The sequence below is a fragment of the Asaia sp. W19 genome (genome assembly GCF_003994335.1).
Taxonomy (GTDB): Bacteria; Pseudomonadota; Alphaproteobacteria; order Acetobacterales; family Acetobacteraceae; genus Asaia.
Window position 1 is genome coordinate 1 of record NZ_PNQZ01000047.1, and the last position, 57,671, is coordinate 57,671.

Here is a 57,671-nt window from a genome sequence, read left to right on the forward strand (position 1 = left end):
CCGGCTTTCGCCGAAGCGGAGATCATCGAGGCGAATGCAGGCATACGACCGTCTTATCCTGATAATGTACCCCGTGTGCATTGTGACGGGCGTCGCATTACCGTCAATGGTATGTATCGCCATGGCTTTCTGCTGTCGCCTGCACGCGCAGCGGAGGTGGGTCGCATCATTTTCCCGGGAACGTCCTGATCCCGCTGCGGGACCGGTCGTCCTGATGTCATGAAACAGGCAGCGTACACCTGCCTTCCCGCCGCGCGTTGCGCACAGACGAATTTGGAGGAAACGCCTTGCAGATAATCGTGAATGACGAGACAAAGCGCATCAGCAGTCGCTATCTCTCTGAGATCCTGATCGAGCTTGGCTATGGCGGATCGAAGGTGGCGACCGCAATCGATGGGGTTTTTGTTCCCCGCTCGGCCCGGTCGGGTAGAGAATTGCAGGAAGGCGCGAGGCTCGAGATTCTCGCCCCGATGCAGGGGGGCTGATCGATGCGCGCTTATGGAACTGAACTTGCTTCGCCCCTGATGCTGGGAACCGCCCTGTATGACAGTCCCGCTGTCCTGGCGGCCTCGGTCGAGGCGGCCCGTCCCGGGGCGGTGACGGTGTCATTGCGTCGAGAGTCGGCCGGCGAGCAGGCTGGCCAGGCCTTCTGGGAACTTGTACGCGGGCTCGACGTGCCTGTACTGCCCAATACGGCGGGCTGTCATACCGTGCGTGAGGCCGTGACGACGGCGCAGATGGCCCGCGAGGTTTTTGACACTGACTGGATCAAGCTCGAGGTGATCGGGCAGGGCGATTTGTTGCAGCCCGATGTCTTCGCTCTTGTGGAAGCTGCCCGCATCCTGACTGAAGAGGGCTTCAAGGTCTTTCCCTATACGACGGAGGATCTGGTCGTGGCCGAGCGGTTGCTGCGTGCCGGTTGCGAATTGCTGATGCCGTGGGGCGCGCCGATCGGGTCGGGCAGGGGGCTCAATAATCTTTTCGGCCTGCGCGCCTTGCGCGCGCATTTCCCGGAAATACCGATGGTGATCGATGCAGGCATCGGACGCCCCTCCCATGCCGTGACGGCGTTCGAACTTGGCTATGACGCCATTCTGATCAATACGGCAGTCGCGAAGGCGGGTGAGCCCGTCGCCATGGCGGAGGCCTTTCGCTTGGCGTGCGACGTCGGCCGCCTGGCTCGTAAGGCCGATCCCATGGAGGAACGCGACATGGCGGTGCCCTCTACGCCCACCCTTGGCAAGGCAGTATTTGCGTCATGACCAGCCGTCTTCCGTCTCCCATTTACCCAGTTGTCGATCACCCGCGTTGGGTCGATCGCCTCGGCGCGGCCGGGGCGCGCTTCATTCAGCTGCGCTTGAAGAACCTCGATCCGGAAACGCTGCGCGCCCAGGTGATCGAGGGACAGGAGGCCGCAGTGCGCCACAACGTGCGCCTCGTACTGAATGACTGCTGGCAACTCGCCATCGAGCTTGGCATCGACTACATCCATATCGGGCAGGAAGATCTCGACACGGCTGATCTCGATCAGATCAGGGCAGCGCGCATTGCCTTTGGGATCTCGACCCATTCGCATGAGGAGCTCGCGCGCGCCCTTTCGGTCGCCCCTGATTACGTCGCCCTCGGTCCGATCTGGGAGACAAAGCTCAAAAAGATGATCTGGGACCCCCAGGGTGTCGAGAAACTGGCGGAGTGGCGGCGTCTGATCGGCCCGGATATGCCCCTCGTGGCCATAGGCGGGATCACCCTCGCGCGCGCGACCTCTTGTATCGCAGCAGGAGCCGATAGTGTTGCCGCCGTGTCCGACTTCATCGCTTCAGACACGCCCGAAGCTCAGGTGCAAGCCTGGCTCGCGGCCTGCGGCCACTGAAAAGACTTAATATTTCTTTCAGGATGGCAGACGAACCCTCGCCGTTGCGGGGAGATTCGCGTATAGGATGTGGGTAACACAAAAAATGAGGGAGAGCGCGCGCCCATGATGGTGACGGGACTGGCTGCCATTATTCTGGCGCTGGCGCTGCTGATGGTTCTGATCAGCGCGGTACAGCCTTTGGCCCGGCGGCTTGAGGTTTCGGAAACCGTTCTGCTTGCGCTGGCCGGCATCGGTATTGGTGCGGCGGCGGATCTGCTGCTCCGCTCTTCACTCACCGAGATTTTCGACGGTGCCGCAGAAACACTGCTCTATTTCCCGATCAATAGTGAAGCGTTCCTGCTGATATTCCTGCCAATTCTGGTGTTTCAGGGGGCGCTTGCGATTGATGTGCGCCGTCTTGCGCATGAAACGGCCACCGTTCTGCTTCTCGCGGTCGTCGCGGTTCTCGTCTCTACGCTCACCATTGGCATGGCGCTCTACCCCTTCGCGGGTCAGACACTGGTCGTCTGTCTGCTTCTTGGCTCTATCGTCGCCACGACAGATCCGTCTGCGGTGGCGGGGATCTTTCGTGAGATCGGCGCTGCGTCGCGTCTGACCCGTCTGGTTGAGGGCGAGGCACTGCTCAACGATGCTGCGGCCATTGCGATTTTTTCGATCCTCCTCGCCTCGGTGACGTCTCACCGTCATATTGAACTCGGCGAGACGGTGATCGATTTCTTCGCGTCCTTTGGTGGGGCGATGGTTGTTGGTGTTGCTGTCGGGCGTCTCACGCTGCTTCTGATTGCAGGGCTCGGCGGATCGGCGGCCGCAGAAATCACCCTGACACTGGCCCTGCCGTATGTCGTCTATATTCTCTGCGACGAATTCCTGGGATTTTCGGGGGTGGTTGCAACCGCGGCTTCGGGGCTCACGCTCTCTGTCTATGGACCTTCCACCTTCAGACCGCAGGTCTGGCGCTTCCTGAACGAACTCTGGGTTCAGCTCGTCTTTTGGGCTGGTTCGTTGGTGTTTGTCCTGGCATCCATGCTCGTGCCGCGCCTCCTGATCGGTATGACGCGCTGGGACTGCGTTTTGATCCTGATCGCGACGGTGGCCGGGATGCTGGCGCGAGGCGCGGTGGTATTCGGGTTGCTCCCCATTCTGGCGGCCTTCAAGCTCTCACCACCGGTGCCGGCGCCATTCAAGACCACTATGGTCTGGGGTGGGTTACGCGGCGCCATCACTCTGGCGCTTGCCCTCGCCGTCACCGAAAACCAGCGCGTTTCCACCTCTACCGCGCATTTCATCGGCATCATTGCCACAGGTTTTGTGCTGATCACGCTCCTCGTGAATGGTACGACGCTGCGATATCTGGTGGTTTTCCTCAAGCTTGACCAGTTGCCCGCCATCGATCAGGCGATGCGCCATCAGGTGCTCAGCAGCGGTCTGGCGCAGGTGGCGGAGCGTACGCATACGCTCGCCGATGAACTCGGCTTTGGGGCAGGGACCCAGAAAACGATCATCGGGCAGATCGAGCGACGCGCGCAGGAGGAAAGCGAAGCCAACACCTTTGATACTGCTCTGGGCGACCGTCAGCGCGTGACCCTGGCGCTGATCACTATCGCCAATCGCGAGCGCTCATTGCTGCTGGATCTGTTTCGCATACGCGGCTTGTCACGCCGGGTCATGGAAACCCTGCTGCGCTCATCCGAAGCTATGGTTGATGGCGCTCGGCTGGAGGGGCGCTACGGTTACGTACGCGCCCTGCGCCGCAGGCTGCGGCCCACCATGCGTTTTCGTGTGGCGCAGATGCTGCATCGGCGCTTTCATATCGATCAACCGCTCATGTTCTGCATGTCGGAGCGCTTCGAGATGCTTGTCATCGCGCATCTGGTTTCGCTCTCGCTCATGCGCTTCATGCATGAACGGCTGGAGCCTACGTTGGGCACACGCATTGGGGAGATCGTTTCGGAGGTTCTTGGTCGCCAACGCCGTATGCTTGATGACGCCTTGGAGATGATGCGCCTGCATTATCAGGGCTATTCCGAAGCACTGGAGAGCCGCATCCTGCACCAGATCGCGCTGCGCCTTGAGGAAGAGGAATATGATGAACTCCTGTCGGATAACCTCGTCAGTGAGGAGCTTCATCGCGAGCTGTTGAAGGACGTCGAGAAGCGTCAGGAGCGCCTGGAGAAGCCTCTGCGCTTCAACCTCAAGAGCGGCATCGAACAGAGGCTGCGCTCTTTCCCGGCTTTTCGGGGCGTGCCAGATGGCGTCCTGCACGATCTCGCCATGAACATCTCGCTGCGTTTTGCCTCGCCGGGTGAGGTATTGCTGCGCCGCAATGGCAAGATCAAGATGGTCTACGCTGTCGTGGCCGGTCTGGCTGAGGTGCACATTGCCGAGCAGGACGTGCAGTTCGGGGCAGGGGATTTGATCGGGGCGGCACCGCTCATCAACGAGACATTCTCACGTGGAACGGTGCGGACACTCCAGTTCTGCCATCTGCTGGCGATCCCGGCCTCGCTCTTTCGTCGTCTGGTCGAGGAATATCCGATCGTGCGCCGCACCATTGATGAGCGCGCCGAGGCGCGCCTGGCGGAAGGCCACAGGCTCTCGCTGGTGCTGGGAGGGGACAAGGAACCTTTCATCCCGGCGAGGGAACTGATCAAGGCGGGAAACCGGGAGAGCCTCAACGAAAGCAACAGCTGAGACGTTGTTGCGGCTTGAAATCTGCCTCATGTTCGTTTGCGTTTGATTTGCTCCATGGTGGGTAGATCGAACTTCATAGGGCAAGGTTTGGATCCATCCCGCAAAGCCCCTCTACCGAATATCTGAAAGTTCGATAAGATATATTATGCCAACTCGCATATGGCCCGATCTGCGATCTGGCCGCCATTTCTGCCGCGCACTGCGATCGTGATCGCCATTCTGGCTGCGCGCGATACACAGTCGCGCAGCCAGAATGCGATTCACGCCAAGGCGTAGCTGCCAAGTTCCGCGCCAGTCTGACTGTCAACTTCCTTCAGAATGACGCCATAACCCCAGAGCGCGCCGAGATGTTCCAGTGTGAGCCTTGCATCCGTAGGTTGCAGAAGCTTTCCTGGACGTGTGCGGTGCTCCAGGCGCAATATGCGGTCCCCTGTCAGGTCCGCCCCGACGATCTCGATCTCCTCAGCCAGCAAACCCGGATCGTAAGAGGCCGCTACAGAGCGCCGGATGTCGCGATAGCCAGGATCGTCATGAATGGCGTCGACGAGGAGATATGGTTGAGACAGATCGTCCTCGAGCCGGAACAACCTGAAGTCGCGCATAACCTTTGGTGACAGGAACTGCTGCACGAAACTCTCGTCACGATACTCCGCCCAAGCGTGATGAAGCGTGCCGATGGGATCCTGGTTGCCCGCATGCCCGGGGAACCAGCGTTTGTCCTCCTCTGTGGGGTCTGTGCAGACGCGTGCGATGTCGGTCATCATCGCGAAGCCCAGCGCATAAGGATTGAAATTGGGCCCTCCCCCTTCATCAAAGCCACGCTGGGTGATGACGTTGCTGGTCGAGTGGATCACCTCCAGAATGGCAGCGTCGTCGATCAGCTTCTTGTCATGCAGGCGATGCATGATGAAGTTGTGCACCCAGGTGGCGCAGCCTTCATTCATCAGCTTGGCCTGCGGCTGCGGGTAGAAATACTGCGCGGTCAGCCGGACGATGCGGATGATTTCACGTTCCCAATTGGCCAGGCGCGGTGCGTGTTTCTCTAGGAAATAAAGAATATTTTCTTCAGGCAGGCCGAGACTCGCACCTTGATCATCCGCGTCGCTGCCGGTCTTCGCCTGATGCTGCGCCTCGGGGAGTGTGCGCCAGAGATCGTTGAAGTTCTCATCCTCATAGGCACGCCTTTCCCTAGCGCGCTCCTGCTCCTGACGCAGATCGAGCCGCTTGCTGCCTGTATGACGGTCGACGCCCTGGCTCTGCAGGGCATGGGCGGCGTCAAGGATCCGCTCGACCGCCCTCACCCCATATTTCTCCTCGCAGCGGGCGACGTAGCCTCGCGCGAATTCGAGGTAGTCTAGGATCTGGGTTGAGTCGGTCCATTCGCGGAAAAGCCGGTTATTTTTGAAAAAATGGTTATGGCCGAAGGCTGCATGGGCAATGACCAGCGCCTGCATGGTGGCCGTGTTTTCCTCCATCAAATAGGAGATGCAGGGGCTGGAATTGATCACGACCTCATAGGCCAGGCCCATCAATCCCCGTTTATAAGCGTTCTCATGCGAGACGAAGCGCTTGCCCGCCGACCAGTGCGGATAGCTGATGGGCATGCCGTGAGACGTATACACATCGAGCATCTGCTCGGAGGTAATGATCTCGATGCGATTGGGATAGGTATCGAGCTTGAGCTCCTCGCTCGCTATGCGGTCGATCTCCCCATAGCAATCCCGCAATGTCGAGAAAGTCCAGTCTGTGCCGGTGTAGAGCATGGTCATTCCCCTGCCCGTTCAGCCGCGCGTCGGGCGAACAGATCCCTGAAAACCGGAAAGATGTCGCGTCTGTCCTGAACCTGACGCATGGCCAGTTGTGGCGTTGTATCGGCGATCGCCTTGTAGCCGCGCCATAGATCGGTCTCGCTGCGCAGCAACGCACCGCCCATGCTTACCTCGACATAGGCGAAATACTGCACTACTGGCAGAATTGCCTCGGTCATCAGGCGATTGACCTTGTTCATGTCAGACGAGATATTGTCTCCGTCCGAGACCTGGGCGACGTAGATATTCCACTTATCGGTGGGATAGCGCTCGGATTGTACCTGATGCATGAGGTCGAGCGCGGTCGAGACAACCGTGCCGCCGGTGCGCGGGTCTGTAAAGAAGACGTCCTCATCGACTTCTTCCGCCGTCTCGGCATGGCGAATGAAGACGATCTCCAGCTTTTCGTAACGTTTTTCGAGAAACACATGCAGCAGCATGAAAAACTGCTTTCCCAACTCCTTCATCTTTTCGGTCATGGACCCCGAGACGTCCATAATACAGAAGATTACCGCCTGCGTGGTAGGCTTAGGCACAGGGGTAAAGCGTCGATAGCGCAGATCCACCGGGTCGACCCAGGGGATACGGGCGATACGCTGGCGAAGCGCATCGCGCCCTTCGCGCAGTTCCTGAAGCTTCAGAAACTGGCTGTCTGTGAGCGGTCTTTGCGCCTCGAGCGCTGAGATCTCCTCCTCGACATCGAGTAATTCCTGAGGCTTGGGGCGCTTGAGCCCGATACGGCGTCCCATTGAACGCCGCATGGTCCGTCCGAGATCGATCTGGGACGGAGAACCATCGCTCGTCAGGCCTGAACGGCTCGTTGCGAGAGAAGTGGTCGAGGCGATTTCGCGTTTGACCAGATCGGGGAGTTCGAGATCGTCGAAGAAGAGATCCAGAAATTCGTCCCGCGAGAGCACAAAGCGATAGGCGTCTTCGCCGCCGCCCTGATCGCTCGCGCCCCTCCCCTCGCCGCCTCCCTCTCCTTCCCCGCCTGGCGGGCGCCGCAACCTGTCGCCCTTGACGAACTCCTTATTGCCGGAAAGGACGAAATGACGTGTTCCCGCGCTGAATTGCCTATGGAAGCTAGGCTCGTGCAGGACATCTGCCGGAATTGAAACCGCGCTATCCTGCCCGATCTCGCGAATGCGCCCCTGGGCCGCAGCGTCGCGCACTGCGCTCTGGATGGCTTGGCGCGCCCTGGAAAGGACGCGCTGGCGGTTTTCGGTGTTCTTGCCGTGCGGGTTCGGGCGTCTGTCTATGATTTCCATGAAACGCTCCGTGAGAGAGGTCAGGCCGACTGCTTGACGCGCATGTACCATTCGACGAGGCGCCTCACCTGACGCTCGGTATAGCCGCGTGCCACCATGCGGCTGACAAACTCATCATGCTTTCGCTCGCTGGTGCTGTCCTTTTTTGACCCGAAACTGATGACGGGCAGCAGATCTTCGACCTGGCTGAACATGCGCTTCTCGATTACGTCGCGGATCTTCTCATAGCTGGTCCATGACGGGTTGCGCCCGCCATTGCTGGCCCTCGAACGTAGCGAGAACTTGACGACCTCGTTTCGGAAATCCTTGGGGTTCGCGATGCCTGCCGCCTTCTCCGTCTTGCTCAGCTCAGCGTTGAGCAGATCGCGATTCATCAGCTGGCCTGTATCGGGATCCTTGAAATCCTGGTCCTCGATCCAGGCGTCGGCATAATCGAGATAGCGGTCGAACAGGTTCTGACCGTAGTCGTTGTAGCTCTCCAGATAGGCTTTCTGGATCTCATTACCGAGGAACTCGGCATAGCGGCGTGCGAGATCGGATTTGAGTGAAGCGAGATAGGCAGCCTCGGTTTCAGCCGGGAATTGTTCACGCCGCACCGCTTGCTCCAGCACATACATGAGATGCACGGGATCGGCTGAGATTTCGGAGGCATCGTGATTGAAGGTGGCTGAGAGAACCTTGTAGGCAAATCGCGTGGAGATCCCCTCCATACCCTCATCCACACCTGCGCTGTCCTTGTACTCCTGCATGGCGCGCGCCTTGGGATCGGTCTCCCGGATGTTCTCGCCGTCATATACGCGCATTTTCGCAAATTGCGTGGAGTTGGGATGGGTCTTGAGGCGCGAGAGCACGGCGAATTGTGCCAGCATCTCAAGCGTGTGCGGCGCGCAGGGCGCATCGCCCAGTGCCGAGGACTGAATCAGTTTCTCATAGATCTTCGACTCTTCGGTCACGCGCAGGCAGTACGGCACCTTGATGACACAGACACGGTCGAGGAAGGCCTCATTCGTCCTGTTGTTGCGGAAGGACTGCCACTCCGCCTCGTTCGAGTGCGCCAGAATCACACCTGTGAAAGGGATCGCGCCAATGTTCTCGGTGCCGACATAATTGCCCTCCTGAGTGGCTGTCAGCAGTGGATGCAGCATCTTGATCGGCGCCTTGAACATCTCGACGAATTCGAGAATGCCCTGGTTGGCGCGGTTCAGGCCGCCAGAGAAGCTGTAGGCATCGGGATCGTTCTGACTGAAGTTCTCGAGCTGACGAATATCGACCTTGCCGACCAGGGCCGAGACATCCTGATTATTGTCGTCCCCGGGTTCGGTCTTGGCGACCGCAATCTGGCGCAGCTTGGATGGATTGAGCCTGACAACGGTGAAGCGTGAGATATCCCCGTCGAAATCCTCGAGACGCTTGAGCGCCCAGGGGCTCGCAATGCCGGTCAGCACACGGCGGGGGATATTATATTGTTCTTGCAGCGAGGTGGCGAAACGCTCCGGGTCGAACAAGCCAAGCGGACTCTCGAAGACCGGACTGATCTGCTTGCCGGCCTTGAGCACGTAGATCGGTTCGCGCTCCATGAGCGTCTTGAGCCGCTCGCCAAGGGAGGATTTGCCGCCGCCAACCGGGCCGAGCAGGTAGAGAATCTGCTTGCGCTCTTCCAGACCCTGCGCCGCGTGGCGGAAGAAGCCCACAATCTGTTCCACCGCATCTTCCATGCCATAGAAATCGGCAAAGGCAGGATAGGTGCGCACGGTGCGGTTCATGAAGATACGGCTGAGCCGCGGATCGCGCGCCGAATCAAGCATGACGGGCTCACCGATGGCCTTGAGCATGCGTTCGGCGGCGCTTGCATAGCAGCTGGGGTCTTCACGGCACAGAGACAGGTAGGAGGCCAGCGACATCTCTGTTTCCCGACGTTCCTCACGAAAGGAAGAAGCCAGCGTAAAGACGTCCGAGAATGAACTCATGACTCGTATGCTCCGATAGATCCTGCCACTGGGCCGGGGGGCGAAACGGTCACACCCACCGATAGAGATGCAGGCGATAAGTCGGGAAGTCAGGCTATGGGGAACGACGAACGGCGAAGCGACGACAAAGGGTGCGGAGCCTCGAATTGCCCCGACATTACGTAAGACTGACCCGGAAATGCCGGATTTGAGGGGAATTCATGCGGTGTCGAACAGTACCGGACTGACCCGATATGATGACGCTATCGCGATGTCGAACCGCGCTTCAACAAAAAACTGGTTAATGCAAAAAATTTTCAGACGGTCAGGGTAAGCCCATCATAACCCGGCTCTATCCCCTTGGGCAGGCGTTGCCGCAGCGTCTCGAAATCCAGTGCCGGGCCCATATGCGTCAGGATCGCGCGCTCCGGCTTGAGCCTCTCGCACCAGGCGATGACGAGATCGACCCAGGCATGGGCCACATGGGGTTCATATTGAAAGCACCCGACAATCCAGGTCCTGACGCCCGTCAGCGCGTTCAGCGATTCCTCGCTCAGATGCTCGACATCGGTGGAATAGGCGAAATCGCCGCAGCGTATGCCGATTGTGGGAATGCGGTAATGACGCTGCTCGAAGAGCTGTAGATCGAGATCGCAGAGCTGCAGGCGATCTGTGGTTGTGATCAGATGCGGTTCCGGTACAGGGCGGAAAAATCCTGTGCCGGTCCATGGGCGAAAGGCATAGCTGTAACGTGCCTCAAGCTCACGCATGACGGTCTCGGTCGCGTAAAGCGGCAACGGCGCGTCAAGCATACGGTTGATGGCCCGTAACTCATCCAGCCCGGCCACATGATCTGCGTGCTCATGGGTGTAGAGCACGGAATGCACGACACCGATCTTCTGACGCAGCAACTGGGCGCGCAGATCGGGGCCGGAATCGACTAGAAGGCGTTTGCCGCTATCGGCCTCGATCACAATGGACGAACGCGTACGTTCGTTACGCGGGTTCTGCGGGTCGCAGGCCCCCCATATCCCCTCTCCGTCAGCGCCCCCCACCATGGGAACACCGCCGGAACCGCCACATCCGAGGATGGTGACTTTCATGCGGCGCGCCGGAACAGGGCGTGGAAATTGCGCGTCGTCAGCTCGGCCAATGCCTCAGGCGTCAACTCGCGTTCCTGAGCGAGGCGTGCTGCCGTATAGGCAACGTAGCCTGGGGTATTGGGCTTGCCCCGCTTCGGGACCGGTGCGAGGAACGGGCTGTCGGTCTCGACCAGCAGGCGTTCAGCGGGCATGGCGCGGGCGACTTCGCGGATCGTCTCGCATTTGGGAAAGGTGAGCAGGCCGGAGAAGCTCACATACCCCCCGAGATCGATGGCCACGCGCGCGAGATCCATCCCCGAGGCGAAGCAATGCAGCAGGAAGGGAAACGCTCCCTTGGCATGTTCGTCACGCAATATGGCGGCTACGTCGTCATCGGCTTCGCGGGCGTGGATCACCAGAGGCAACCCGGTTTCGCGCGCCGCAGCGATATGCACGCGGAAACTGGCCGCCTGCGCAGCACGCAGCGGTACCCCGCCATGCAGGTAATCGAGACCTGATTCGCCTATGCCGATCACGCCTTCCGGCTCGGCCAGCCGGACTAAGGTGGCGAGCTCGGGGGGCTCCTCCTCATCCACATGATCCGGATGCGTGCCAATAGCGCACCACACCCGAAGCGCAGGCGTATCGAGGCGCGTCAGATCGATCTGGGTCTGGGCGCACGATAGCCGGGTGCCGATCGTCACCATGCCGGACAGCCCGTGCTCCTTGGCGAGAGCAAGCGCCGCAGGCACATCATCGAGCCGGTCGAGATGGCAATGCGTGTCGATCAGCCCCGTCATGTGCGCCTCACTCACGCCGCACTCTCGGGCTCGACATAGCGTGGGAACAGGCCCTGCGGTGCCGGCAGCGGGATTTCGGCCTCGAGCGGGGCCGAGAGCGAGGCGAAGTCGCGCGCCGTTTCCGACACGCCAAGCTGTGTCAGGAGCTTGTCCATGGTGCCCGGCATATAGGGCTGCAGCATGATGGCAATATGACGCATCGCCTCATGCAGCACCCGCAGAACGGTCGCCATACGCACGAGATCGGTCTTCTTCAGAGCCCAGGGGGCCTGGCGGTCGATATAGCTGTTGCAGGCACGGATGACCTTCCAGACCTCCTCGAGACCATCTGTCAGCGCAAAACGCCCCATCTGGCCGCGCAGCAGCTCCGGCAGGAGCGATGCGCTGGCGAGAAGTGCCTGATCGTCGTCGCTCAGCGTGTCGAAGGCGGGGAGCTTTGCCTCACAGTTGCGGGCGATCAGGCTCAGCGTCCGCTGGGCGAGATTGCCGAGATCATTGGCCAATTCGACATTCAGGCGATTGACGAGCGAGCGCTTGCTCAGATCGGAATCCCCGCCGAACGGGACTTCGCGCAGCAGGAAGAACCGCACAGGATCAAGACCATAGCTGGCCACAAGATCGCGCGGGTCGATCACATTGCCGATCGACTTGCTCATCTTCTCGCCTTCGATCGTCCACCAGCCATTGGCGAATACCGATTGTGGCAGATCGATATCGGCAGCCATGAGAAAGGCGGGCCAGAACACGGCGTGGAAGCGAATGATATCCTTGCCAACGATATGCGCCGAGGCGGGCCAGTATTTCATGCGTTCTGCATCGGAATCCGGATAGCCAAGCGCGGAGAGGTAATTCGTCAGTGCGTCGAACCAGACATACATCACATGGTCCGGATCATTGGGGACCGGGATGCCCCATTTGAAGCTCGTGCGGCTGATCGAGAGGTCTTTGAGGCCCTGACGGACAAAGCTCACGATCTCATTGCGCCGACCCATCGGGCCGAGAAATTCCGGGTGCTGCTCATACAGGGCGAGCAGTCTGTCCTCGAACGCCGAGAGACGGAAGAAATAGGAGGGCTCGCGCACCCACTCGACCGGCGCACCGGTGGGAGCCGTCTTGCGGCCATCCGCATGGGTTGTCAGCTCATCCTCGGAATAGAAGCACTCATCCCGCAGGGCGTACCAGCCCTCATAGGCGTCGAGATAGATATGGCCATTTGCGGCGACCTTTTCCCAGAGCGCCTGAGCCGCCTGTTTGTGACGCGGCTCCGTCGTGCGTATGAAATCGTCATAGGAAATACCCATGGCGTCGGCCATGCTTCGAAAATCGCCCGCGATGCCATCCGTAAAGCTCTGGGTGTCGATCCCAGCGGTCTGGGCTGCCTGCTCGACCTTCTGTCCGTGTTCATCCGTCCCGGTGAGGAAAAATACGTCCTTGCCGTCCAGACGGTTGAAGCGCGCCAGAACATCGGCCGCTATGGAGGTATAGGCATGACCGATATGCGGAGCGCCATTCACGTAGTAGATGGGGGTGGTGACATAGTAGCGTGACGTCATGGGGCACTCGCAATGGCGGCTGCCTGTCTGACAGCCTGATTCTTGTCCAGGTTGAACCGCTCTGTCTCGCGCTGCAGCGCTTGAAGGAACGCGAAAGCCTCCGCGGCCTTGCTGGCTTCGGTCAGCTTCCCCTGCCCGGCCAGTTGTCTGGCCCGGTTCGCTAGCCCCTCTCCTAGCAAAGAACAGAGCACGGCAAAACCATCATCATGGCGCAGTAATCCGGCCAGTGTTTCCGGATCGATTGCCATGCGCCCCTCCATCAATGCCTGGGCCAGCTGGCGTGCGGCGTCGTCCGTGCTCTGGTCACTGGCGAGCACCCGCCCTGGTGCGCCCTGAGCCTGGGCGACAAGCGCGGGAAGGCTGTCGGCAGCCCTGCCGTGACGGGTGAGGACCTGACGCGTCTCCTCATCGGAAAGAGGATCGAGGCCAAGAAGTCGGCATCGGCTGCGTATGGTTGGAAGCAGCGCTGACGGTGCGGGACAGGTCAGGAAAAACACTGTGTCGGTCGGGGGCTCTTCCAGCAGTTTCAGAAGGGCGTTGGCGGCATTGCGATTGAGCGCTTCCGCAGCATCCACGATGACGACACGCCATGCCCCGTCGGCAGCCGTATGATGCAGAAAATCCTGAACCGGTCGGACATCGTCGATGACGATCTCCTGACGCATGCGCTTTCGCTTCTCGTCCATACGTCGGGTGATGAGAAGCAGGTTGGGATGCGTGCCGGCCGTGATCTGGCGCCCTGCCCGGCTTTGCGGGTCTGTGCCGCCCAGAAGCAGGCGGGCGCAGGCAAAGGCAAAGCTCGTCTTGCCGATCCCCGGTTCGCCATGAATCATCCAGCCATGATGCAGCCGCCCTGACTCATGGGCGCGGCGAAACAACAAGAACGCCTCCGCATGGCCTGTCAGAGGTGAGGCGGCAAGAGAGTCCCGCTCGCTCATGCCGGCAAAGAGGGGCTGACAATGGCGAGGATCGCTGCGGCCACATCTTCGGGGCTCTGTGTCGCGTCAACGGGGCGAATGCGCGCCGGGGCAGTTCGCGCCAGATCGGCAAAGCCCTGCGCGATACGGTGATGAAACTCGGCTTTTTCCGCTTCGTAACGATCGGGTTTCCCACCACGGGCGGCAATGCGCGCCGCGCCGATCTCGGGCGGCACAGTCAAGAGAAGCGTGAGATCGGGCTCGCAGTCGATCAGACCACGCAGGGCATTGATGAAGCCGAGAGTCACCACATCGCCCCGCGCCAGCCCGTAACCCTGATAGACGAACGTCGAGTCATGGAAACGGTCGCAAAGCACGATTTCACCCCGCGCCAGAGCAGGGAGGATGACGTGATCCAGATGATCGGCGCGGGCGGCCATATGGGCGAGGGCCTGCGCTCTGAGCGAGAGTGGTGCCTCACTGAACAGGATCAGCTCGCGTAGGGCTTCCGCCCCCGCTGAACCGCCTGGTTCGCGGGTCAGGACGACCTTGCGGCCCTGAGCCGTGAGGGTCTGATGCAGCAGGCGGATCTGGGTAGATTTTCCCGCCCCCTCTCCACCCTCGAAGGTGATGAAAAGTCCTGCCACGCCTTAGCTATGCGGCAAGGGCTTCGGGCCATGACCCAGACGGGCGAGCGCGCGTCCCACCAGGCCCAGGCGCGGCACGGGATTGGCCGCGACAAGATCGAGGCGGATATCGGGCATGCCCTGATTCTGCAGCACGAGCGCGCCCAGTGTCTGACCCGCCATCACCGGAGCAATGGCTGGAGACGGATATTCCACACTGATCTTGCTGCGCTGCTGCCAGCCATGCGGCAGTGTCAGGACGATATCGCGCGTGCCGACCAGCGCGACCTCGGCGGCTTCACCCATATAGACCGGCATGTGATCGACCACCTGACCGTGGTGGAACAGGGTGACGTTCTCGAAATTGGCGAAGGCCCATCCGAGAAGGCGTTCGCCCTCATGGGCGCGCTCATTCATGGACGAGGTGCCGTTGATCGTCATGATGACACGACGACCATCACGCTTCGAACTCGCGCAGAGTCCGAAGCCACCGGCATCGGTGTGGCCTGTCTTCAGACCGTCTGCCAGGCCCTTATCGACCAGAACGTTGCGATTGCCCTGCTTAATATTATTGTAGGTGAACTCCGTGGCAGAAAAGAGGTGATAATACTCGGGATAGTCACGGATCAGATGCATCGCCACGCGGCAGACATCACGTGCGCTCATATATTGCGATTCATCCGGCAGGCCGGTGCAGTTCATGAAATGGGTGTTGTTCATGCCCAGCTTGGCCGCTGTCTGGTTCATCAGATTGACGAACTGCTCTTCGGACCCGGCAATGCCCTCCGCCAGAACGATGCAGGCGTCATTGCCCGACTGGATGACCATACCTTCGATCAGGTCGGACACGGTGACGCTCTGCCCCAGAGGCACGAACATCTTGGAGCCCTGGGTACGCCATGCCTTCTCGCTGACCGGGAGGGATTGGGTCAACGTAAGATGTCCGGCGCGCAGCATGCCGAAGGTGATGTAGGCGGTCATCATCTTGGTCAATGACGAGGGCGGCATGTGCTCGTCGGCTGCCTTTTCCAGCAGGGTCGCACCCGTATCGAAATCGATGACACAAGCCCAGCGCGCTACCGTATCGAGGGGGCCAATAGGTGTTGTGGCCGGTGACGCGCCGCCAGGCGCAGGAGCGCCGGCGGGCGTTGACGGGGCGGCGGCGCTCGCTGCTGCTTTGCCTCGTCGCGGACGCGCGAAGGCAAACTGAGTTGAAGCGGCTAGTCCAGCCGCACCCGAGAGCAGAAAACGTCTTGTCCGCACGTCAACACCTTATTTGGCCACGATATGCGCGCCGGTGCCACCGCATTGGCGCGCTTGTGCTAATGCCCTATCCGCCTCGGGCACGGTTGTGAAGGGGCCGAGTGAAACCAGCCATGGGAGTCCGTTACTGACTCCAGCTTGGGCCACGATATCCGCCCCGCACTGTGCTGCCACGCGCGACGCAGCGGCATGACCCGAAAAACTGCCAAGGACGACATGATAGGCCACGTAATCAGGCTGCCCCTGCATTACCGTCTGCGGCATGTCTGGCACGTAGAGCGCATTGGTCCCGGTCGATGCTTCGGTCGGTTTCAGGCCGAGCGTTTTCGTGCTGCCGTCATCGAGCGATTGCGCCACGATAGCCTCTCTTGGGGCGGCTGCGATCTCGAGCTTCGGGGCATTCGGGTTGGACTCGGCAATCTGTCGGCTCAACGCTTCGTCCTGCACGATCTCCACCGGTGTGGGAGCGGACCCCATGCCGAGCAGAGTCGCCACTCGGGGTGTTACAGCCAGCATACGCCCTGAGCTGGAGGGGCCGCGGTCATTGAGCCTGATGCGGACGATCCGCCCATTGGTGAGATTGCGCACGCTCACGACGGAGGGCAATTGCAGCGTCTGATGCGCGCCGGTCATGGACTGTGCCGACCAGACCTCCCCGTCAGCCGTCAGCCCGCCCCTGGGCTGCGCCTGAATGACAGCGAGGCCGGTTTCGGACAAATCGAAGTGCTCGGACGGGTAGAACCACGTCTCCGTGCCCTGCCATGCCGTACCGATCACATAATGGGGAACTGATTTCTGGGGCGGGGCGTCGTGATGACAGCCCGCCAAGGTAAGCCCTGTCCCACCCAGGATCGCGAATGCGAGCGCCTTAAGCGACTGCATAGCCAAGCAATCCAACACCAAGAGCATAGAAATCCGAGGGGTTATAGCGTCTGATCACGTCGAAGTTTTTGTAAACCATGAACGCTTCGGTGCCGGGGCCATCCGGGCGGATCACCGCCCCCGAAACGTCTTCACGTGAGAAGGCAGAGCCGTCCTCACGGCGCACTCCGAGAGCCATCCAGGCTGAAAGGCTCTGCTTGTTCCCACGACCGAGCTGCGTTTGCGCGATCTCGCGCGTCAGTTTCACGGGCTGGCCCCAGGGCGCGTCTGCCTGCCAACCGCAGCTATGGAGGTAGTTGCCTACAGAAGCGAAAACATCAGGTTCGCTGGTCCATATATTGCGCCTGCCGTCGTGATCGGCATCCACGGCGTAATGCAGATAGGCGCTGGGCATGAATTGCGGCTGCCCCATCGCTCCCGCGTAGGAACCGAGCATGGTTTCCGGCTGGATATCGCCATGGTCGAGAATCTGTAGTGCCTTGAACAATTCACCGCGGAAGAAGCTTGCCCGCCTGCCGTCATAGGCCAGGGTTGCGAGAGCATCGACGACAGAGAACGTGCCGATCTTGCGCCCGAACCCTGATTCGAGGCCCCAGATACCCACGATCACGCGCGGGTCCACCCCGTAGAGCGTGCCGGTGTTTTCCAGAAGCTGGCTGCGGCTCTGATAGGCAGCCTGACCCTGACTGATGCGTGTGGCGCTGATGACGCGTTCGCGATACTGCGCCCAGGTGAGTGTAAATTCGGGCTGATGACGGTCCAGCTTGATGACCCGCGCATTGGGTTCTTTGGTCATCGCCAAAGCGCGCGTGAGGGTGGCGGCGTTGATGCCCTTGCTCAGAGCCTCGCTTCGGACCGAGTCGAGAAAGGCAGCATAACTGCCGCCCGATGCCTGGGCGGCATTCTGCTTTGCCGCATGATGCTGAAGCGTTCGCGCCAGGCCGCTCCCGCTCAGGCAGGGGGCGGCCGTGACGGCGGCCAGTAACGAGCGTCTGTTCAGCACCTTGGTCTATCCTCGCCAGTTCGGTCCTTGCGGGATGCCGAAACTGTCGCTCAGCGACGGAGCGGACGGCCCTCGGCAGCACCATGCATGATGAAGTGCAGGAATGGATTGATCGTCAAGGGGATGTCAGGATTTGCCGCAATATACTCGCCCACGCTGAAATGCCCGTTGGGGTCGCGGCCTTCCAGATAGCCATGGGTCATGAAATGCTCGACCGGGTCCATGCCGCAAGCCCCGACATCGGGATAGGCGGCCAGATACCAGTTGGCGTCGAAATAGAGGGCCTCCACTGGGTAGCCATGGGTGCCCTGATCTGGCGTCGGCGCGGGAGCGGCTTCCACAGGAGAAGGAGCGGCGTCAACGGATACGGCGGCAGGCTCGGATTCCGCGCTTGCAGCGAGGTCAAGCTCCGCCGATGCGACCAGATCCGTCTCGGCCGGCAGGGTCGCCTGCGGCTCAGTGGTCATGGCCTTTTTCTTTGCTGTGGTCGTTCGGGACCGCGCTGTTTTTGCCAAGAGAAAATCCCCACATCAATAATGTTCGGTCGCGCGCCTTCTCAACGCGTCGATGCTGGCGGGTTTGCACTTGTCTCCCGCCAGTCTCTATTGTCGAAATCGACGCCGGACTGCCGAAATTTCATCTCACGATCAGCATGCCGACATCAGAAACACGTGCCCTATACCGGATATTCACATCTCGTTAGCGCCGAAACAGGGCGACGTGCAATGATCAATGCTCCTAGAGGACCAATCTCTTTGGGTCCAGTGACAAAAGATAAGTCTTTCAGTATATTTATAATGATAATCACTTTGTCATCTTCGGCGGAATTTTCGAGCGTTTCATTGCAGTCTATCGGTAAAACATCGGTATAGCGGCTGTCGGAGTGCCCTGATCTGGCGTGAGGCGATCCGGCGCGATATGGCGTGATGTGACGATTGTTTCCTCGTCGTCATCCGGCCGTTATTTACTGCATTTCCAGGAAAGCGATGACCAAGCCTGTCCGTCCCCCTGTCGTGAGCCTCCTCAATGTCGCGCAGGAGGCTGGTGTTTCCCGAGCCACGGCCTCTTTGGTCCTTCGGGAAAGCCCTCTCGTGGCAGAGGCCACGCGCGAGCGTGTGCGTGAGGCGATGCAACGGCTTGGGTATATCTACAACCGTGGTGCGGCGAATCTCAGGCAGAGCCGTACGGGAACCATCGGTCTCGTGCTCTCCAACATCGCCAATCCGTTTTTCAGCGCTCTGGCGGGGGGCGTGGACGAAGTCAATGATGAGGCGGATGTCGTCGGGTTCATCGCCGCCAGCAATGAGTCGGTCGATCGCCAGCTCCGTCAGATTCAGCGCCTGCGTGAACATAATGTGGACGGGGTCATTATTTGCCCTGCAATAGGCAGTGACGACCGCCTTCTCTCCGAACTGGAGCGTCTCGCCCTGCCCTTCGTGCAGGTATTGCGTGAGATCGAGGCAACGCGCGGGGATTATGTGGCGGCAGATTACGCGCTGGGCGTGCGGCTGGCGATCGCGCATCTGGTTTCCGAGGGACGGCGCCGTATCGTGTTTGTTGGGAACATGCCTGTACATTCCGCTGCGCTTGCACGCCTTCGTGGCTATGAGCAGGCGATAGGTGAATGCGGGCTGGAGGCGCAACCCGTGATCGCAGGCAGTCGTGACAACCGTTTCGACACGGAAGCGTTCGATGCGCTTCTCGCCTCCGCTACCCCCCCTGATGCGGCGATATGCTATAACGATATCATCGCTCTTGATCTCATGCATCACATCCAGAGCCGTGGCTTGACCGTCGGGCGGGATATTGCCGTGATCGGTATGGATGATCTGCCCCAGGCAGCGGCTTCTTATCCTGCGCTGACAACCGTTGCGACATCTCCCCGCCTCATCGGTCGCAAGGCCGCGTCCCTCCTGCAGAAAAGACTCGCGATGCCAGGGCGTGAGCGCCAGCGTGTCGTCATGGCGCCAGAGCTTGTCCTGCGCGCCAGTACAGGGCTCATGCCCCACGGCCCCTCCCCCTGATTTTCCGGGGTAGGCAACCACAAATCACACAACAGTGAAATTCGTGTCACATAAAGTCTGTGACTTTCGTGAGAAACTGGCGTTCTGTTGCATTACGATTTTGTTAGATCGTCTCTCTCCCTCCCACTGACCTGAATGGAATGACATCGGGGTGAGGTTGGAAGCGAGATTTAGATCGATCTAAATGGCAATGTTCAGACCGGGTGCGCAGGTGCCCAAGGCGGTATGTCATGACAACAAGCCTTTACGTATTCCACCCCCTCCTTGGAGATGAGTTGTCCCAGGCATCGTCGACACCGATCACCACCGGGAGGGTGTGATGAGCACAATCGCCTTTGATGCGCGCTCGAGCGACAAATCCCGCGGTCAGCCCCGCACCGAGGCGCTTGCGCCATCACGGACGGAGTTATCCGAGTCCGAACTGCGTCGCGCAGCCTGGACCTGCTCCATCGGCAGTGCGATGGAGTATTACGATTTCGCCCTTTACAGTCTGGCCTCGGCACTCATATTCGGCCCGCTGTTCTTTCCGAGCTCCATCCCCGGCCTCGGGCTGGTCGCGAGCTTTGCCACCTATTTCATCGGCTTTGCGGTTCGCCCTATTGGTGGCCTCTTTTTCGGCCGCCTTGGTGACAGGCACGGACGCAAGAGGGTCCTGCTTCTTACGGTCACGCTTATGGGGCTGGCCAGCGCCATGATCGGGCTCATCCCGTCCTACGGGTCGATCGGATATGCGGCGCCCCTGCTTTTGGTGCTCCTACGCATGGCCCAAGGTTTTGGGGCCGGGGCAGAGCAGGCCGGGGCAGCCGTCATGATGACGGAGTCCGCGCCCCGGCAGCGACGCGGCTATTATGCGGCCCTCCCCTTTCTTGGCATTCAGCTCGGCACGGTTGCCGCAGGTCTGATCTACTACGCGATGCTGACCGGCGTACCCGATATCACCCAGACCATGCTTTGGCGCGTCCCCTTCGTGGGAAGCGCCGTTCTGTTGCTGATCGCGCTCTATATGCGGCTGCGCCTCAAGGAATCGCCTACCTTTGCCAAGCTGCAGGACGATGAGCGGCATGAGGAAGTCATGCCGATCCGTGAGACGCTCACAACGTCCTGGCGGCCAATTCTCGCGGGGTTGGGCCTGCGCATGGCGGAGAATGGCGGCTCATCCATCTATCAGGTGCTGGCCATCAGCTATCTGGTGCATACGGTGGGAATGAGCAGCCAGTGGGGTACGCTCGTCCTGATCGGTGCGGCGATCGTGGGCGGTGTGACCATTCCTGTTGCAGGTATGCTGAGCGACCGGTTCGGGCGAGTGCGTGTCTATCGTGGCTTCGCTCTGCTGCAGGCCGTAAGCGCGTTGCCGGTCTGGTATGTGTTCAGCCAGGGGAATCCGGTCGCGTCGGCCATCGCCTTGTCCTTTGCACTCGGTGTGGCGACCTGGGGCATGTTCGGAACTCAGGGCGCCTTTTTGCCCGAGATGTTCGGCTTGCGTCATCGTTATACCGCCGTCTCCTTCACACGTGAGTTTTCCTCAGTGATCGCGGGCGGTGTCTCTCCCATGGTGGGCCAGTTCCTGATCGCGATGTTTGCCCGGTTCCATATCGGGGGTGTGAGCAGCGGCAAATATGCCTGGATCCCTCTCGCGACTTATGTGGTGTTTCTCGCCTGCCTGGCGGTTCTCGCCACATTCTACATTCCTGAAACGAAGGGCCGCGACCTGATGGCGGCAGAGGATGCGCTGTGAGCGTGCTTCAGGGTCTGTTTCGGCCCGGCTTTCTGCTTCCGTGGTCGCGCGTTTTTTGCGGGGGTGTCGGGGCCGGGACGATCCCTGATGGCGCATCCGTGTCGAATACGGCCCCAGACCCTTTATTCCAGACTCGACCCCTCCCCCTACATGACCGAAAGCGCCTTGCCATGAGTAATGCAGATACGCTCTCTCCCTCACGTGAGGCGCTTCTGACGGACCGTCTGATGGCCGTGCGCGACGGGGCTCCTCCGCTGATCCATCTTGACCCGACGCTCATTCCCGAAACGGAGACCGAAGCCTACGGAATTCAGGATCACGTAGCTCGGGCGCTGCAAGCCCGGTACGGATCCGTGATCGGATGGAAAGTCGGCGCGGCGTCGAGTGAGGCTGTCCCGTTCGCAGCCCCGCTGCATGAAGCGACGCTCTTTCACGGCGATACCGCCCTTCCCCACGGTTTCTGCCGCCATCGGGGCGTGGAGGCGGAAATTGTCTATCGTTTTGCCCGTGATCTCCCCGCCAGAGAGCGTCCCTGGACCCTCGAGGAAGTGCTCGACGCCATAGGGTCGGTCCACACGGCCATCGAGATCATTGATACGCGTTTTGCGGAGCCGAATTCCCAGCCGAGACTGGCCCATCTCGCCGATCAGGGGAGCCATGGAGCGTTGATCATCGGTCCGGGATCGGATCAGTGGCGCAGTTTGAGCCCCGTTAGTGAAACGGTGACACTCAATCTCGGCGATGGGCGTCGCATTACCCATATCGGGGGCAATTCCGCCGGTGATCCGCGACGATTGCTGGTCTGGCTTGCCAATCACGCCGCCGCTCGCGGCATGCCTCTTCTCAAAGGCTGTGTCGTAACGACCGGCTCCATGACGGATACGGTTTTTCTGCCTTCCGGATTGACCGTTACGGCGCAGATTGCGTCGCTCGCCCCTGTGAGCGTCACCCTCACACGCTGAGTCATCCGTCGAAACTCCGCCAGCATCCCAAGGCGCCCGGACACGCGAGCGCCGCCCACCCGTTTTTCCATGAGGCGCTATGATGAAACCCGATATTCTTCTTCTCGAGCCGATGATGCCCGCTATCGAGACGGCGCTCGATAGCGCCTATAGGGTGCATCGCTGGACCGGCGGCACACCATCGGAAGGGGGGGCAATACGGGGTATCGTGACCGGCGGTGGCACGGGCGTGCCGCGCACTCTCATGGATGCACTGCCCTCCCTCGAAATGATCGCGATCAACGGGATCGGGACCGATGCGGTCGATCTCGTTGAGGCGCAGCGCAGGCACATTGCCGTCACCGTCACGCGCGACGTGCTGACCGATGATGTGGCCGACCTCGCCATGGCGCTCATCCTGGCCTCCATGCGTGATCTTCTTCCGGGTGACCGGCTTGTACGGGACGGACTATGGGGGAAGCAGGCATTGCCTCTCGCGCGCAAGGTCAGCGGCGCCCGGCTCGGCATTGTGGGCATGGGACAGGTTGGGCAGGCGATCGGGCGCAGGGCGCAGGCCTTTGCCATGCCGGTGTCCTACTACAGCCGGCGTGATCTCGATCTTCCGTTCACGCCTTTCGTTTCGGACCTCGTGAGGCTTGCCGAGCAGAGCGATGTCCTGGTTGTGGCGGCCTCGGGCGGTGTGCAGTCCCGACATCTCGTCAGCCGTGAGGTCATCGATGCAGTTGGCCCCAAGGGGCTCCTTGTCAATGTCGCGCGTGGCAGTGTGGTCGATGAGGCCGCTCTGGTGCAGGCCTTGCAGGAAGGGCGTCTGGGCCGCGCTGCCCTAGATGTCTTCACCGACGAACCCCATGTGCCCGAAGCTCTCTGGTCCATGCCCAATGTCGTGCTTCAGCCTCACCGCGCTTCGGCGACCATCGAGACGCGTCAGGCCATGGGGCAACTCGTGCTCGATAACGTGGCAGCACATTTTGCGGGCAAGCCCCTGCTGACGCCCGTCATTCTCTAACACTCCCCTCAGGTTCAACGCCCCGCGAGGGGTTTCCCGGATTCTGGATCATGAGACCACGGTTCTCACACAAGGCCCCGCCTGTCGCGGGGTCAATTCTGGCGCTCGCGCTCATTTCCGGCGCGACGCTGACCATTATGGCGCCAGATGCGCTTGCGCAGTATCGCGGGCCGATCTCTGAAACGGCCCCCCTCTTTGCCCTCGATACGCCGACCTCTTATGCGAATACACCTTTCACGCCGCCGGTTGAAAGTATGGTTCTCCCTTGGGAGCGCCTGATCAAGCGGCTGAACAAGCGCGGGATCGGTATCGTGGTCGACTACACGAGCGAGAGCGCGCTGGTGCTCAATGCGGGGCATGCTGGGGATGCCGGGTACGCGCATCAGATTGGTGTCGAACTCGATCTCGACTGGGAGAAGCTGGCAGGATGGAAGGGGTTCGTTACTCACGCGGTGATCGTCAATCGCGCGGGGCATAATCTGGCCGCCGATCTGGGGGAGCGCTCCCTGAATGGTTTCCAGGAGATCTATGGCGGCGGCGGCAATGTGGGCGTGCATCTTGTCTATGTGTACGGTACGCAGAACCTGCTTAAAGACCGTATGCAGATTGCTCTGGGCAAGATGCCGGTGAATATCGACTTCGCCAATTCTCCCCTGTTCTGCACCTTCATGAACAAGTCCAATTGTGGCATCCCTAAATCTCTGACCCGCACGGCTGCGGGATACGGGACTTATCCCGGCTCTACCTGGGGCGCGAGGCTGCGTTACTGGCCGCTCCATGGCGTCTATGCCCAGACCGGTCTTTACGGCGTGAACCCCTACCTCAACAGCAATCAATATGATCGCACCGGGTTCAGAATGGGTACGGAACTCTACACAGGCGTCTATATTCCAACCGAGATCGGGCTCATCCCATCCTTCGGTAAAAACCAGCTCGTCGGGCATTATAAATTCGGTGTCGCCTATGATTCGTCCAACTACCGAGATCTCTATTACGATGCCGCCATGAACCCCGCTGCCGCAACGGGACTCCCCTATCGCTGGACAAACGGCAAGACACAGCTCTGGCTCCAGGGGGATCAGATGGTCGTGCGTAACGGTCATGGGCCGTTGCAAGGCATGTATGTTCTCGCCGGTGCAACCAAGAGCCAGGGTGAGAACAGCCCCTATGACTGGCAGGTCTATGCGGGACTGGTTGATCGGGGGTTCTTCAAGTCGCGACCCAAGGATACATTCGGGGTGGAATGGTCTGAGACCTTTGCCAGTCACCAACTCGTCGCTTCGCAATGGATACGTTACCGTCAGGGGCGCTCACTGCCGGGAAATGCCACTTATCCGCAGAGCCATATCATGACCTTCGAGGCGACCTACAACATCCACGTCTTTCGCGGCCTGTCGATCCAGCCTGACTACCAACATATCTGGCGCACCAATCTCCAGGCCGACAAGCCTCAGGTCGATGCTGTTGGGCTCAAGATCCATGCCGTGCTCTGAATGTCCGTTGGGGAGGGATTGCAGATGAAACGCACGCTTTGTAAGAGATCCGCATAGACGTGATGTGACACGAGCTTCCGCTCCCTGCACCATTTCCGGCATGATGGACACCCTCGTATTTCGGCTCAAGTTCAGGCAGTTGCTGCTTCTGCGGCAGATCAGTCGCGAGCCTGCGCTCAATCGCGCTGCGCGCTCGTTGAATCTCTCCCAGCCGACCGCCTCGAAGCTACTGCAGGACATGGAAACCGATCTCGAAGCCCAGCTTTTCGAGCGTCATACTCATGGGCTGACCCCGACGCGATCAGGGTTGGTAGCAATACGCCATGCCGAGCAGATCCTGGCCGATCTGGGGCGTCTGCGCCATGATCTGCAGGCGGTCGGACGTGGGCTTTCCGGGACGGTGACGATCGGTACGATCGGCGCGCCGCTCCATGAGATCATCACGCCTGTTCTGGTGTCGCTTGCAGAGACGGAGCCCGAGTTATGTGTCACTCTGCATGTCGGGACGAGCGACGATCTGATGAACATGCTCCATGCCGGGCGTATCGATCTCGCCATAGGGCGCGCGATCGAGGGTATCGGTTCCGACCTGCTGCTGGTTGAGGAACTGGCTTCGGAGCAGCTGCTGATTGTTGCTGGCGCGCAGAATCCGATCAATGAGCGTATCCCCAAAACGCTGCATGACCTGCGTGATGCGCGCTGGATCATTCACACGCGTCCCAGCCCCATGCGTCAGGCCATCGAGACAGCTTTCACGTTGGCGCGATTGCCCCTCCCTTCCTTTCCGATCGAGCTCTCCTCGGTAACCGCAACGATCGATCTTCTCTCCCAGTCGGACATGCTGGCAGTGGTACCGCGTTCGATCTACAAACTCTTCGCAAGGTCAGGAATTCTGCGGGAACTGCCGGTCTCGCTCCCCGACATTATGGGGTCCTATTCGCTCATAAGATTGCGCAACCGGACAGTGACGCCTGAAATGGATTATCTTGCCGGTGAAATAAGGGGGCGGGCTATCGGATTATCTGATAACGCCATCAAATAAGTCTTATCGACTTTGTAATGTCGCTCGTTTCTTCTGCCCCGGTTGATTGTGTAATCATACGGGTAGCCTGAAATCATGCATGTTCTAATCCTCGGTGCGGCTGGAATGCTGGGGCGAAAGCTGACCGAGAGTTTCATCGGCAGGCCCGATGGTTCATTTCCCGGGCCCTCAATCCTGACCCTCGCCGATGTCACGGCGCCGGAGGTGCCGCTGGGCTTTGCCGGTACGGTCAGCTGCGTTGCGGCAGATCTCGCTGCGCCTGAAGCGGCGGCACAGCTCCTCGCCCAGAGGCCTGATATCATCTTTCATCTGGCCGCTGTCGTATCCGGCGCTGCCGAGACGGATATGGCGCTCGGTTACCGGGTCAATCTCGACGCCTCACGCGCTCTGTTTGAAGCGATCAGGGAGCTTCACGAGCAGGAAGGCTACAAGCCGCGCCTCGTCTTTGCCTCCTCCATCGGCGTGTTCGGTCGGCCTCTGCCCGATGTCATACCCGACAGCCAGATCCCGACCCCAGAGAGCAGATATGGCGTACAGAAGGCCATGGTCGAATTGCTTCTCACAGACTATTCGCGTCGTGGTATTTTCGATGGCGTTGCGCCGCGTATCCCGACCATTTGCGTGCGCCCGGGCGCGCCGAACGCCGCGGCGTCGGGATTTTTCTCAACGATCATTCGCGAGCCGCTGATCGGGCGCGAGGCCATTCTTCCGGTGCCACGCGACACGCGCCACTGGCTCGCCAGCCCGCGCGCCGCTGTCAAGGCACTCCGTCACGCGGCGGAGCTCGACTACGCCTTGATCAGTCCTCGGCCAGTCTTCACACTTCCTGCCCTGAGCGTCACCGTAGAGGAGCAGATCGAGGCGTTGCGACGCGTCGCTGGCACCAGGGCCGTGTCGCTTATCCGTGAGGTACCGGACGCGTTCGTTCAGCATTTCGTCTCGTCATGGCCCAAGGCGTTCGACACGCATCGGGCGCTGAGTCTCGGTTTCGAGCCCGATGCGTCGTTCGAGGCGATCATCCGTGCGCACATTGAAGACGAGCTCGATGGCTGTGTTGACGGGGCGCCTCTTTCCTCGGCCAGCACGCCTGGCTCTGCCAGCATGAGCAGGGTCTGGGCATCGGCCCACGACAACGCGCCGCTCGCGCGGCATATCGATAAAAGGTCGAATGCCATGCCCTGGACTGCGAAGACCTGGCCGATTGCGGCCGCGATGATCCAGTATCCCCCTCTGCTTCCAGATGGGACTTCCGTGCAGGACCAGAGCGCAGAAGGCTGGGCCAGGACGCTCCTGGATGTAAGTCGTGCGGGGTTCACCGAGCTGGATCCGACTGATTGCTGGTTGCGCCTGGCGGATCTCTCAAAGCCCAGACAGCGCGACTTTCTGTCGGTCTGCGGCGATCTCGGGCTGTCCATCCCGGCCATCTCCACCTCGCGTCGCTCGGTGATCGATCCGGATCCCGACAAGGCCGATGCCGCGTTGTCCTATATCCATAGGGTGATCGATACGGCCGCAGAGATTGGTGCGCGCGAAATCGCAGTCGGTTTTGCGACGGCGCTGACCGAGCCTCAGCGCAAGGCGCTCTGGTTCTGGACCGCGCAGGGCCATCAGGACCCCGATGATCCGGAGGTCTGGAAAAAGGCCGTGACGCGCATTCGTGAGCTCGCGGATCATGCCCAGAGCGTTGGGGTCACCCTGTCGCTCGAGATGTACGAGGACACCTATCTGGGTTCGGCGGATTCCAGCGTGAAGTTCGTACGCGACGTCGATCATCCCGCCTGCGGTATCAATGCCGATATCGGCAATCTTGTCCGGTTGCACCGCCCCATGGAGCGCTGGCAGGACATGATGAAGAAGCTCGCTCCCTATCTTCGATATTGGCACGTCAAAAATTATTTGCGCACGGAGGACGAGACGACAGGTATGATCGTCACGGCGCCTGCCCCGATGGAGCAGGGCGTGATCAGCTATCGCGCCGCGATCAACATGGCGCTCGAGCACGGCTATGCCAGCCCCTTCCTGGTCGAGCATTATGGTGGTGACGGGCTTAGTGTTGCCGCGCAGAACCGGGATTATATCCGGAGGATACTGCCGCAATGACCCTTACGCGTTATACGAATACACGGGTCGGTTCCCGCTTCGATGCGAAGATCGCCCGAATGCGTGCCGGATCGGATACGACGAGCGACTTCATCCTGGCCGATGCCAAGGATGCCGATATGGCGGGTGGTCTCTCGGCGCTGGGCACGAACAGGGCCACCGGATTACCCTGCACCCTGTCGGAATTCGACGCTGCCATCACCGAGATCGTGAAGCAGGACGTCGTCGACATTCTGCTGGCATCTGTCTCGACCCTGGGGCGCCTCGACAAGACAGGTATTTTCGCGAACAGCCCGATACGTCGCGCCGTTCGTCTCAATGATACCTCCGATCTATGGCGCATTCGGGGCGCGGATTACGGGCGTCAGCCATCCATTCCCTTCCGCACGGCCCGGCTCGATCTTCTGCCGGAGCCGTTTGGTCTTTATTCCATGACCTTCAGCGGTGATGCGCGAGAAGATGCGGAGAGCCTGTCGCGCTATCGCGACTTCAGGGCCGAGGCGCAGGCTGCGGGCGTTGCCCATTTTCTGGAGGTCTTCAACCCCGTTCATCCCCTGCTCGACCAGGACGATCACGGCGCGTTTCTCAATGATATGGTGAGCCGCACCCTTGCCGGAATGCATGAGAGCGAGCGCCCTGTCTTCCTCAAGCTGGCCTTTAACGGAGCAAGGGTGCTCGAGGCTTTTTGCCGCTACGACCGGACCTTGATCGTCGGGATCATGGGCGGTGGCAGCGGAACAACGCGAGATTGCCTCGAACTGCTTCATCAGGCGCAACAGAGCGGGGCACGCGCCGCGCTTTTCGGGCGCAAGATCCTGGATGCGGAGCATCCGCCCTCCATGGTGGCCATGATGCGTGCCGTGGTTGAGCGACGCCTGACCCCTGTCGAGGGGGTCAAGATCTATCACGAGGAGATCCTGGCGCGTGGTCTGTCTCCCTTGAGACCCATCGAGGCCGATCTGCAGGTCACCGAGCCCACTCTTCAACTGGCCTGAGCGGCCCCACAAGGCGGATTACGATAATATGGTCCATATCTGCGGCGACGAAGACGATTTTGCGACCCACGGTCTGCGCGCCTTCAACCACATCTTTCAGGATATCGTCCGCCCCGTTCGCAGCGGTGCGCTGCGTGCCCAGCCCGGACCTCAGGGCAAGGTGACCGTTCTCGTTGGAGGGGGCTCCGGACATTACCCGACCTTCTGCGGGTTTGTTGGATCGGGCTTCGCCGACGCCGTGGTGATGGGGGGCATCTTTGCCTCCCCCTCCATTCAGGCTGTCGCTACGATTGGACGTCTCGCGCATCGTGGCGGCGGGATCGTGATGGGGTTCGGCAATTACGCTGGCGATAACCTCAATTTCGGGATCGCTGCCGAGCGTCTGCGCGCCGAGGGGATCGATACGCGCATCGTGGTGACAACCGACGATGTTGCCAGCGCACCACCTGAAACACCCGAGAGACGGCGCGGCGTCGCGGGTGATATCATCGTCTTCAAGATCATGGGCGCCTCGGCGGATGCAGGCTACGACATCGACGCTGTCGAAGCCGTTTCGCGCAAGGCCAATGACCGAACGCGCTCCTTCGGCATTGCGTTCGATGGCTGCGCGCTTCCCGGAAGCCCGGAAAAGATCTTCACCGTCCCTGAAGGACGTATGGCGCTGGGGCTCGGTATTCACGGTGAGCCCGGAATTGATGAACATGATCTGGCGACACCGGAGGTCATCGCCGAAGCGCTGTACTCTCGCGTCATGGCGGAGCGGCCGCCCGAGGCTCGTCGTCTCGCGGTATTGCTCAACGGCGCAGGCGCGACCACGACGGAGGAGCTCTTCGTTCTCTGGAACGCGCTCGAAGCATTATTCGAGCGTGATGGGCTCACTCTCATCGCCCCGCTTGTCGGCTCCTACGCCACCAGCCTTGATATGTATGGCTGCTCCCTAACCATCACCTGGCTGGATGAGGAGCTGGAGGGGTTCTGGCGTGCGCCCGTAAATGCTCCTGTTCTTTGCCGCCACAAGGTCGAGGGGGACTGGGTTCCGGCCTCGCGTCAGGCCATAGCCGAACTGCCCGTTCATTATGAGAGGGCAGAAACCGAGGCCGGCAGCCAGGCCGGGCGCTGCGTGGCGCGCGCCATTGCACGCCTTGCGCAGACCCTGCATGAGGAAGAGGCGATGCTGGGGCGCATCGACGCCATTGCGGGTGATGGCGATCATGGTCAGGGCATGGCGCGCGGCTCGCGCGCGGCTGCCAGAGCAGCCGAGGCCGCATCTTCCGCCGGCGCGGGTGCACGCCGTGTCCTCGAGGCCGCCGCTGATGCCTGGGGCGATCGCGCAGGCGGAACCTCCGGCGCGCTATGGGGTGAAGCGCTTTTTGCCTTCTCGACGGTTCTCGATGACCGCAGCGCCCTCGAGGCGCGCGGTGTTCGTATGGGAGTGCTCAAGGCAGCGCGGCGCGTGAGGGAGATCGGCAAGGCCGAACCTGGCGACAAGACGATGGTCGATGCGCTCGCACCTTTCGTTGCCACATTGGAACGTCATCACGAACAGCCCGGTCCCATGACCGAAATCTGGGCCGAGGCAGTGCAGGAGGCGCTTGCTGGGGCGGAGGCGACGAAGGCCTTTGCCGCGCGGAAGGGCCGCGCCAAGACGCATGGCGATCACAGCAAGGGCCATCCCGATCCTGGAGCCTTGTCCTTTGCCCTCGCCATGCAGGCACTTTCGCCTCTCGTTGCTGATCTGATCTGAGGGATCTCAGGCTGAGAGGCTGATGAAGAGCTGAAGGACGTCAGGGCCGATATCGGGGCTTGTACGCGCGATAGGGCCCGGTGTGTTCCCCGGCAGAAAGGGAGATCGTCATGGAACGACCGGGATTTATCGATCCCCATGTGCATCTGATCGATTTCGAGCAGATGCATTATCCCTGGCTGTCTCCGCCTTACAGCGCTGAGGCGCCGACGGGTGAAACGCGCGCGATCGCGCGCTCCTATGGCCTCGGCAGCTACCTCGCTGACCTCGAGGGCTGGAATGTGCGTGGTCTGGTGCACGTTGATTCCGGCGTTCACCCGGATGAGATCCTGCGCGAGGTGCACCATGTGCAGTCTGTTCTGGACGCTGCCATGGAGCCCCGTGAAGGCAAGCCCCCTATTTTGGGCGCAGCGGGCATTGTTGCCTGTGCGAGACTGGACACACCCGATTTGGGGCATATCCTAGCAGCCCATAAGGTGGCGCCGCTTCTGCGTGGAGTGCGTCATATCGTGAACGCCCATCCGGAGCGGAAGCTGGCCTATCCGGAGCCGGACAGGACTCGGGATGCCGCATGGCAGGACGGACTTGCGATCGTCGCGCGACACGGGCTGACATTTGATCTGCAGTGCTATCCCGAACAGATGATGACTTTGGCCCCCTTGTTGCGGCGCCATGAGACAATGCCGGTTGTGATCGATCACCTGGGCATGCCGCTCTTTCATCTGTCGGGCGGTCGTGAGGCATGGCAGAGGGGTATGCGCGCGCTCGCTGCCTGCCCCAATATTCACGTCAAACTCTCCGGCTTCGGATTTGTCCGGCCCGATTGGCGTGATCAGGATATCGCGCCTGTGCTGCGCGAGGTAGTCGATGTCTTCGGGGTGGAACGATGCATGATTGCGAGCGATTTTCCCACCGATTTGCTCTTTGCCCCTGCGCGTCAGACACTCGACACGGTCCTGCATTTCGCAGAAGCGTTCAATCAAACCGAAAAACGCGCCTTGTTCGGTGCGGTAGCGGCACGCTTTTATCGCCTCGATACCGCATTCTAGCGCCCCCCCCGTTTTATAGGGTTGCCCGCGGCATAGGCAGCGCGTTCGACCAGCCTTCGCCTCAATAAAGGAACGACCATGCTTCTCGAAAACAAGGTTTTCGCCGTCACGGGCGGTGCCTCAGGCATCGGCCGCGCTGCGGCGCTCGATGCTGCACGTCAAGGGGCAGATATCGCCATTACCGACGTGGTGGAAGAAAAGCACGTGGAGCCCCTGCTCCGGGCGATCGAGGCGCAAGGCCGGCGCGCGCTCTATCTGCGTGGTGACGTGGCAGCCCCCGAAACCGCAAATCGCTTTATTGACTCCATCAGGGAAACCCTAGGCGGGCTCGATATTTTCGTGAGCAATGCCGGGATCTGTCCGTTCCACGCATTTCTCGATATGCCGCCTGCGACATTGGAGAAGACGGTCAGTGTCAATCTGCTCGGCGCCTATTTCATGGTGCAGGCAGCGGCGAAGCTGATGGTCGCGCAAGGCCGAGGCGGTGCCATTATCGCGGTTTCTTCCATCTCCGCGCTCGTTGGTGGCGAATTTCAGACACATTATACCCCAACCAAGGCCGGGGTGCTGTCTCTGATGCAGTCCACAGCGATCGCTTTGGGCCGGCATGGTATCCGGTGCAATGCCGTCCTTCCCGGCACCATCCGTACGGCCATCAACGAAAACGATCTCGCCGACGAGCGCAAGGCGCGCAAGTTGATCGAGCGCATTCCGCTCGGTCGCCTTGGAGAGCCGGAGGATCTTGCCGGCCCGATCGTCTTTCTCGCTTCCGATATGGCCCGCTATGTCACAGGGGCGTCCCTGCTCGTCGACGGGGGCTGTTTCGTCAATCTTCAGTAGGAACGCACCGTCCCGGCGCCCGGCGTTTCGACAGGCCTTCGGACCGCGCGGAATCGGTCCGGCCTGATTGGCGTTTTTCATCCGGCCATGGCACATGATGCGCCATGTCCAACGGTGCCCCCTTTCACGCCAGTTCTCTCTACCATCTCCTGTCTGTGGCTGGGGCCGCATGGTGGTCGAAAGGGCTCGCGGTAATCCTGGGGACATTCATCCTCGAAGACGCAACGACCATGATCGCTGCCATGTCTGTGGAGGATGGGCGTCTGAGCATCCCCCTGGCACTGATCTCGCTCTATATCGGCGTGGCGGTTGGGGATCTGGGATTATACGGTCTAGGCGCCATCGGGGCCAAATGGCCACCGGCGCGACGCTGGCTGACACTGCCCCGTCATGACAAGGGCCGGAACTGGTTTCACCGTAACGTGGTGCGGACTGTGGTAATCAGCCGGTTCATTCCCGGTGCTCGCCTGCCCCTTTATACGGCGTGCGGTTTTTTCCGCGCGCCTTTCGGCTCATTTGCCGCGAGCGCGGTTGTGGCTACACTGGTCTGGACCTCGCTCCTTTTCAGCGTATCGCTCCATGTGGGTGGATGGATGTCCGCGCATATGGCGAGCTGGCGCTGGTTCGGGATTGCGGGGTTCATCATGACCATTCTCTTCGTCGGGCGGCTGATTGCCCGGTTCCAGACTTTCAGTGACTGATCGCCCAATGCTTCAGACCTTGCATGACACACTCGATAACGGCGCGACGTCCGAGACAGCGGAAAAGACGCCCCATCCGCTCTCGCTGTTCGAGTTCTGGCCGGGTTCGATCTTTTATACCCCGATCGTTCTTTACTGGATCGGCATGGGCTTGCGTTATGGTGATTTCAGCGTTCCCAGCGCCGCCAACCCGCTGATCGAGACGGGCGGGCTTTGCGGTGAGAGCAAGAGCGGCATTCTCGATCTGGCCGGACCAGTCGCCCGGGACTGGATCGCCCCTTATGTCACGCAGATGCTGCGCAAGGGCAAGCGCGACCAGGACGCTGCGGACCTGCTCGAGGCAATGGCCGCCCGGAATATCGGCTTTCCCGTAGTCATCAAGCCCGATATCGGCTGCAACGGGACGGGGGTGAAGCTCGTGCATGAGCACAAGCAGCTCCTGCCCGTCCTGCGTGAGTTCCCCTCGGGTGTGAGGATTCTGGCTCAGGCTCTGGCGACGGGACCGGTCGAGGCGGGCCTGTTCTACATACGCGAACCCGGGGCTGCTGGCGGGCGCATAACGTCCATCACCTATAAGGAGTCCCCCGTTCTAGAAGGGGATGGCGTTGCGACAATCCGTGCGCTGATCGCGCGCGATGCCCGGACCAATCTGCTTCCTGACATCTATCTTCCCCGTCTCAAAGACCGGCTTGAAACCGTGCCCGCAGCGGGTGAACGGGTACAGCTCGTGTTCACGGGAAATCACTGCAAGGGGTCGATCTTCCGCGATGGGCGCAAGGATGCAACGGCCGCACTGACCGCGCGTCTCGACGCGATCATCGGAGACGTCAGGGAATTTCATTTCGGACGCATCGACGTCAAGGCGGCTTCAGTCGAAGCGTTGCGTCGCGGCGAGGATTTCGAGATCATCGAGCTGAATGGTGTCGGGTCTGAGGCGACGCATATCTGGGATTCCAGAACGACGCTCTGGGAGGCCTATCGTGCCCAGTTCTACCACTACCGTGCGGCCTTTCGCATCGGGGCAATGAACCGGGCACGGGGCTGGAAGACATGTGGCGCCTATACGATGCTGCGCTATTGGCGCAAGCAGCGCCGCCTGCTGGCCCTCTACCCGCTCAACGATTGAACGAGACAGGCCCTCCCGCAGGAGATTGGCCGTCTCGATGCACAACGGTCTATCGCTGTTTCCCACCCAAAGGGACGCGACTCACGCTCTTGGTCGCCCACTCCATCCGCTGAGTAGCCGCACCGATGGCTTGATGTTACTGGATGCCGGAGCCGAAAATGTAATTGCTGACCTGCTGTTCGAGCGAGGTCGGGGCCTGGGTATTTGTGATCATCCCATCAGAGGGAAGACGTGCCCGTGACTTCCCCGGTTCAATGGCGAGGGCGTTTTCAGACGTCATGGTGGGCGCGGCGATTGTCAGAATCGTGTCTGAAGGCAGGGAGAGATGACGATCGATCGAGAAATCAACCTGCGCCATCTGCGTCTGGGGATCGAGACTGATGCGCGATACCGTCCCGACGCGGACACCCGCCAGAACCACTGCAGCCCCCGCATTGAGCCCATTGGCCGAGACGAACCGGGCGTGAAGGCGCTGCGTATCGCCTGAGGGACCATGACGCTGGGCAACGGCATAGAGGGCGAAGCCCGATGCCAGCGCAAGCACCATCGCGCTCGCCAGAATCGCGCCTCCCCGGTTTTTTGCCGCCATTTTTGATTCATCCAGCTGTTATATGAGCGGAACTCTTCGCCCGAGACGGGCAGATGGTCAAGCGCGGGCTTGCGATCCTTGCCGGGGTGAGGCAGGAGAAAGAAACATTTATTTCATATTGAGCTGACATGACGCTGCTTCAAGCACTGGTTCTCGCTATCGTTCAGGGGCTGACTGAACTCTTTCCCGTAAGCAGTCTCGGCCATGCGGTATTGTTGCCCGCCTTGCTGCACTGGAATCTCGACGAACGCAGTGAGTTGTTCCTGCCGTTCCTGACCATGTTGCACTTTGGCACGCTTGTCGCTCTCTTTTGCTTCTTCTGGCGTGACTGGCTTGCGATTTTCAGCGGTGCCATCGGGCGTCATGGTCCGGCCATGCGAGAGCAGGCCATCCGTATTCTCGTCCTGCTCGTCGTCGCCACGATCCCGGTCGTCATCATCGGGGCTGCTTTCGAGCACAAGCTCAAGGTCATTTTTGGGACCCCTCTCGCAGTCGCTGTTTTCCTGTTTCTCAACGGGCTCATTCTACTCGTGACCGAGTGGATGCGCTCCTATAAGGGGCGCAGGCCGCAACGAGCGATTGCCGATATGTCGGTCAAGGATGCGCTCGTGATCGGGTGCTGGCAGTGCCTCGCCCTGTTCCCGGGAATTTCGCGCTCGGGCTCGACGATTAATGCAGGGCTTGTGCGTGGCCTCGACCATGAGACTGCCGCCCGGTTTTCATTGCTTATGGCCCAGCCCGCCGTTCTCGCCGCAACCGTCCACGAGGCCTGGAAGCTGCGCAGCATGACGGTCAGCTCCGAAATGATGCATATCTCGATCATGGCCGCTATAGCGGCCGGCGTTACCGCCCTGATCAGTACGGCGGTGCTGTTGAGGTATTTCCGCAATCACGACCGCTGGGCGCTCTCGCCTTTCGCCTTCTACTGTATGGGGGCGGGCCTCGTTTCCATTCTCGCGATCGTTCTCTTCTGATAACGAAATCATTTCCACTTTGACGAGCGATCCGGCATGATCGGCTTTTCCAACTAGGGCGATTTTTACCATTCCTGACCTGGCCGCACCTTCCCCCTCCCCGTCGACGACCACGAACCGACGCAAGACGCTCGAGCAGGTCACGGCCGATTACGAAACGAATGGACTGAAACGCTCCCTTACAGCCACCCAGCTTGTGATGCTGGGGGTGGGATCGACCATCGGGGCCGGTATCTATGTCATGACCGGCACGGCGGCGGCCGAATATGCCGGACCGTCTATTCTCATCTCATTCGTCATCGCGGCGCTCGCCTGTCTTTTCACGGCCTTCAGTTACGGAGAGCTCTCATCGAGCCTGCCGGTTTCCGGCTCGGCCTATTCCTACGCCTATGTGTCGATGGGCGAGCGGGCAGCCTGGACAGTGGGCTGGTTGCTCCTGCTCGAATACGGGATTTCCTGCGCAGCAGTGGCTTCGGGTCTTTCGGGCTATGCCACAAGCCTGCTCTCAAGCTTCGGGTTCCACATTCCTGCCGCGTTGAGCCAGGCAACCTTCCAGACGGTTCCCGGCAGTGGCGGCATGGCTATCACCTCCGGCTGGCGGTTCGACTTCGTGGCGACGCTTGCCATTGCGGTGGTTACGGCCTGTCTTGTGCGTGGGGTCCAGGAATCCGCGCGCGTGAACACGATCATCGTGTTCATCAAGGTGGGCGTGCTTTTTCTGTTCGTGGGCTGCGGGCTTTTCGCCCTGCATCCAGCCTATTGGCACCCTTTCATCCCGGAATATCGGGGCGGGTTCCAGTACGGCATACCAGGCATGTTTCGCGCTGCCTCTGTCATCTTCTTCGCCTATGTCGGGTTTGAGGCGGTTTCGACGGCTTCAGCCGAGGCCCGCAATCCCCGGCGCGACGTGCCGGTCGGGATCATCGGCAGCCTGGTGATCTGCACGATCGTCTATGTGTGCGTGGCATCCATCCTGATCGGGATCGTGCCCTATCAGCAGCTCAATGTTGCCGATCCACTTTCGATTGCCGTGCGCGCCATGAAGCAGCCCTGGCTGGCTCTCTTCGTCAATATGGGGGCGACCATTGGCCTTTGCTCCGTTCTCATGGGACTTCTATATGGCCAGACGCGTATCTTCTTCGCCATGAGCCGCGATGGGCTTCTGCCGCCTGTCTTCTCATATGTGCACAAGCGCTTTCATACCCCCTGGACGGGAACGATCCTGCTCGGCGTGATCGTGGCGCTCGCCACGGCGACCCTGCCCATAGACGTGATCAGCGACCTCGTCAGTATCGGCACTGCTGCGGCATTCGGAATTGTCTGTTTTACGGTCATCTGGCAGCGCAACATGCATCCCGATATGCCCAGAAGTTTCAGCGTTCCTCTGGGCGGGTTTCGAATCAGGGGATGGTGGATCGGCATCACGCCCTTGCTCGGTATCCTCTTTTGCATCGTGATGATTGCGCCGCTCTTCGCCGACATGGCGCGCGCACTCATGCACGGCAATCCCGTGCCTGCTCTGCTGCTCATTGCCTATGCAGGGCTCGGCTTTGGGACTTACTGGTTCTACTCCCAGCATAATTCGAGCTTTGCCCGTAAGGATTAGGCGTTCGGTCCCGCTCTGAAAATCATCACCTCCGGGGGCATGATTCCGGAAGGTCTAGGCCAGAGAAGGCGCAACCGATATGCCGGGGTCTTAAGAATTACCCACAGATTCCGTGGATGCGTTCGTGGGTAAGGGTGTGGATAACGGTCTGACAAGGTTTGGAATAAGGGGAGTACAGGCTCCCCTCTTCCCTGCGCTGCCTGTTTCCGGTGGCGCCTCCCCCTCTTTTAGAATGACCGGCCTTACTTGACGGCCATGGCGGCAAGCTCCTCGCCGATTACGCGGGCACTGAGCGCCATGGAGATGGCGCCGGCATCCGGATGACCCTTGCTTTTCTCGCCATGGGTACGTGCCCGCCCCAGACGGGGAAGCAGGTCCTTGGTCGCCTCCGCGGCTTCCGTGGAAGCCTGTGCCGCCTCAACCCAAGCCTTCGCGACAGTCAACCCCTGCCGTAATCCTGAATCGAATCCCTCAACGAGCGGCGCGAGCGCGTCCATCAACGTCTTGTCGCCCGGCTTTGCCTTGCCGAGCGCCGTGATCTTGTCCATCGCCCGTCTCAAGCCGAGGGAAAGACCCTGCGCGTCCGGGACTGCGGAGTCATCGAAAGCCGTGCTGAAGGCGAAAAGTCCCGCCCCCCAGAGTGCTCCTGAGGTTCCCCCCGCCCGGTCGGCCCACGCATCGGCCGCCGCGGCGAGCACGGTAGCCGGGCCAGCGCCGGCCTCCACGGCAGCACGAGCGGCTCTGGCAGCCGCCGTCGCACCGCGTGCCATGCCCTGACCGTGATCCCCGTCACCAGCCTGGGCGTCGATATGGCCGAGTTCGGGTTCCGCTTTGGTCAGGGCCGCAGACAGTTTGATCATCATGCCTGCCACGCAGCGCCCGCCCTGGCGACCGGCCTCCGTCAGGGATTTCATATAGGCGACGGGTGCTTCGGCGAGAATCGGCAGAGAGTTGCGATACGCCCCGCGCATCTCACCCCGACTGATCGCCGCGCTCTCGACTGGCGCCCGCCAGAGGCGTTCGAGTTCGTCATCAAGCCAGGTCATGGTAAGCGAGCAGCCCGCCATATCAAGGCTTGTGATATACTCACCGGCCAGGGGAGCGATGACTGTGTAGCCCGCATTCTCGAGCCTGGGGATGATCGCTTCCCACAGCACGAAAAGCTCCTCGTATTTCGTGCTGCCGAGGCCGTTGAGCAGGGCCGTTATGCGCGAACCGGCATTGGCCGGGGCTTCCTTGAGAAGGCGGTCGCAAAGAATGGCTGCCAGTTCATCCGGACGGAGCAGGTCGAGTTCGTCGATACCCTGCTCGCCATGGACGCCGAGGCCAAGAGCGAGCCTGCCCTGAGGAACATGAAAGAGCTTTTCCTTCTCACCCGGAAGCGTGCAGCCATCGAAGGCGACGCCGAAGGAACGCGTTTGGGCGTTGGCGCGCTTCCCGATGATCTCCACCTCATCGAGGCTCAGCCCGGCCTCAGCCGCAGCACCGATAATCTTGAAGACCGGGAGGTCCCCTGCGGTGCCGCGACGCCGGCTTTCCTCATGCGCGGGGGCGCTTGCGATATCGTCGGTCGTGGCGATCATGCGCGTATCGATGCCCTCGGCGCGCAGGCGCTCAGCGGCAATGCTGAAATTTAGTACGTCGCCCGCATAATTGCCATAGCCGAGAATCACGCCGCCACCGAGATGAGCCTCTCGGGCGATACGCAGAATAGCCTGGGTGGAGGGCGAGGCGAACACGTCCCCGGCCACTGCCGCATCGGCAAAGCCCGCGCCGACATACCCATTGAAAGCCGGGAAATGGCCCGATCCGCCCCCCACCACCAGCGTCACCTTGCCCTGCTTGCCGGGAGTGGCGCGCAGGACGCCGCCGCGTACGGGCTGGACGATATCGCTATAAACACTTGCGAAGCCCCGCAGGGCGGAGGTCGCAAAATTCTCGGCGTCGCCACAGATCTTGGTCATGGGGTATCCTTGGTAAAGTCAGACGGTCCTGAGTGATTGGAGCGGGAAGCGCGTTCAGGCTTCCCGGTTGAAATAGCGTCGCGCAATGGCATCGAAGGAGATGGCGGCCACCACGATCCCGCCGCTGACGATCGACTGCCAGTAAGGCGAGATGCCGAAGAGCACGATCACGTTTTCGATGATCCCGATGATTACCGCGCCCAGTACCGCGCCGAACGGGCTGCCCAGCCCTCCAGTGGTGGCCACCCCGCCGATCACGGCGGCCGCGATAGGGGCCAGCACCCAGGTATCGCCGATGGAGGGCTGGGCTGTGCCAAGACGCGCGACCATAACGATACCGGCAAGAGCCGAAAGGAAGCCCGCCGTGGCAAAGGCGCAGACGCGGATGGCGTCCACCCTGATGCCCAGCATGCGCGCTGCGGCATTATTGCTGCCAATGGCGTAGACGTAGCGACCGAGCGGTGTGCGGATCATGACGAAGGACACGATGGCGAGGCAGACCAGCAGGATCAGGAAGGGCACCGGCAGGCCAGCCATCATGCCTCGGCCCAGGAAGCCGATATCGCTGGGGATGCCGGTAATGGCCACGCCCTTGGTGAGCACGAGATTGGCGCCCCCATAAACACCGGCCATGCCGATGGTGAGTACGAGCGAATGAAGGCGCAGACGTGTGATCAGCAGACCGTTGAGCAAGCCGCACCCTGTGCCCAACGCGAGGCAGAGCATGAGGGAGAGCCAGGGATTGAGCCCGGCCTGAACCATGAGGAGCCCGCCAGCCACGCCTGCCAGTCCACCTATGGCACCGACCGAGAGGTCGAGTTCGCCAAGGATCATCAGAATGGCCTGACCGATGGTCACCAGCCCGACAAAGGCCAGGGAGCGTGCGATGATCTTCATGTTGAACGCGGTCAGGAAATTAGCCGAGAGCGCGCTGGACAGGACGAAGATGACCACGAGAGCGATCACGACACCGCAAAGCGGGTTGGCGGCCAGAGCCTTGAGCCTCTGGACCGGGTTCGGAGAGGAGGAAACGGAAGCGGCGTCGACAGAACGATCATGCGACATGTGTGGTCTCCGGAGAGCCGATAATGGAGGCGACCAGCGTACTGACATCTGTCTTGTCGTGGTCGAAGGAGCCGTTGATCCGGCCGGAATAAAGCGTGATGATTCGTGTCGCGCAGCGCTGAAGCTCGCTCATCTCGGACGATACGAGAATGATCCCCACCCCTTCCTCCGCCAGACGCTGCATGATGCGATAGATCTGGAACTTGGTACCGATATCGATCCCCTTGGTAGGTTCGTCGAAAATGAGCAGCCGGGGTTTGCGGGCCATGGCCCGTCCTATGATGGCTTTCTGCTGATTGCCACCGGAGAGGAACATGATCTTTTTCGATGGGGAGGACGTCCGCACATCGAATTGCCGTATGATCTCCGCAACGATCGATTTTTCGCGTGCGGGCGAGATCACACCGCCTTTGGCGATATCCCTCGTGACGGCAAGGGCAATGTTCTCGCGCACGCTCAGCATCGGAAAAATCCCGTGATGCTTGCGCTCTTCCGAGAGGTAGACCATGCCTGCCTGAACGGCCTTGTCAGGACGGTTGGGCGGGATGCGTTTACCATCCAGAGTGATGGTCCCGCCGCTGAACTTGCGGAAGCCGAACATGGCCTGCATGATTTCCGAACGCCCTGCCCCGACGAGCCCGGCAAAACCGAGGATTTCGCCGCGCCTGAGTGTGAAGGAGATATCTTCGAAACCGGGCCCTGAAAGATTCTCGACCTTCAATATCGTCTCGTCGCTGCGCGCCGAGGGGGATGACTGAAACTGCTCATCCAGCTTGACCGAGCTGCCTGACATCAGGCGTATCAGCTCGCTCTCGGTCATGCCCTCCATGGGAAAACTGCCGACACTACGGCCGTTGCGCAGAACTGTGACCGTGTCACCCAGCGCGAAGATCTCTTCCATCTTGTGAGAGACGAAGACGATGGCGATCTCCTTTGTACGCAGATCTTCGACGATGCGAAACAGCCGCTCCGTTTCACGAGCGGTGAGAGATGAGGTCGGTTCGTCCAGGATCATGACCCCGAAATCTTCCTGTGTGGCGGCGCGGGCAATCTGCAGAAGCTGCTGATCGGGTACGCTGATTTCCGCCACTTTCTGATCGGGGCGCGCCTGAATGCCGAAACGGGCGATATAGGAAGCGGCCTTTTCCTCCATCGCCTTTTCAGAGACCGTGATTCTGCCGAAGCCCGAACGGGCGAACGGCATGAACATGTTCTCGGCGACCGTGAGATAAGGAAACAGGTTCAGTTCCTGCGGTACGTAGGCGACACGCCGGAACAGCCTGGGATCATGCAGCGCATCGGCATCGTCGATGACGAGCGCGCCCTCATCGGGGCGAACAAGGCCCGAAAGAGTCTTGATCAGGGTAGATTTTCCCGCCCCGTTTTCCCCGGCAAGGATATGGACCTTGCCGGGTTCGAGGGTCAGGTCGATGTGATCGAGGGCGACGACACCTGGATAGGCTTTTCGTATACCCGTCGCCTTGAGTAGGACCATGGCCCTGCCTCCCTCCTGAACGCGAAAGCGATTATTTGGAGAGCGATGCTTTTGTGATGATGTCGATACCCGTATCGATGTTCTTGGGTGTCTGCTGCCCCATGGCTTTCTGCCAGGCGGCGATCACGGCCCAGTATCCCTGCATTTCGGGACGGCTGGACGCCGAAGAATCCACTACGCTGTCCTTGATGAGCTGGAGCATATCGGTCAGGTTGTCGAGCCCGACCTCCTGGACCTTACCTACCTTCTCGCTCTCCCGAATGGCCTGGCCGATGCCCACCGGTCCGGCAGCATCACAAGCAACCCAACCTGCAAGGTTGGGGTGAGCCTGCATGATGGCCGAGGCCTGCTTCTGGGCGGTCTCGATGCTGTCATTATCGATGCCGGTCGCCACAACCTTGATATCGGGATATTTGGTGAAGACCTTGAGCTCGCACCGGGCGCGCAAAGCATGATTGGGTGCTGTGGGCACGCCCATCATGATGGCGACCTCACCTTTGTGATTGATGAGTTTCGCCAGGCGCTCCGCTGCAAGGCTGCCCTGCTCGCAGAAATCGGCACCGACTGCCGTGATGTCCATACCCTCAGGCGGGAGGGAGTCGAACACCGTCATCGGGATCTTCTCGTCGACCGCTTCCTGCATGGTGGAGCGATTGCCCTTCTCGTCCAGAAGGTCGAGGATCAGGCCATCGGGATGTGTCGCGATGGCGCGTTCGATGATGTCGTTCTGGGTCGAAACATCGGCCGTCTGGGGGGCACGATATTCGACCGTGATGGTGCGACCTGTCGCCTTGCTGAGCAGCGCAGCGGCAGACTGGGCCCCGTTATTGGCCTTGTCGAACCAAGGATGAACAGCTTTCGGTATCATGACGAACCGCATCGGCGCGTTATCTGCCGCATGGGCAGCAAGAGGCGCGAGGAAAAGAGCAGCGGTCGCGAGCAGAGCTTTTTTCATGAAATCAGACCTTTATGGTCGTGTTAATCCATTACTTGCAGGAATTCGGCGAGTATTTTCGGTCGAGAGCGTCGATACCATCAACGTTTTTCTTCGATGCGCTTGCCGGATCGAATTCCTTGGCAAGGAAGGAGTCCACGATGGTCTTGGCAAGCTCTGCCCCGACCACACGCGCGCCGAGTGTGATGATATGGGCATTGTTCGAGAGAGCAGCCCGTTCGGCCGAATAGGCATCATGAGCCTGCGCCGCACGAATGCCGGGGATCTTGTTGGCCGAGATCGCGACACCGATGCCCGTGCCGCAGCACAGGATACCGCGCTCGTATTCGCCCGAAAGAATGGCGTGACCCACGCGCTCGCTCAGTTCGGAATAAAGCTCGCTCTTGGCATCCACGGGGCGTGACAGATCAACCGCGTCCACCCCCTTCGACTTGAGATGTGCGACGATCTGCTGGGCCAGACCTTCACCGGCGCTATCGCCACCTACTGCAATTTTCATGGTCTTGTTCCTTTTGTGATGTGTTCAGGGGTGTCGGCATGCGCAGCGGTCAGCCCATCGTCCATCTGGGCGATATGCAGGTTGATTCCCGCGTCGAGCATGCGGTTCTTCTGACTGTCGGACACACCTGAATCGGTAATCACGACGTCAAAATCGGAAAGGCTCGCGAGACGGTTCAGCGCCGTCACATCGAATTTCTGGCTATCGATCATCAGGATACGACGGTCGACGATCTCCATCAGCGCCATCTTGCATTTGACGATTTCCTGCTCCTGATGGAACGCACCAAGGTCGCGCACGGCGGAAACCGACATGAACAGCGTATTCGCCCGAAGCGATTTGGTGCCCTGCTCGCACAGAATGCCAAGAAAGGCGTCAAAGCGCGGGTGGTATTTACCCCCCAGCGAAATGAGACTGATGTCGCGTGCGCCAGCGATCTGCGTGGCGATACCCATACTATTGGTCAGCACGGTGAGCGGCATGCCCGAGGGCAGGTTTTCCGAGAGCACACGCGAGGTCGTTGAATCATCGAGGGCAATGATATCGCCTGCCTTGATGAAGCTAGACGCAACACGGGCTATCGCCTGCTTCTCGCGTGAGGCACGTCGCATGCGATGGACGACGCTCGTTTCCATTACGCCGCTGGCCAGCATGGTCACGCCACCATGCACCTTGCGCACAAGTCCCTGTTCGGACAGGGCGTGAAGGTCGCGGTGAATGGTCATGCGGCTCGTCGAGAACCGATCGACCAGCTCCTCGATCTGTGCGCCGCCATTCTCGAGAACGTAGTCCAGGATCTCCCGACGACGCGCCGAGACGGCCTTGCTCTCGACGCCAGTCGCGCCGCTCATGACACCACCGACCGGATGATCGCTTCGAGGCCCGAAGGGTCCCAGGCCGAGCGCCCGATGAAGACGCCGTCCACATTATCGAGGGCCGTATAACGTGCGGCGTTATCCAGCGACACGCTGCCGCCATAGAGCACGGGCACGCGCTTAGCCGCCTCGGCGCCAACCAGTTCTGCAAGGACGCTGCGCAGCCGGGTATGAGCCAGCGCCACGAAATCGGGTTCGGCTGCCCTGCCCTTCGCGCCGATGGCCCAGACAGGCTCGTAAGCCAGAAGGACCGTGCCGATCTCGTCCGCGCTCAGGCCATGGAGCGCCATCTTGGTCTGACGTGCGAGCGTCTCATGGGTGACGCCAAATTCGTATTCCTTAGCGCTGTCACCGATGCAGATCAGCGGGCGCAGCTTGTGGCGTATCGCGGAGCGCACTTTGAGATTGACCGTGATATCGCTTTCACCGAAATGTTCGCGCCGCTCGGAATGGCCCAGCTCGATCATATCTGCGCCGCATTCGCGCACCATGTGCGGTGAGATCTCGCCAGTCCAGGCGCCGTCATCTTCCCAGTGCATGTTCTGCGCACCAACATGCCAACGCGTACCTGACAATGTGCCCGCAACTGCTTCGAGAGAGGTAAAGGGCGGGATCACGAACGGCGTGATTTCTTCGGGCACCGTCATGGAGGCGATTTGGCCGACCGCATCGCGCGCCGCAGCCGGACCCTTGTTCATCTTCCAGCTCGTTCCGATCCAGAGCGGTTTTCTGGGCATCCTGTTCTCTCTCCGTATCACAGCTGCGAACAATGTAACGTGCTGATGTTAGGATATGGATTTTCCTAACATCGTAGAAGAGAAAATATCAGAATAACCGTTCACGTTGATATGATTTACAGCCACGCGACGTCATGAAACGACATAAAGCGGCGTGTTTTCATCGATTTGCGTCTTCGGTCACTCTGTTATGAGTGCCTCGCCCACGATGTGATCCTGATGTGCCGAAACATCTGAGTTGCTTGAAATCCGTGCATCTCGCGGTTCCGCTTATCGAGATACGATGAACCCGTCGATCGCGCAGACCGTTTCCGTCAGCCGCTGCCTCTGTTGCCAAAAGCTGGGACCGTCTCCAGGCGTGCCTCGGCTGCAATGCCCCGTCCCGCGCCTGGTTTGCCTTGGGATTGGGGGCAAGAGAAGACATGCCGGCGCCGGGACATTCCGCCCTGCCAGCGGTGAGGCATGCGCGGCATGGGGCGTCGCCCGCGCTCAGGCAGCTTGCGCTTTGGCGGGATTTTCAGGCAGCCCGTGTTCCTTTATCGCGCGTGCCCAGTTCTGCTCGATCTGTTTTTCCGTCGTTTCGGTGCTCCAGTCGAGCGCTTCGGCCATGACGCCGCAGATCTCGACGATCACTGCGTGAGACAGGCAGCCGCTCAACGCGATGGGCGTACGCCTGAATAGGAGATCCCCCGCATCGCGCACCAGTTCCTCGGTCGTGACATACAGGATTTCATTGCGCGTGTAGTCCCGGAGCGAGCGTAGAGCCGTGTCAGGCGAGCGGGCGCAATAAGCCGCAACCCGCTCCGCCGTCGTGCCATAGCGCTCGAAGAGCGCGGTCGCCCGCTCGAGATCGACGCTGTGTCGGCTTGCCAATGATCTGAGCCAGGAAGGCCGCATGGAGGCCGACGGATAGTCGCGACCGCCACCCAGCGCACGCTCACGCGACGACACCCGACGTTTCCTGTGCAGGAGAGCCAGGCTTTTATCTGCCACTTCCTCGGCCAACCCGCGAAATGTGGTCCATTTCCCCCCCACGAGGGACAGAACGGGCGTAGTGCCGGTGTAGTCGGTATGGATAATGTGATCCCGGCTGATGGCGCCGGGGTCATCCGTATTGGAGGCCGGAAGCGGCCTCACCCCGCAATAGCGATAAAGCACCTGCCCAGCCGAAAAACTGAATCCCGGAAAGAGATGGGCGAGCATCTCGATCATATAGCGCTCTTCGTCCTCCGAGCAGTGCGCCTGATCAGGGTCCTGCACCGGAATATCCGTGGAGCCGACCAGCACATGGCCCATGAAGGGATAGGCAAGGCAAATGCGCCCGTCAGGTGTGCCGAAATACACCATCTGACCATTGAGCTCCTGGTAGAGTTCGGGATGATCGAGGACGAGATGCGATCCTTTCGTACCGCCGATGTAGCGTGTCGACAGGCCGATATCCCGATTGACCTGATCGATCCATGCCCCTCCGGCATTGACGATAAGATCGGTCGTGACGCTCTGACGGGTCTGGTTTTTGAGGTCGCTCAGGGTCAGCCTGCCATCGGTGAACCCCTCCACACGCGTATAGGTCTTGACGGCGCAGCCCAGGTTCAGACTCAGCGCATCCTCGACGCATTCAAAGCCGAGGCGCTCTGGCTGACTGATAGCGGCGTCGTAATATCGCCCGGTCGCGATGACCCTGGGGGCCATATGAGGCCAGTTCCGCCGCATTCTCCGTCCGAGCGACAGCTTGTGGCGCGGCATGAGACGAGCGCGGCGCCCGAGGAAATCATAGATCTGCATGCCGATTTCGGTCACGAGGACACCGCGATCGGCCATCTTGCTCTTGCGCCCCATGAATCTGAGAAGCGACGGGACGATCCCGCCGAACCAGGAATGGATGGGGATGATCGTCGGAAGCGGCCGCACGAGATGCGGGGCGTTGCGCAGGAGCAGGTTGCGCTCGAGCGTTGACTGCGCAACGAGGCGGAACTCCCCCGTCTCCAGATATTTGATGCCGCCGTGGATCAGGCGTGAGGGCGCTGCAGACGCGCCAGCACAGATATCGCCCCGATCGATGAGAAGGACATTGACTCCCTGCAAGGCCAACTCCCGAAACAGGCCCACACCGTTGATCCCTGCCCCGATAATGGTGACATCGAAATGGGTTGAGTCGAGTTGCGAGGCGGTGTGGGTCATGATGGTTCCCGATCAGGATGGGAGAGAGGCGGCCTCTGGGCCAGTGGGCGTGACGGCTGGAGCGTGGGGTGCCGGGAGGAAGGAGGTGTCGTCGCTCTGATCACTGTGCAGTGAAGGCCAGAAAGGCTCGAGGACGCGCGCGATAGCGGTGTAGCGGGCATAGATCACATCGAAATATGCGGAGAGTTCAGCATCGGGTTCGAAGCAGCGCGGCTGGACACTCTGCGCCTTCACTGCGTCCTCGAGTGAGGCGAACATACCGCACGCAACGCCTGCCGTCAGGGCAGCGCCAAGGGCTCCGGCTTCACGAACCGGCGAGGTCGCGACATCGCGACCGAAGATATTGGCGAAGAGTTGCCCGATCTCGGGGCGCCGGCTGCCCCCGCCGGAGACCCCGATACTATTGACCGCCCCCGTACGCAGCAGATCCTCGACGTGATGGCGATGATTGAAGATCGTGCCTTCGATCATGGCCTCGAACAGATCGAACCGGTCGTGCCAGGATTGAACGCCCAGGAACGAAGCGGTTGCTGGCGTCTCGAACGGCGATCCGAAGAGATAAGGATGATAGAGCGGGATCTGACGCGCCATACGACCGGAGCGAAATTTCGCGATAGCGCCGTCGATCAGCCTCGCGGCTGAATCAGGGTCTTCCGGCGCGACATAGCGGGCCATCCACTCCAGATTGCTCGCGGAAGCCGGAGAAATGGCCATGCAGTTCCAGAGCCCCTTGCGGAAACCGGACCGGCAGGCCCACTCAGCCCCTGTGACGGGACGATCACGCAATACCTCGTTGATGGAAAAGGTCCCGGCAGTGACGGTCATATCACCCGGCTGTATCTGACCCAGACCGACGGCCGCAGCGATAACATCATGCAAACCGGCCGAGACGGGCGTCCCTTCGCGCAGGCCTGTCAGGGCAGCGGCCGCGGCACTGACCGTGCCGGCTCGGTCACAGGAATCGAGCATGACCGGCAAGGCAGGGGCGACGGCCGAAAGCCCGAGCATCTCGAGTATTTCCGAACAATATTCCTGGCTGAGCAGCCCCGTAAATGCCGTACTTGCTTCAGTACGATCTGTGGCAATCTGCCCGGTCAGACAAAAGCGCAGCCAGTCCTTTGCGAAAAACACGGTGCCGATGGCGTCGTAGCGCGCGCGATCATGCTCCCGGAGCCAGGCGAGCAGGGTGGAGGCGGAATAAGGGTAAGGGCGTTGCCCGGCAATCGGCATCAGCCGGTCGAGCAGACCTTCGCGCTTCCAGAGTTCATGGATGCCGTAGGCCCGGCTGTCGAGCGACATGATGCCGTGCCCCAGCGGATTGGCCTGGCGGTCAAGCAGGAAAACCCCGTCCCCATGCGCGGTCACCCCGATCCCCGCGATTGCCTCGCCAGGTAGCTGCGCATCGGCAAGTGCGGACCTGATCGTTGCGGCGACGCCTAGCCAGGTTTCGTGCAGATCGCGCTCCACATGGCGGGGTATATCGGTGATCTGAGCCATACGGGCCTGACCGACCCCAAGGATGCGACCGTCTGGCGCAAAGATCACAGATTTGGCTGTAGTGGAACCACAATCGATGCCGATCAGACAGCCTTGCTCATCCTGTTCACGCTTGTCAGTACTCATGATGATCCCATCGCCTGAAGGAAAAGGGCGTCCGGAGTCTGTTCTAAGCGGAAAGAAAATGTGTCGAAAATCACATTGTAGTGCGATCTATGTGACAAATCATGCGAGTCATCTGTAAGCACGTTGGCTACGCGGCATTCGACAAGACTGCGCCACAACTCTGTGAGATTTGAGGATCAGCTTGTCGCTATGAGATATTTGTGATATTTTTGTTATGTAATCTTTTGGTCTGCTTGGCCCATCATAGCGAAGCATTTTTTGTCAAAGGCAGTCTTCGACCATGAGTGACGACCTCACCTCGCCACCCCCGCTTGATGGTTATCCCGGGATCAAACGTCAGAACCTGAAATCGCGTCAGCAACAGATCCTCGACCTGCTCTTTGAGCAAGGGAATGCGAGCATCGAGTTTCTGGCCGAGCATTTCGATGTAAGCCGCATGACCATCCACCGTGATGCCCATGCGCTTGCCAGCCAGGGGCTGATCGACAAAATTCATGGCGGGATCACCCTCAAGAACCGTGCTCGCACGGAGAAGAATGTCGCCTATCGGCAGCATCGTGCGGCCAATCTGAAAAAGGCCATCATCCAGCGCGCTGTCTCCATGATCGAGCCGGGACAGGTCATTATTCTCGATGATTCGACGACTGTCGCGGAGATGCTGCCGCTGCTGCCGGCACGCGCACCTCTGACCGTGATTACCAATGCCGTTGGAGTGGTGCAGGCTCTCGCCCCCTTCCCCGGTATCAAGATCATCTGTCTCGGTGGCGACTACAGCAATTCGCGCAATGCGTTTTTCGGACTCGTCTGCGAGCAGGCTGCCCGTTCGCTTCGCGGGAACATCATGTTCATGTCCACCTCGGTGATCTCGGGGGACACGGCGTTCCAGAACGATCAGGATGTGGTGAAGGTCAAGCGCGCCCTCATGGCGATCGCAGATCGCTGCGTCCTGCTTGTCGACAGTACGAAATTCCGCCAGGGCGGGCTACATCGCCTTACATCGCTGCAGGACTTCGATCGTATCCTGACCGATAGCCAGATCAAGCCGGTCGTCGTTTCGGAACTCGACGCCTCGGGCATCACGGTCGAGGTTTGCTGAGAGGCGCGTTGGGCCCGAATGTCTCGCGCATGTCGGAGGAGAATGCCCCCTCTGCGTGGTGGCGAACGGGGAGAGGTTGTCCCCTCCCCGTATTCCGATCAGGCAGCGTTTTCGAGCGTCGCCATATCGATGACGAAGCGGTACTTCACATCAGACTTGATCATGCGCGAATAGGCGTTCTCGATCTCGTCCATGGCAATCATCTCGATATCGGAGGTGATGCCGTGTTCACCGCAGAAATCGAGCATCTCCTGCGTCTCGGCAATGCCGCCGATCAGTGAACCAGCGAACTGCCGACGCTTCATGATCAGGCTGAACACCGCGACCGGCAGAGGTTGTTCGGGCGCACCGACCTGGACCAGCGTGCCCTCACGCTTGAGCAGGTTCAGATAGGTGTTGATATCATGCTCGGCGGCTACCGCGTCGAGAATGAAGTCGAAACGTCCTGTCTCGCGGGCCATTGCTTCGGGGTCCTTCGAGAGAACGACCTCATGCGCGCCAAGACGCAGCCCGTCCTCGACCTTGCCCTGCGAGGTCGTGAACAGCACCACCTCGGCACCGAAGGCGCGCGCAAATTTCACGCCCATATGGCCCAGTCCGCCAAGGCCGACGATACCAACGCGCTGACCGGGACCCACTTTCCAGTGGCGCAGCGGGGAGTAGGTGGTGATACCCGCGCAGAGTAGCGGCGCAACAGCTGCGAGGTCGAGGTTCTCGGGTACTTTCAGAACAAAGGCCTGGTCGACGACAACGGCCTTGGAATAACCCCCATAGGTGTTGCCACGGCCCTGCTTGTCTTCACCGTTATAGGTGCCGACAAAGCCGTTCTCGCAATACTGCTCAAGGCCTTCCTTGCAGCTGGCGCATTCACGGCAGGAATCCACCATGCAGCCTACGCCAGCCAGGTCGCCCACCTTGAACTTGGAAACCGAGGCGCCGACCTCGCTGATGCGTCCGACGATTTCGTGGCCGGGAACACAGGGATAGACGGTGTTGTGCCACTCGTTACGCGCCTGATGAATGTCTGAGTGACAGACGCCGCAATAGAGGATGTCGATGCGGACATCATCGGGGCCGGTATCGCGGCGATCGAATGTGAAAGGTGCGAGACGTTCAGAGGCGCTCTGCGCGCCATAGCCGATACAGGTGAGCATCGTTTTTCTCCGACTGGGCTTGCGCCGTTACAACGAAAATCGCCGCGCTGCCGCAAGGGCAGTCACGGTGACTATTTCGTAGCATGTCGAACTAACGTCCGATATGGCTCCCCGGTTCACTCTGTCACTGCTGCCCGCGCGCGGCGCCCCTCACGCCAGGTGGACAGGCGTATGTAAAGGGTCGGCAGCACCAGCAGGGTGAGCGCCGTGCAGGAAATCAGGCCGCCGATCACGACTGTCGCCAGGGGCTTCTCGACCTCGGCTCCCTCGCTCATGGAAAACGCCATCGGGAAGAAGCCGAGACATGCGACAGTCGCCGTGGCCATGACGGGGCGGAAGCGCTCCCGGGCGGAGGTGATCGCGGCTTCCACTGCGCCGAAACCGGCGAGGCGTTTGTCACGGATGTAGGAGATGAGCACCACGCCATTGAGCGTCGCAACGCCGAACAGGGCAATGAATCCGATACCCGCCGAGATGCTGAACGGCATGGCGCGTATCCACAGTGCGATGATGCCGCCTGTTGCCGCAAAAGGCAGATTTACAAACACAAGGGCCGCCAGCCAGACATCGCCCAAGGCCAGGATCAACAGGCAGAAAATCAGCACGAGCGTGATAGGGACGACGATCTCGAGACGCGCCACCGCGGTCTGAAGATTGCGGAACTGCCCGCTCCATTCGATGCGATAGCCAAGCGGCAGTTTGATCTGCGTTTTGACCGCCCTCTGCGCTTCCTGAACGAAGGAGCTGAGATCACGGCCACGTACATTCGCCTGAACCATCATGCGCCGCTCCCCCTGATTGCGCCGGATGGCCGCAGGACCGTCGCGCATGGTGATCTCGGCAACCTGATCGAGGCGCACCGAGTGGTCGTCACGGGTCAGGACAGGAAGCAGGCGGATATCGTCGAGGTCCTGACGCGCCTCGGGCATGATACGGACTTCGGTCGGAATGAGAGCATCCTGCAGGGCAACGGGCGGGCCAACATGGCCGCCAATCGATTCCACAACGTCGAGAACCTCGGACGTATCGACATTCAGGCGGGCAGCCGCAGTACGATCGACGTCAATATGCAGATAGGGGATGGTCCCGACATCCTGCGGCGCGACATCTGCCGCACCCGCGACGCCGTCCACAACGCGGGCGGTACGCGCTGCGAGGGCCATGAGCGTGTCGATATCCGGGCCATAAATTCCGATAGCGATCTGTGACCGCACGCCCGATTGCAGATCATCCATGCGCATCTGGATGGGCTGGCTCCAGGAATAGAGCGAGCCGGGATTGTTCTTGCGTAGCGCGGCATCGAGGGCCCGGATGAGCCCTTCCTGCGTGTCGGCAGTCTTCCAGTCGCTGCGTGGCTTGAGCAAAACATAGGTATCCGATTGCTCGCCACCCTGGGGGTCGGTCGGAATGGCAGAGGTGCCGCTGTTGCTTACCACCATACGAATATCGGGGAACTGCTTCAGCGTGCGCTCGATCTGCTGGATGGAACGCAGAGAGGCATCGAGGGAGATACCGGGCAGGCGGGTGGAGGTGACGATCAGATCGCCTTCCTGCAATTGCGGGATGAATTCCCCACCCAGTCGCGTCGTCAGGCCCAGAGACAGGACCAGAACCACGAGCGCGATCCCCACCACCATTTTCCCATGCGCCATGCACCAACGCGAGGCCGGACCGAAGCCACGCCTCAGAAAACGGATGAAAAATGTGTCGTGTTCCGTCCCGCTTTCGGGGGCGGGATGCCCCTCGCCCCCATGAGAATCTCGTTCATGCGCGCCATGACCGGGCTTGATGCGCATGATGAGGGCGGCGAAGGCGGGTACTGCCACGAGCGCATAGATCAGTGAGGCGATCAGCGCCAGTATAACGGTCTGAGCCATGGGCCGGAACATCCGCCCCTCGACGCCTTCAAGCGTGAGTACGGGCAGATAGACCATGATGATGATCAGAATGGCGAAAATGACCGGCCGCGCAACGGAAGCCACCGTGGTGGCAATACGCTGGGTGAGCGGCACGGATCTATCGGCCTGGCTCGACAGAACGCTCTCTACAATCACGAGCGCACTATCTACCACCATGCCGAAATCGATGGCACCGAGACTGAGTAGATTGGCCGAAATGCCTAGATGGCGCATCCCGACCATGGCTGCCACGAGTGAGAACGGAATGACCGAGATGATCACCAGCGAGGCCCGCCAGTCGCCGATCACCACCAGCAGGACGAAGAGTACCAGGAGCGCGCCGAGGATCAGGTTCTCCTTGACCGTGTGGATCGTGACATCGGTCAGTGTAGCGCGGCTGTAATAGGGTTCGAGCGTCACGCCCTCGGGCAGGGTCGAGACGATCTTGGGCAACGCCGCGTTGATACGTGCGAGCGTGGCTTTCGCATTGGCCCCCTGCTGCAACAGAATGACGGCATTGACGATCTCGCCTTCGCCATCGCGGGTAACGCCGCCCAGTCGTGGCAGACGCCCCTCCTGTACCGTGCCGACATCGCGCACATGCACGACCCCGCCATTAGGCATGCTGCGAACCTGAACCTCGCCAAGCTCGTGCAGGCTGTCGATCAGGGAGCGTCCGACGATGATATGCTGTTCGTCATTATGCTCGATCCAGGCGCCCCCGGCGGCTTCGTTATCCTTGTCTACGGCATTGAAGACATCGGATACCGAAACACGGAACTGGCGCAATGCCATGGGGTTGAGCGCCACCTGATAGGTCTGTGACGCGCCGCCATTGATATTGACGTCGATCACGCCCGGGATGAGCCGCAGCTTCGGGACCACGTTCCACGTCATGATACGGTTCAGCGTGGCAAGAGATCGATCCTTGCCGTGGATCTGGATCTGCAGGATCTCACCCATGCCCGTCGCCATGGGACCCATGGTGATGGACAGTCCCCGTACCGAAACTGCATTGCGCGCAAGCGACAGTCGCTCGGCCACGAGCTGTCGGGCGCGATAGATATCTGTCCCGTCATCGAAACCGAGATAGAGCACCGACACACCCGTACGTGAGACCGAGCGCATCGAGTTGACGCCCACGATCCCCGACATGACCGTTTCGATCGGGAAGGTCACCAGACGCTCGACCTCTTCGGTCGGCAGGCCGGGGGCACGCACCGACACCAGAACCTGACGCGGTGAAATATCGGGAACCGGCTCGACGGAGAGAGAGCGCAGGTCGGCAATTCCTGCGATCATGAGCAGTATCACCGCGCCCAGAATGGCCGCGCGTCCCTTCAGTAGGGCAAGCATGAAACGCATGATTACCTCTGGCCCCCGGCCTTGTCCTTTTCGAGGGGCGGCGACAGCAGGGCCTGGGATTTAAGGACGAAGCTTCCATCCGTCACGACGGTTTCGCCGGGCTTCAGACCGGACGTCACGACAATCGTCCCGTCTAGCTCGGGCCCCACAGAGACCTTGCGCGCTTCATAGTGTGACTCGCCCAGACGCACGAAGACACAGCTCTGGTTGCCGATCGTCTGGATGGCAGCCTGCGGAATGAGCACACCGCTGACCGTGCTGGTCGAGAACAGCCGTGATTTGACGAGCATCTCGGGCCTGAGGAGGCGCTGGCTGTTATCCACCAGACTGCGCACCAGAACATGGCGTGTCATAGGATCGACACTTCCCTCGATCAGGTCGATGCGGGATTCGATCGGCCGGGAGTCAGGGGTAGGCCAGGTGAGCTGGCGTCCCCCGCGCGACAGGCGCGTCGCCTGCTGCTCTCCTACCTGCGAAACGACCCAGACATGAGAGAGATCGTCGATTTCCACCGCCGCCGCCGCGCGGTTGGAGACTTCCTCTCCCACCGAGACGATGATCTTGTTCACGATGCCGTCGATTGGTGAGATGACGGAGGAGTGCAACCCGTCGGCGCGTTCCGCCGAGGAGGTGAAGCGCGCCAGTCTTTCCCGCTCGTTCTGCACAAGGGCTTCGCTGCGCTTGACCGTGCCCTGGGCATCACGCAGGCGTGAATAGCGTCGCTGGGCTTCCCCTTGCGAGACCGCGCCTCCCTGAAGCGAGCGTGCGCGATCATAGGAGAGGCTTGCGTCGTCGCGCAGGGCGCGTGCCTGTTGCAGGGCGGCTTCGGCCGAGAGCAGGCGTTGTCGTTCGTCACTGAGGCTGAAGTCATCATAGGTGAACAGGACCTGCCCCTTTTTGACCACCTCGCCTGGTGTGACGAGAACAGACTGCACCCTGCCCTGCCCTACCGGATGCAGCCGGGCGCTCTTGCGGTCATCCTGATCGATATAGGCCGGGACATCGACATGCGGAGGGAGAGCCCCCTTATGGCCGATCGCCACATGGATCCCCTCCGATTCGAGGGCTTCCGGTGCGATCGTCAGGGGGGCTGTGGGCCATAAAGCAGCGGCCTGCGCATAGGCCCTGGGAGTGAAAAAGGGATTTGACGCGCCGAGCATCAGGATGGAAGCGAGGGGCAGGAAGGCGTATTTCATGGGTAGTTTCCTGCCATCAGGCTCATTCGGATCATGGCGGCGTGCCAGATCACATCGGCTTCCGCACTGCGTTGGCCGGCTTCCAGCGCCGCGCGGCGCGCGCGCAGATATTCGATCACCGGCGTCTCACCCACGCTCCACGCATGCTCGAGATCTCCGGCACGGGCATTGAGGGCGTGTACGGAGGTCGTGGTGTGACGCAGCATCGACAGCGCCGAGCTCAGGCTGGCACGTGTCTGTCGATACTCTACCGTCACCTTGCGCTGGGCGAGCACGGCGTCGCGCTCGGCGGCGCCCATGGCCTTGACCTCTTTCATGATCATGGGCGTGTTGCGCGCCTCGCTGGGGAGCGCCATCGAGAATTGGACCCCCACCTGTGTATCCCAGGGGCTGCCATACTGGCCCTGCTTGACGACCTGAACACCCACTTGGGGGTTGGGCATGTAGGAGTGCCGCGCCACGGAATAGGCCGCCCGTGCGCTCTTGGTCACAGCATTGGCCATTTCGATGCGCGGGTCCCGTGCCGGGTCGAGGGCGAGGTTCTGCGTGCCCAGGATACGGCCGTCCAGCGAGAGAATATCGGGGATCTCATCTGTGCCGGTCAGGGCATCGAGCTCGGCACGTGCGCTTTCCAGAGCCTGCTCGGCCTGGGCGATCTGGGCGTCGAGATCGGCTTTCTCGCCCACCACTGCGTCGAAATCCGAGGAGGCGATTTCGCCAGCGCGCAGCCCTTGCTGTGAGCTGCGTACCACACGGTCAAGGAGATCGCTGGTGGCGCGCAGATTGCCGATCTTTTTCTGCAACAAGGTCGCACTGCTGGCGAGGTCGAGCACTCTGACCGAGCTCAGGAGATGCTGAACCTTGATCCGCGCGCGCGCCACGGCTTCATCTGCCAGCGCATTGCGCATGGTCGCCGTGCCCTGTCCCGGCAACCAGAGCGGAATGCTGATGCTGCCTTGGTAGGTTGTATAGCCAAGATTCGTGCCGATAAAATGGTCATCGAGATACTGCCCAGCGAGGATCGGCCCGTCTGGAAACCAGGATTGCGCGGCGTTGGCGTTTTTGTGTGAAGCCGAAGCGTCGATCGAGAAGGACTGGTTGGCCGGATCGCGGTCCCAGGCAGCGCGTATGGCGTCGTGGAAACTCTCCGCCCGGGAAGCCGGCGCTGTGATCGCGAGACCGAGCATGAGTGAGAAAGCGACCCCGAGGGTATGCCCGTTGCGTCTTGTCCCGGCACGAACAGAGTTGACGCGAGAGGGTACGCTTTTCGGCGTCACGACAAAGGGCGGCGCAGCCGCTGAGGGCGCGGCAGGAGAACACGCGGCATGGGGAGCCGAGGTGCGGAACGGCAGCCTGTTCGACCAGAGAATCACTGACATGATGGCGCGATCTTAGGCGCAGTTGCGCGGCGCTCCGCGACAAAACTTGGCTGGACAATAAAATAAAAAATAACTGTTGCCAGAGTGGCAGCAGTCATGGGGGCAGTAACCGGGGGTGGTACCAGAAACGATCAGAGGCAAGCCAATCAGGCGTTGCGCCAAATGGCCGCCATTCTGGAGCACTCGGCGATTGTTGGACTCACGACAGGCGGCTGATGCAACGGCTCGTGAATGCATATTTCTTAACCGCGTATCTCGGTGCTGATCGGCGGCGCATGTTGCGCACGCCTGCTATATGGGGATGCCGTCTAGTTTCCTTACCCAATGCGCATGGCGGTTCTTGAGGGCCTTGTTCTGGATGTATGCAGCGTCGTCATCTCCCTCCAGTCGCTCGATCACGTCGAAAGAAAATGCGTCCTGTCCGTGCTTCCTCCATATCTCCTGGAGTGACTTGAACGGATTACTGTTATTCCTGAGCGTGAACCAAAGGC

47 protein-coding genes and 1 pseudogene (1 of these 48 running past the window's edge) are annotated in these 57,671 nt (G+C 60.6%); 21 read left to right on the forward strand and 27 right to left on the reverse strand.

Annotated features, from left to right (window positions below; all coding sequences use genetic code 11):
- The 5 genes and pseudogenes from C0V97_RS09100 to C0V97_RS09120 all read left to right on the forward strand — a co-directional run.
- Positions 1-189, forward strand: a pseudogene (locus C0V97_RS09100) (FAD-dependent oxidoreductase); the annotation flags it as partial.
- A 98-nt stretch (positions 190-287) separates the two neighbouring features.
- Complete coding sequence (thiS, locus tag C0V97_RS09105; protein ID WP_127102304.1) at positions 288-485, forward strand: sulfur carrier protein ThiS; 198 nt, start codon at positions 288-290, stop codon at positions 483-485.
- A 3-nt stretch (positions 486-488) separates the two neighbouring features.
- The gene (locus C0V97_RS09110) at positions 489-1,262 is read left to right on the forward strand and encodes a thiazole synthase (RefSeq protein WP_127102305.1); all 774 of its coding nucleotides are present in this window, start codon (positions 489-491) and stop codon (positions 1,260-1,262) included.
- On the forward strand, positions 1,259-1,870 hold the full coding sequence (locus tag C0V97_RS09115; protein WP_127102306.1) for a thiamine phosphate synthase: 612 nt from the start codon (positions 1,259-1,261) through the stop codon (positions 1,868-1,870). Before C0V97_RS09110 ends, C0V97_RS09115 begins: the two co-directional genes overlap by 4 nt.
- 105 nt (positions 1,871-1,975) lie before the next feature.
- Positions 1,976-4,564 (forward strand): cation:proton antiporter, encoded by a 2,589-nt coding sequence (locus C0V97_RS09120; protein ID WP_127102307.1) that lies wholly within the window; start codon positions 1,976-1,978, stop codon positions 4,562-4,564.
- 260 nt (positions 4,565-4,824) lie between these two features.
- Here the strand turns inward: C0V97_RS09120 and C0V97_RS09125 are convergent, their stop codons facing one another.
- The 12 genes from C0V97_RS09125 to C0V97_RS18665 all read right to left on the reverse strand — a co-directional run bounded on the left by C0V97_RS09125 (position 4,825) and on the right by C0V97_RS18665 (position 18,179).
- Positions 4,825-6,333 (reverse strand): SpoVR family protein, encoded by a 1,509-nt coding sequence (locus C0V97_RS09125; RefSeq protein ID WP_127102308.1) that lies wholly within the window; start codon positions 6,331-6,333, stop codon positions 4,825-4,827.
- Positions 6,330-7,640 carry a YeaH/YhbH family protein gene (locus tag C0V97_RS09130; protein WP_127102309.1) on the reverse strand — a complete coding sequence of 437 codons (1,311 nt, stop codon included), beginning with the start codon at positions 7,638-7,640 and terminating at the stop codon, positions 6,330-6,332. Before C0V97_RS09130 ends, C0V97_RS09125 begins: the two co-directional genes overlap by 4 nt.
- A gap of 20 nt (positions 7,641-7,660) precedes the next feature.
- A complete protein-coding gene (locus tag C0V97_RS09135) occupies positions 7,661-9,607 on the reverse strand; it encodes a PrkA family serine protein kinase (RefSeq protein ID WP_127102310.1) in 1,947 nt (648 codons plus the stop codon).
- Between the two features lie 296 nt (positions 9,608-9,903).
- Positions 9,904-10,689, reverse strand: coding sequence for an MBL fold metallo-hydrolase (locus tag C0V97_RS09140; protein ID WP_127102311.1), 786 nt, complete (start codon positions 10,687-10,689; stop codon positions 9,904-9,906).
- Complete coding sequence (locus tag C0V97_RS09145; RefSeq protein ID WP_127102367.1) at positions 10,686-11,468, reverse strand: TatD family hydrolase; 783 nt, start codon at positions 11,466-11,468, stop codon at positions 10,686-10,688. The genes C0V97_RS09140 and C0V97_RS09145 overlap by 4 nt, the downstream gene beginning before the upstream one ends.
- Before the next feature lie 11 nt (positions 11,469-11,479).
- Positions 11,480-13,021 (reverse strand): methionine--tRNA ligase, encoded by a 1,542-nt coding sequence (gene metG / locus C0V97_RS09150; protein WP_127102312.1) that lies wholly within the window; start codon positions 13,019-13,021, stop codon positions 11,480-11,482.
- The gene (locus tag C0V97_RS09155; RefSeq protein WP_127102313.1) at positions 13,018-13,959 is read right to left on the reverse strand and encodes an AAA family ATPase; all 942 of its coding nucleotides are present in this window, start codon (positions 13,957-13,959) and stop codon (positions 13,018-13,020) included. Before C0V97_RS09155 ends, metG begins: the two co-directional genes overlap by 4 nt.
- A complete protein-coding gene (gene tmk, locus C0V97_RS09160) occupies positions 13,956-14,585 on the reverse strand; it encodes a dTMP kinase (protein WP_127102314.1) in 630 nt (209 codons plus the stop codon). The genes C0V97_RS09155 and tmk overlap by 4 nt, the downstream gene beginning before the upstream one ends.
- Before the next feature lie 3 nt (positions 14,586-14,588).
- Positions 14,589-15,827: a D-alanyl-D-alanine carboxypeptidase family protein gene (locus tag C0V97_RS09165; RefSeq protein WP_199751775.1), complete on the reverse strand. Its 1,239-nt coding sequence runs from the start codon at positions 15,825-15,827 to the stop codon at positions 14,589-14,591.
- 9 nt (positions 15,828-15,836) lie between these two features.
- Entirely contained in the window at positions 15,837-16,709 is an 873-nt protein-coding gene (locus tag C0V97_RS18550; RefSeq protein ID WP_199751778.1) for an SPOR domain-containing protein, read from the reverse strand.
- Complete coding sequence (locus tag C0V97_RS09175; RefSeq protein ID WP_370265330.1) at positions 16,696-17,709, reverse strand: lytic transglycosylase domain-containing protein; 1,014 nt, start codon at positions 17,707-17,709, stop codon at positions 16,696-16,698. The genes C0V97_RS18550 and C0V97_RS09175 overlap by 14 nt, the downstream gene beginning before the upstream one ends.
- A gap of 53 nt (positions 17,710-17,762) precedes the next feature.
- Positions 17,763-18,179, reverse strand: coding sequence for a hypothetical protein (locus C0V97_RS18665; protein ID WP_233582074.1), 417 nt, complete (start codon positions 18,177-18,179; stop codon positions 17,763-17,765).
- Between the two features lie 519 nt (positions 18,180-18,698).
- On the opposite strand from C0V97_RS18665, the gene C0V97_RS09185 reads away from it, so the two are divergent.
- The 13 genes from C0V97_RS09185 to C0V97_RS09250 all read left to right on the forward strand — a co-directional run bounded on the left by C0V97_RS09185 (position 18,699) and on the right by C0V97_RS09250 (position 34,529).
- Positions 18,699-19,736, forward strand: coding sequence for a LacI family DNA-binding transcriptional regulator (locus C0V97_RS09185; RefSeq protein ID WP_127102316.1), 1,038 nt, complete (start codon positions 18,699-18,701; stop codon positions 19,734-19,736).
- A 319-nt stretch (positions 19,737-20,055) separates the two neighbouring features.
- Positions 20,056-21,471, forward strand: coding sequence for an MFS transporter (locus C0V97_RS09190; RefSeq protein WP_127102317.1), 1,416 nt, complete (start codon positions 20,056-20,058; stop codon positions 21,469-21,471).
- A 170-nt stretch (positions 21,472-21,641) separates the two neighbouring features.
- A complete protein-coding gene (locus C0V97_RS09195) occupies positions 21,642-22,433 on the forward strand; it encodes a 2-keto-4-pentenoate hydratase (RefSeq protein WP_127102318.1) in 792 nt (263 codons plus the stop codon).
- An 82-nt stretch (positions 22,434-22,515) separates the two neighbouring features.
- Entirely contained in the window at positions 22,516-23,439 is a 924-nt protein-coding gene (locus tag C0V97_RS09200) for a 2-hydroxyacid dehydrogenase (protein WP_127102369.1), read from the forward strand.
- A gap of 50 nt (positions 23,440-23,489) precedes the next feature.
- Entirely contained in the window at positions 23,490-24,932 is a 1,443-nt protein-coding gene (locus C0V97_RS09205; RefSeq protein WP_233582075.1) for a carbohydrate porin, read from the forward strand.
- Positions 24,933-24,996: 64 nt separating this feature from the next.
- Positions 24,997-25,974 carry a LysR family transcriptional regulator gene (locus tag C0V97_RS09210; RefSeq protein WP_127102319.1) on the forward strand — a complete coding sequence of 326 codons (978 nt, stop codon included), beginning with the start codon at positions 24,997-24,999 and terminating at the stop codon, positions 25,972-25,974.
- 75 nt (positions 25,975-26,049) lie between these two features.
- The gene (gene denD, locus C0V97_RS18555) at positions 26,050-28,074 is read left to right on the forward strand and encodes a D-erythronate dehydrogenase (RefSeq protein WP_199751781.1); all 2,025 of its coding nucleotides are present in this window, start codon (positions 26,050-26,052) and stop codon (positions 28,072-28,074) included.
- Positions 28,071-29,069: a hypothetical protein gene (locus C0V97_RS09225; protein ID WP_127102320.1), complete on the forward strand. Its 999-nt coding sequence runs from the start codon at positions 28,071-28,073 to the stop codon at positions 29,067-29,069. The genes denD and C0V97_RS09225 overlap by 4 nt, the downstream gene beginning before the upstream one ends.
- A 28-nt stretch (positions 29,070-29,097) precedes the next feature.
- The gene (locus C0V97_RS09230) at positions 29,098-30,813 is read left to right on the forward strand and encodes a dihydroxyacetone kinase family protein (RefSeq protein WP_127102321.1); all 1,716 of its coding nucleotides are present in this window, start codon (positions 29,098-29,100) and stop codon (positions 30,811-30,813) included.
- Between the two features lie 110 nt (positions 30,814-30,923).
- Positions 30,924-31,862 carry an amidohydrolase gene (locus C0V97_RS09235; RefSeq protein WP_127102322.1) on the forward strand — a complete coding sequence of 313 codons (939 nt, stop codon included), beginning with the start codon at positions 30,924-30,926 and terminating at the stop codon, positions 31,860-31,862.
- Positions 31,863-31,940: 78 nt separating this feature from the next.
- The gene (locus C0V97_RS09240) at positions 31,941-32,702 is read left to right on the forward strand and encodes an SDR family NAD(P)-dependent oxidoreductase (RefSeq protein WP_127102323.1); all 762 of its coding nucleotides are present in this window, start codon (positions 31,941-31,943) and stop codon (positions 32,700-32,702) included.
- A 104-nt stretch (positions 32,703-32,806) separates the two neighbouring features.
- On the forward strand, positions 32,807-33,403 hold the full coding sequence (locus tag C0V97_RS09245) for a DedA family protein (protein WP_127102324.1): 597 nt from the start codon (positions 32,807-32,809) through the stop codon (positions 33,401-33,403).
- 7 nt (positions 33,404-33,410) lie between these two features.
- The gene (locus C0V97_RS09250) at positions 33,411-34,529 is read left to right on the forward strand and encodes a D-alanine--D-alanine ligase (RefSeq protein WP_233582076.1); all 1,119 of its coding nucleotides are present in this window, start codon (positions 33,411-33,413) and stop codon (positions 34,527-34,529) included.
- Between the two features lie 136 nt (positions 34,530-34,665).
- On the opposite strand, the gene C0V97_RS09255 is transcribed toward C0V97_RS09250, so the two are convergent.
- Positions 34,666-35,118, reverse strand: a complete 453-nt coding sequence (locus tag C0V97_RS09255; RefSeq protein ID WP_127102325.1) for an MlaD family protein — start codon at positions 35,116-35,118, stop codon at positions 34,666-34,668.
- Positions 35,119-35,246: 128 nt separating this feature from the next.
- On the opposite strand from C0V97_RS09255, the gene C0V97_RS09260 reads away from it, so the two are divergent.
- Together C0V97_RS09260 and C0V97_RS09265 are read left to right on the forward strand one after the other, a co-directional pair.
- Positions 35,247-36,092 carry an undecaprenyl-diphosphate phosphatase gene (locus tag C0V97_RS09260; RefSeq protein WP_127102326.1) on the forward strand — a complete coding sequence of 282 codons (846 nt, stop codon included), beginning with the start codon at positions 35,247-35,249 and terminating at the stop codon, positions 36,090-36,092.
- Positions 36,093-36,291: 199 nt separating this feature from the next.
- On the forward strand, positions 36,292-37,698 hold the full coding sequence (locus tag C0V97_RS09265) for an amino acid permease (protein WP_233582077.1): 1,407 nt from the start codon (positions 36,292-36,294) through the stop codon (positions 37,696-37,698).
- 242 nt (positions 37,699-37,940) lie between these two features.
- Here the strand turns inward: C0V97_RS09265 and C0V97_RS09270 are convergent, their stop codons facing one another.
- The 9 genes from C0V97_RS09270 to C0V97_RS09310 all read right to left on the reverse strand — a co-directional run bounded on the left by C0V97_RS09270 (position 37,941) and on the right by C0V97_RS09310 (position 49,092).
- Positions 37,941-39,662, reverse strand: coding sequence for a dihydroxyacetone kinase family protein (locus tag C0V97_RS09270; protein WP_127102328.1), 1,722 nt, complete (start codon positions 39,660-39,662; stop codon positions 37,941-37,943).
- 54 nt (positions 39,663-39,716) lie between these two features.
- On the reverse strand, positions 39,717-40,727 hold the full coding sequence (locus C0V97_RS09275) for an ABC transporter permease (protein ID WP_127102329.1): 1,011 nt from the start codon (positions 40,725-40,727) through the stop codon (positions 39,717-39,719).
- Positions 40,717-42,222 (reverse strand): sugar ABC transporter ATP-binding protein, encoded by a 1,506-nt coding sequence (locus C0V97_RS09280; RefSeq protein ID WP_127102330.1) that lies wholly within the window; start codon positions 42,220-42,222, stop codon positions 40,717-40,719. The genes C0V97_RS09275 and C0V97_RS09280 overlap by 11 nt, the downstream gene beginning before the upstream one ends.
- 31 nt (positions 42,223-42,253) lie before the next feature.
- Positions 42,254-43,177, reverse strand: coding sequence for a substrate-binding domain-containing protein (locus C0V97_RS09285; RefSeq protein ID WP_127102331.1), 924 nt, complete (start codon positions 43,175-43,177; stop codon positions 42,254-42,256).
- Between the two features lie 31 nt (positions 43,178-43,208).
- A complete protein-coding gene (locus C0V97_RS09290) occupies positions 43,209-43,676 on the reverse strand; it encodes an RpiB/LacA/LacB family sugar-phosphate isomerase (RefSeq protein WP_127102332.1) in 468 nt (155 codons plus the stop codon).
- Positions 43,673-44,527 (reverse strand): DeoR/GlpR family DNA-binding transcription regulator, encoded by an 855-nt coding sequence (locus tag C0V97_RS09295; protein WP_127102333.1) that lies wholly within the window; start codon positions 44,525-44,527, stop codon positions 43,673-43,675. The genes C0V97_RS09290 and C0V97_RS09295 overlap by 4 nt, the downstream gene beginning before the upstream one ends.
- On the reverse strand, positions 44,524-45,288 hold the full coding sequence (locus C0V97_RS09300) for a triose-phosphate isomerase (protein WP_127102334.1): 765 nt from the start codon (positions 45,286-45,288) through the stop codon (positions 44,524-44,526). Before C0V97_RS09300 ends, C0V97_RS09295 begins: the two co-directional genes overlap by 4 nt.
- Before the next feature lie 489 nt (positions 45,289-45,777).
- Entirely contained in the window at positions 45,778-47,469 is a 1,692-nt protein-coding gene (locus C0V97_RS09305) for a glycerol-3-phosphate dehydrogenase/oxidase (RefSeq protein WP_127102335.1), read from the reverse strand.
- 12 nt (positions 47,470-47,481) lie between these two features.
- A complete protein-coding gene (locus C0V97_RS09310; protein WP_127102336.1) occupies positions 47,482-49,092 on the reverse strand; it encodes an FGGY-family carbohydrate kinase in 1,611 nt (536 codons plus the stop codon).
- A 280-nt stretch (positions 49,093-49,372) separates the two neighbouring features.
- Between C0V97_RS09310 and C0V97_RS09315 the strand changes: the two genes are divergently transcribed.
- Positions 49,373-50,188, forward strand: a complete 816-nt coding sequence (locus C0V97_RS09315) for a DeoR/GlpR family DNA-binding transcription regulator (protein ID WP_127102337.1) — start codon at positions 49,373-49,375, stop codon at positions 50,186-50,188.
- Between the two features lie 98 nt (positions 50,189-50,286).
- On the opposite strand, the gene C0V97_RS09320 is transcribed toward C0V97_RS09315, so the two are convergent.
- The 5 genes from C0V97_RS09320 to C0V97_RS09340 form a co-directional block, all read right to left on the reverse strand.
- Entirely contained in the window at positions 50,287-51,342 is a 1,056-nt protein-coding gene (locus C0V97_RS09320; protein ID WP_127102338.1) for an NAD(P)-dependent alcohol dehydrogenase, read from the reverse strand.
- A gap of 116 nt (positions 51,343-51,458) precedes the next feature.
- The gene (locus C0V97_RS09325; RefSeq protein WP_127102339.1) at positions 51,459-54,605 is read right to left on the reverse strand and encodes an efflux RND transporter permease subunit; all 3,147 of its coding nucleotides are present in this window, start codon (positions 54,603-54,605) and stop codon (positions 51,459-51,461) included.
- A 2-nt stretch (positions 54,606-54,607) separates the two neighbouring features.
- Positions 54,608-55,801: an efflux RND transporter periplasmic adaptor subunit gene (locus C0V97_RS09330; protein WP_127102340.1), complete on the reverse strand. Its 1,194-nt coding sequence runs from the start codon at positions 55,799-55,801 to the stop codon at positions 54,608-54,610.
- Positions 55,798-57,180 (reverse strand): TolC family protein, encoded by a 1,383-nt coding sequence (locus C0V97_RS09335; RefSeq protein WP_127102341.1) that lies wholly within the window; start codon positions 57,178-57,180, stop codon positions 55,798-55,800. The genes C0V97_RS09330 and C0V97_RS09335 overlap by 4 nt, the downstream gene beginning before the upstream one ends.
- 291 nt (positions 57,181-57,471) lie before the next feature.
- Positions 57,472-57,671, reverse strand: partial view of a GIY-YIG nuclease family protein gene (locus C0V97_RS09340; RefSeq protein ID WP_127102342.1) — the 3' portion only. Its footprint extends 139 nt past the window's final position; the window shows 200 of its 339 coding nt (coding positions 140-339); the start codon falls outside the window, past its right edge; it ends in the stop codon at positions 57,472-57,474.

What these genes read in the sequence shown, in the direction of transcription:
- C0V97_RS09130 (WP_127102309.1), bottom strand. Translation starts at nt 7,640, where the DNA reads ATGGAAATCATAGACAGACGCCCGAACCCGCACGGCAAGAACACCGAA.
- C0V97_RS09320 (WP_127102338.1), bottom strand. Translation starts at nt 51,342, where the DNA reads ATGCTCACCTGTATCGGCTATGGCGCGCAGAGCGCCTCTGAACGTCTC.
- C0V97_RS09205 (WP_233582075.1), top strand. Translation starts at nt 23,490, where the DNA reads ATGAGACCACGGTTCTCACACAAGGCCCCGCCTGTCGCGGGGTCAATT.
- denD (WP_199751781.1), top strand. Translation starts at nt 26,050, where the DNA reads ATGCATGTTCTAATCCTCGGTGCGGCTGGAATGCTGGGGCGAAAGCTG.
- C0V97_RS09135 (WP_127102310.1), bottom strand. Translation starts at nt 9,607, where the DNA reads ATGAGTTCATTCTCGGACGTCTTTACGCTGGCTTCTTCCTTTCGTGAG.
- C0V97_RS09270 (WP_127102328.1), bottom strand. Translation starts at nt 39,662, where the DNA reads ATGACCAAGATCTGTGGCGACGCCGAGAATTTTGCGACCTCCGCCCTG.
- C0V97_RS09325 (WP_127102339.1), bottom strand. Translation starts at nt 54,605, where the DNA reads ATGCGTTTCATGCTTGCCCTACTGAAGGGACGCGCGGCCATTCTGGGC.
- C0V97_RS18550 (WP_199751778.1), bottom strand. Translation starts at nt 16,709, where the DNA reads ATGCAGTCGCTTAAGGCGCTCGCATTCGCGATCCTGGGTGGGACAGGG.
- C0V97_RS09235 (WP_127102322.1), top strand. Translation starts at nt 30,924, where the DNA reads ATGGAACGACCGGGATTTATCGATCCCCATGTGCATCTGATCGATTTC.
- C0V97_RS09335 (WP_127102341.1), bottom strand. Translation starts at nt 57,180, where the DNA reads ATGTCAGTGATTCTCTGGTCGAACAGGCTGCCGTTCCGCACCTCGGCT.
- C0V97_RS09185 (WP_127102316.1), top strand. Translation starts at nt 18,699, where the DNA reads ATGACCAAGCCTGTCCGTCCCCCTGTCGTGAGCCTCCTCAATGTCGCG.
- C0V97_RS09280 (WP_127102330.1), bottom strand. Translation starts at nt 42,222, where the DNA reads ATGGTCCTACTCAAGGCGACGGGTATACGAAAAGCCTATCCAGGTGTC.
- C0V97_RS09125 (WP_127102308.1), bottom strand. Translation starts at nt 6,333, where the DNA reads ATGACCATGCTCTACACCGGCACAGACTGGACTTTCTCGACATTGCGG.
- C0V97_RS09315 (WP_127102337.1), top strand. Translation starts at nt 49,373, where the DNA reads ATGAGTGACGACCTCACCTCGCCACCCCCGCTTGATGGTTATCCCGGG.
- C0V97_RS09250 (WP_233582076.1), top strand. Translation starts at nt 33,411, where the DNA reads ATGCTTCAGACCTTGCATGACACACTCGATAACGGCGCGACGTCCGAG.
- C0V97_RS18665 (WP_233582074.1), bottom strand. Translation starts at nt 18,179, where the DNA reads ATGACCACTGAGCCGCAGGCGACCCTGCCGGCCGAGACGGATCTGGTC.
- C0V97_RS09330 (WP_127102340.1), bottom strand. Translation starts at nt 55,801, where the DNA reads ATGAAATACGCCTTCCTGCCCCTCGCTTCCATCCTGATGCTCGGCGCG.
- C0V97_RS09290 (WP_127102332.1), bottom strand. Translation starts at nt 43,676, where the DNA reads ATGAAAATTGCAGTAGGTGGCGATAGCGCCGGTGAAGGTCTGGCCCAG.
- C0V97_RS09230 (WP_127102321.1), top strand. Translation starts at nt 29,098, where the DNA reads ATGGTCCATATCTGCGGCGACGAAGACGATTTTGCGACCCACGGTCTG.
- C0V97_RS09200 (WP_127102369.1), top strand. Translation starts at nt 22,516, where the DNA reads ATGAAACCCGATATTCTTCTTCTCGAGCCGATGATGCCCGCTATCGAG.
- C0V97_RS09190 (WP_127102317.1), top strand. Translation starts at nt 20,056, where the DNA reads ATGAGCACAATCGCCTTTGATGCGCGCTCGAGCGACAAATCCCGCGGT.
- C0V97_RS09255 (WP_127102325.1), bottom strand. Translation starts at nt 35,118, where the DNA reads ATGGCGGCAAAAAACCGGGGAGGCGCGATTCTGGCGAGCGCGATGGTG.
- C0V97_RS09300 (WP_127102334.1), bottom strand. Translation starts at nt 45,288, where the DNA reads ATGCCCAGAAAACCGCTCTGGATCGGAACGAGCTGGAAGATGAACAAG.
- C0V97_RS09310 (WP_127102336.1), bottom strand. Translation starts at nt 49,092, where the DNA reads ATGAGTACTGACAAGCGTGAACAGGATGAGCAAGGCTGTCTGATCGGC.
- C0V97_RS09305 (WP_127102335.1), bottom strand. Translation starts at nt 47,469, where the DNA reads ATGACCCACACCGCCTCGCAACTCGACTCAACCCATTTCGATGTCACC.
- C0V97_RS09285 (WP_127102331.1), bottom strand. Translation starts at nt 43,177, where the DNA reads ATGAAAAAAGCTCTGCTCGCGACCGCTGCTCTTTTCCTCGCGCCTCTT.
- C0V97_RS09110 (WP_127102305.1), top strand. Translation starts at nt 489, where the DNA reads ATGCGCGCTTATGGAACTGAACTTGCTTCGCCCCTGATGCTGGGAACC.
- C0V97_RS09195 (WP_127102318.1), top strand. Translation starts at nt 21,642, where the DNA reads ATGAGTAATGCAGATACGCTCTCTCCCTCACGTGAGGCGCTTCTGACG.
- C0V97_RS09140 (WP_127102311.1), bottom strand. Translation starts at nt 10,689, where the DNA reads ATGAAAGTCACCATCCTCGGATGTGGCGGTTCCGGCGGTGTTCCCATG.
- C0V97_RS09240 (WP_127102323.1), top strand. Translation starts at nt 31,941, where the DNA reads ATGCTTCTCGAAAACAAGGTTTTCGCCGTCACGGGCGGTGCCTCAGGC.
- C0V97_RS09245 (WP_127102324.1), top strand. Translation starts at nt 32,807, where the DNA reads ATGTCCAACGGTGCCCCCTTTCACGCCAGTTCTCTCTACCATCTCCTG.
- C0V97_RS09145 (WP_127102367.1), bottom strand. Translation starts at nt 11,468, where the DNA reads ATGACGGGGCTGATCGACACGCATTGCCATCTCGACCGGCTCGATGAT.
- metG (WP_127102312.1), bottom strand. Translation starts at nt 13,021, where the DNA reads ATGACGTCACGCTACTATGTCACCACCCCCATCTACTACGTGAATGGC.
- C0V97_RS09225 (WP_127102320.1), top strand. Translation starts at nt 28,071, where the DNA reads ATGACCCTTACGCGTTATACGAATACACGGGTCGGTTCCCGCTTCGAT.
- C0V97_RS09155 (WP_127102313.1), bottom strand. Translation starts at nt 13,959, where the DNA reads ATGAGCGAGCGGGACTCTCTTGCCGCCTCACCTCTGACAGGCCATGCG.
- C0V97_RS09275 (WP_127102329.1), bottom strand. Translation starts at nt 40,727, where the DNA reads ATGTCGCATGATCGTTCTGTCGACGCCGCTTCCGTTTCCTCCTCTCCG.
- C0V97_RS09120 (WP_127102307.1), top strand. Translation starts at nt 1,976, where the DNA reads ATGATGGTGACGGGACTGGCTGCCATTATTCTGGCGCTGGCGCTGCTG.
- C0V97_RS09295 (WP_127102333.1), bottom strand. Translation starts at nt 44,527, where the DNA reads ATGAGCGGCGCGACTGGCGTCGAGAGCAAGGCCGTCTCGGCGCGTCGT.
- C0V97_RS09115 (WP_127102306.1), top strand. Translation starts at nt 1,259, where the DNA reads ATGACCAGCCGTCTTCCGTCTCCCATTTACCCAGTTGTCGATCACCCG.
- C0V97_RS09260 (WP_127102326.1), top strand. Translation starts at nt 35,247, where the DNA reads ATGACGCTGCTTCAAGCACTGGTTCTCGCTATCGTTCAGGGGCTGACT.
- C0V97_RS09265 (WP_233582077.1), top strand. Translation starts at nt 36,292, where the DNA reads ATGCTGGGGGTGGGATCGACCATCGGGGCCGGTATCTATGTCATGACC.